The 57,437-nt window shown below is 59.3% G+C and carries 52 protein-coding genes, 1 tRNA gene, 1 pseudogene and 1 riboswitch (2 of these 55 running past the window's edge); of the genes and pseudogenes, 35 read left to right on the forward strand and 19 right to left on the reverse strand.

All coding sequences use genetic code 11. The features are described 5' to 3' along the window. The 5 genes from EL18_RS03005 to EL18_RS03025 form a co-directional block, all read left to right on the forward strand. A protein-coding gene (locus EL18_RS03005; RefSeq protein WP_036479648.1) for a TonB-dependent receptor domain-containing protein crosses the window boundary here: on the forward strand, positions 1-112 show its final stretch. It extends 1,817 nt beyond the left edge of the window; the window shows 112 of its 1,929 coding nt (coding positions 1,818-1,929); its start codon lies off the left edge, out of view; the stop codon is at positions 110-112. A gap of 714 nt (positions 113-826) precedes the next feature. Further along, positions 827-1,753, forward strand: a complete 927-nt coding sequence (locus tag EL18_RS03010) for a hypothetical protein (RefSeq protein WP_051913713.1) — start codon at positions 827-829, stop codon at positions 1,751-1,753. An 80-nt stretch (positions 1,754-1,833) separates the two neighbouring features. After that, positions 1,834-2,154 carry a hypothetical protein gene (locus EL18_RS03015; protein WP_036479650.1) on the forward strand — a complete coding sequence of 107 codons (321 nt, stop codon included), beginning with the start codon at positions 1,834-1,836 and terminating at the stop codon, positions 2,152-2,154. Continuing rightward, on the forward strand, positions 2,151-4,673 hold the full coding sequence (locus EL18_RS17215; protein ID WP_081871072.1) for an AAA family ATPase: 2,523 nt from the start codon (positions 2,151-2,153) through the stop codon (positions 4,671-4,673). The genes EL18_RS03015 and EL18_RS17215 overlap by 4 nt, the downstream gene beginning before the upstream one ends. Before the next feature lie 640 nt (positions 4,674-5,313). Beyond that, positions 5,314-6,444, forward strand: coding sequence for an AI-2E family transporter (locus EL18_RS03025; protein WP_200875488.1), 1,131 nt, complete (start codon positions 5,314-5,316; stop codon positions 6,442-6,444). 387 nt (positions 6,445-6,831) lie between these two features. Here EL18_RS03025 and EL18_RS17450 read toward each other — a convergent pair whose 3' ends face one another. Continuing rightward, a complete protein-coding gene (locus EL18_RS17450) occupies positions 6,832-7,929 on the reverse strand; it encodes a sensor histidine kinase (RefSeq protein WP_081871073.1) in 1,098 nt (365 codons plus the stop codon). Between the two features lie 191 nt (positions 7,930-8,120). On the opposite strand from EL18_RS17450, the gene EL18_RS17455 reads away from it, so the two are divergent. The 16 genes from EL18_RS17455 to EL18_RS03105 all read left to right on the forward strand — a co-directional run bounded on the left by EL18_RS17455 (position 8,121) and on the right by EL18_RS03105 (position 25,051). Next, entirely contained in the window at positions 8,121-8,993 is an 873-nt protein-coding gene (locus EL18_RS17455; protein WP_081871074.1) for an ATP-dependent metallopeptidase FtsH/Yme1/Tma family protein, read from the forward strand. 300 nt (positions 8,994-9,293) lie between these two features. Beyond that, a complete protein-coding gene (locus EL18_RS17895) occupies positions 9,294-9,440 on the forward strand; it encodes a hypothetical protein (protein WP_161781962.1) in 147 nt (48 codons plus the stop codon). 86 nt (positions 9,441-9,526) lie between these two features. Continuing rightward, positions 9,527-9,943 (forward strand): CBS domain-containing protein, encoded by a 417-nt coding sequence (locus EL18_RS18355; RefSeq protein WP_244444571.1) that lies wholly within the window; start codon positions 9,527-9,529, stop codon positions 9,941-9,943. Positions 9,944-10,568: 625 nt separating this feature from the next. Continuing rightward, positions 10,569-11,504 (forward strand): cation diffusion facilitator family transporter, encoded by a 936-nt coding sequence (locus tag EL18_RS03045; protein ID WP_036479657.1) that lies wholly within the window; start codon positions 10,569-10,571, stop codon positions 11,502-11,504. Between the two features lie 644 nt (positions 11,505-12,148). Further along, the gene (locus tag EL18_RS03055; RefSeq protein WP_036479661.1) at positions 12,149-12,430 is read left to right on the forward strand and encodes a hypothetical protein; all 282 of its coding nucleotides are present in this window, start codon (positions 12,149-12,151) and stop codon (positions 12,428-12,430) included. Positions 12,431-12,653: 223 nt separating this feature from the next. Then, entirely contained in the window at positions 12,654-14,825 is a 2,172-nt protein-coding gene (locus tag EL18_RS18015) for a DNA cytosine methyltransferase (RefSeq protein WP_200875489.1), read from the forward strand. A gap of 212 nt (positions 14,826-15,037) precedes the next feature. Continuing rightward, positions 15,038-15,409 carry a hypothetical protein gene (locus EL18_RS17735; RefSeq protein WP_152552944.1) on the forward strand — a complete coding sequence of 124 codons (372 nt, stop codon included), beginning with the start codon at positions 15,038-15,040 and terminating at the stop codon, positions 15,407-15,409. 308 nt (positions 15,410-15,717) lie between these two features. Then, the gene (locus EL18_RS03065) at positions 15,718-17,229 is read left to right on the forward strand and encodes a TolC family protein (RefSeq protein ID WP_036479663.1); all 1,512 of its coding nucleotides are present in this window, start codon (positions 15,718-15,720) and stop codon (positions 17,227-17,229) included. 16 nt (positions 17,230-17,245) lie between these two features. Next, positions 17,246-18,637: a multicopper oxidase family protein gene (locus EL18_RS03070; RefSeq protein ID WP_036479665.1), complete on the forward strand. Its 1,392-nt coding sequence runs from the start codon at positions 17,246-17,248 to the stop codon at positions 18,635-18,637. 30 nt (positions 18,638-18,667) lie between these two features. Further along, on the forward strand, positions 18,668-19,144 hold the full coding sequence (locus EL18_RS03075; RefSeq protein WP_036483856.1) for a cupredoxin domain-containing protein: 477 nt from the start codon (positions 18,668-18,670) through the stop codon (positions 19,142-19,144). A 29-nt stretch (positions 19,145-19,173) separates the two neighbouring features. Continuing rightward, a complete protein-coding gene (locus tag EL18_RS03080) occupies positions 19,174-19,455 on the forward strand; it encodes a copper-binding protein (protein WP_036479667.1) in 282 nt (93 codons plus the stop codon). Between the two features lie 157 nt (positions 19,456-19,612). Next, positions 19,613-21,109, forward strand: a complete 1,497-nt coding sequence (locus EL18_RS03085; RefSeq protein ID WP_081871075.1) for a multicopper oxidase family protein — start codon at positions 19,613-19,615, stop codon at positions 21,107-21,109. A gap of 66 nt (positions 21,110-21,175) precedes the next feature. Next, positions 21,176-21,562 (forward strand): DUF302 domain-containing protein, encoded by a 387-nt coding sequence (locus EL18_RS03090; RefSeq protein ID WP_036479669.1) that lies wholly within the window; start codon positions 21,176-21,178, stop codon positions 21,560-21,562. A 516-nt stretch (positions 21,563-22,078) separates the two neighbouring features. Then, entirely contained in the window at positions 22,079-22,567 is a 489-nt protein-coding gene (locus EL18_RS03095; protein ID WP_036479672.1) for a cupredoxin domain-containing protein, read from the forward strand. A gap of 117 nt (positions 22,568-22,684) precedes the next feature. Next, a complete protein-coding gene (locus EL18_RS03100) occupies positions 22,685-24,082 on the forward strand; it encodes a multicopper oxidase family protein (protein WP_036479673.1) in 1,398 nt (465 codons plus the stop codon). A 408-nt stretch (positions 24,083-24,490) separates the two neighbouring features. Further along, positions 24,491-25,051, forward strand: a complete 561-nt coding sequence (locus EL18_RS03105; protein ID WP_036479675.1) for a L,D-transpeptidase — start codon at positions 24,491-24,493, stop codon at positions 25,049-25,051. A gap of 298 nt (positions 25,052-25,349) precedes the next feature. Here EL18_RS03105 and EL18_RS03110 read toward each other — a convergent pair whose 3' ends face one another. From EL18_RS03110 to EL18_RS03135, 6 genes and pseudogenes are all read right to left on the reverse strand, one after another. Next, on the reverse strand, positions 25,350-26,111 hold the full coding sequence (locus tag EL18_RS03110) for a MauE/DoxX family redox-associated membrane protein (protein ID WP_036479678.1): 762 nt from the start codon (positions 26,109-26,111) through the stop codon (positions 25,350-25,352). Between the two features lie 26 nt (positions 26,112-26,137). Next, complete coding sequence (locus EL18_RS03115; RefSeq protein WP_036479680.1) at positions 26,138-26,998, reverse strand: DUF305 domain-containing protein; 861 nt, start codon at positions 26,996-26,998, stop codon at positions 26,138-26,140. A gap of 306 nt (positions 26,999-27,304) precedes the next feature. Further along, a pseudogene (locus EL18_RS03120) lies at positions 27,305-27,991 on the reverse strand (cation diffusion facilitator family transporter). A gap of 11 nt (positions 27,992-28,002) precedes the next feature. Beyond that, complete coding sequence (locus tag EL18_RS03125; protein ID WP_051913717.1) at positions 28,003-28,623, reverse strand: cation efflux transmembrane domain-containing protein; 621 nt, start codon at positions 28,621-28,623, stop codon at positions 28,003-28,005. Positions 28,624-28,799: 176 nt separating this feature from the next. Further along, positions 28,800-29,126, reverse strand: coding sequence for a YnfA family protein (locus EL18_RS03130; protein WP_200875525.1), 327 nt, complete (start codon positions 29,124-29,126; stop codon positions 28,800-28,802). 5 nt (positions 29,127-29,131) lie between these two features. After that, entirely contained in the window at positions 29,132-29,566 is a 435-nt protein-coding gene (locus EL18_RS03135; RefSeq protein WP_036479685.1) for a MerR family transcriptional regulator, read from the reverse strand. A 91-nt stretch (positions 29,567-29,657) separates the two neighbouring features. Between EL18_RS03135 and EL18_RS03140 the strand changes: the two genes are divergently transcribed. After that, positions 29,658-31,889, forward strand: coding sequence for a heavy metal translocating P-type ATPase (locus tag EL18_RS03140; RefSeq protein ID WP_036479688.1), 2,232 nt, complete (start codon positions 29,658-29,660; stop codon positions 31,887-31,889). Between the two features lie 230 nt (positions 31,890-32,119). Then, complete coding sequence (locus EL18_RS03145) at positions 32,120-32,416, forward strand: ion channel (RefSeq protein ID WP_244444503.1); 297 nt, start codon at positions 32,120-32,122, stop codon at positions 32,414-32,416. Positions 32,417-32,438: 22 nt separating this feature from the next. On the opposite strand, the gene EL18_RS03150 is transcribed toward EL18_RS03145, so the two are convergent. Then, entirely contained in the window at positions 32,439-32,900 is a 462-nt protein-coding gene (locus EL18_RS03150) for a c-type cytochrome (protein WP_036479694.1), read from the reverse strand. Positions 32,901-32,981: 81 nt separating this feature from the next. On the opposite strand from EL18_RS03150, the gene EL18_RS03155 reads away from it, so the two are divergent. The 8 genes from EL18_RS03155 to EL18_RS03185 all read left to right on the forward strand — a co-directional run bounded on the left by EL18_RS03155 (position 32,982) and on the right by EL18_RS03185 (position 40,697). Then, positions 32,982-33,380 (forward strand): hypothetical protein, encoded by a 399-nt coding sequence (locus tag EL18_RS03155; protein ID WP_036479696.1) that lies wholly within the window; start codon positions 32,982-32,984, stop codon positions 33,378-33,380. Positions 33,381-33,451: 71 nt separating this feature from the next. Next, the gene (locus EL18_RS03160; protein WP_036479699.1) at positions 33,452-35,005 is read left to right on the forward strand and encodes a multicopper oxidase family protein; all 1,554 of its coding nucleotides are present in this window, start codon (positions 33,452-33,454) and stop codon (positions 35,003-35,005) included. 120 nt (positions 35,006-35,125) lie between these two features. Next, positions 35,126-35,254 carry a hypothetical protein gene (locus EL18_RS18260; RefSeq protein WP_280113654.1) on the forward strand — a complete coding sequence of 43 codons (129 nt, stop codon included), beginning with the start codon at positions 35,126-35,128 and terminating at the stop codon, positions 35,252-35,254. Between the two features lie 16 nt (positions 35,255-35,270). Then, positions 35,271-35,657, forward strand: coding sequence for a DUF302 domain-containing protein (locus tag EL18_RS03165; protein ID WP_036483863.1), 387 nt, complete (start codon positions 35,271-35,273; stop codon positions 35,655-35,657). A gap of 1 nt (position 35,658) precedes the next feature. Next, positions 35,659-36,195: a TVP38/TMEM64 family protein gene (locus EL18_RS03170; protein WP_200875490.1), complete on the forward strand. Its 537-nt coding sequence runs from the start codon at positions 35,659-35,661 to the stop codon at positions 36,193-36,195. A 12-nt stretch (positions 36,196-36,207) separates the two neighbouring features. Next, entirely contained in the window at positions 36,208-37,518 is a 1,311-nt protein-coding gene (locus tag EL18_RS03175) for an APC family permease (RefSeq protein WP_036479702.1), read from the forward strand. Between the two features lie 67 nt (positions 37,519-37,585). Further along, positions 37,586-39,919 (forward strand): heavy metal translocating P-type ATPase, encoded by a 2,334-nt coding sequence (locus EL18_RS03180; protein WP_036479703.1) that lies wholly within the window; start codon positions 37,586-37,588, stop codon positions 39,917-39,919. Between the two features lie 151 nt (positions 39,920-40,070). Then, the gene (locus EL18_RS03185) at positions 40,071-40,697 is read left to right on the forward strand and encodes a sulfatase family protein (RefSeq protein ID WP_200875491.1); all 627 of its coding nucleotides are present in this window, start codon (positions 40,071-40,073) and stop codon (positions 40,695-40,697) included. A gap of 641 nt (positions 40,698-41,338) precedes the next feature. On the opposite strand, the gene EL18_RS03190 is transcribed toward EL18_RS03185, so the two are convergent. The 3 genes from EL18_RS03190 to EL18_RS03200 all read right to left on the reverse strand — a co-directional run bounded on the left by EL18_RS03190 (position 41,339) and on the right by EL18_RS03200 (position 44,173). Further along, entirely contained in the window at positions 41,339-41,569 is a 231-nt protein-coding gene (locus EL18_RS03190) for a hypothetical protein (protein WP_036479706.1), read from the reverse strand. Between the two features lie 808 nt (positions 41,570-42,377). Next, positions 42,378-43,835, reverse strand: a complete 1,458-nt coding sequence (locus EL18_RS03195) for a tyrosine-type recombinase/integrase (RefSeq protein WP_161781963.1) — start codon at positions 43,833-43,835, stop codon at positions 42,378-42,380. Between the two features lie 261 nt (positions 43,836-44,096). Then, positions 44,097-44,173: transfer RNA gene (locus EL18_RS03200), tRNA-Ile, on the reverse strand. Between the two features lie 109 nt (positions 44,174-44,282). Here EL18_RS03200 and EL18_RS03205 point away from each other — a divergent pair. Then, entirely contained in the window at positions 44,283-45,005 is a 723-nt protein-coding gene (locus tag EL18_RS03205; protein ID WP_036479710.1) for an SIMPL domain-containing protein, read from the forward strand. Between the two features lie 106 nt (positions 45,006-45,111). Here EL18_RS03205 and EL18_RS03210 read toward each other — a convergent pair whose 3' ends face one another. The 3 genes from EL18_RS03210 to EL18_RS03220 all read right to left on the reverse strand — a co-directional run bounded on the left by EL18_RS03210 (position 45,112) and on the right by EL18_RS03220 (position 46,411). After that, positions 45,112-45,459, reverse strand: coding sequence for a hypothetical protein (locus tag EL18_RS03210; protein ID WP_036479712.1), 348 nt, complete (start codon positions 45,457-45,459; stop codon positions 45,112-45,114). 122 nt (positions 45,460-45,581) lie between these two features. Continuing rightward, positions 45,582-45,971 carry a nuclear transport factor 2 family protein gene (locus EL18_RS03215; RefSeq protein ID WP_036479714.1) on the reverse strand — a complete coding sequence of 130 codons (390 nt, stop codon included), beginning with the start codon at positions 45,969-45,971 and terminating at the stop codon, positions 45,582-45,584. Next, on the reverse strand, positions 45,968-46,411 hold the full coding sequence (locus EL18_RS03220; RefSeq protein WP_036483867.1) for a YcgN family cysteine cluster protein: 444 nt from the start codon (positions 46,409-46,411) through the stop codon (positions 45,968-45,970). The genes EL18_RS03215 and EL18_RS03220 overlap by 4 nt, the downstream gene beginning before the upstream one ends. Before the next feature lie 152 nt (positions 46,412-46,563). On the opposite strand from EL18_RS03220, the gene EL18_RS03225 reads away from it, so the two are divergent. Continuing rightward, positions 46,564-48,672, forward strand: coding sequence for an OmpA family protein (locus tag EL18_RS03225; protein ID WP_036479716.1), 2,109 nt, complete (start codon positions 46,564-46,566; stop codon positions 48,670-48,672). Between the two features lie 112 nt (positions 48,673-48,784). Here the strand turns inward: EL18_RS03225 and EL18_RS03230 are convergent, their stop codons facing one another. The 5 genes from EL18_RS03230 to EL18_RS03250 form a co-directional block, all read right to left on the reverse strand. After that, positions 48,785-49,702, reverse strand: coding sequence for an energy transducer TonB (locus EL18_RS03230; RefSeq protein ID WP_036479718.1), 918 nt, complete (start codon positions 49,700-49,702; stop codon positions 48,785-48,787). A gap of 1 nt (position 49,703) precedes the next feature. Then, a complete protein-coding gene (locus EL18_RS03235; RefSeq protein WP_152552946.1) occupies positions 49,704-50,477 on the reverse strand; it encodes an ABC transporter ATP-binding protein in 774 nt (257 codons plus the stop codon). Beyond that, positions 50,477-51,466 (reverse strand): FecCD family ABC transporter permease, encoded by a 990-nt coding sequence (locus EL18_RS03240; RefSeq protein WP_152552947.1) that lies wholly within the window; start codon positions 51,464-51,466, stop codon positions 50,477-50,479. The genes EL18_RS03235 and EL18_RS03240 overlap by 1 nt, the downstream gene beginning before the upstream one ends. Then, entirely contained in the window at positions 51,463-52,239 is a 777-nt protein-coding gene (locus EL18_RS03245) for an ABC transporter substrate-binding protein (RefSeq protein ID WP_244444504.1), read from the reverse strand. Before EL18_RS03245 ends, EL18_RS03240 begins: the two co-directional genes overlap by 4 nt. Before the next feature lie 113 nt (positions 52,240-52,352). Continuing rightward, positions 52,353-54,284: a TonB-dependent receptor plug domain-containing protein gene (locus EL18_RS03250; RefSeq protein ID WP_051913720.1), complete on the reverse strand. Its 1,932-nt coding sequence runs from the start codon at positions 54,282-54,284 to the stop codon at positions 52,353-52,355. 128 nt (positions 54,285-54,412) lie between these two features. Continuing rightward, a riboswitch (cobalamin riboswitch) is annotated at positions 54,413-54,620 on the reverse strand. Between the two features lie 263 nt (positions 54,621-54,883). Here EL18_RS03250 and EL18_RS03255 point away from each other — a divergent pair. After that, complete coding sequence (locus EL18_RS03255; protein WP_036479725.1) at positions 54,884-56,533, forward strand: ABC transporter substrate-binding protein; 1,650 nt, start codon at positions 54,884-54,886, stop codon at positions 56,531-56,533. 95 nt (positions 56,534-56,628) lie between these two features. Continuing rightward, positions 56,629-57,437, forward strand: partial view of an ABC transporter permease gene (locus EL18_RS03260; protein ID WP_152552948.1) — the 5' portion only. The gene runs 229 nt beyond the window's last position; the window shows 809 of its 1,038 coding nt (coding positions 1-809); it begins with the start codon at positions 56,629-56,631; its stop codon lies beyond the right edge, outside the window.

Here is a 57,437-nt window from a genome sequence, read left to right on the forward strand (position 1 = left end):
TACGTTCAAGGCATCGGTACAGAACGTGACCAATGCCGAGATCACTGACGAAGAACACGGCCGCCTGCAAAACGGCCGCACCTTCTGGGCCGCGCTTACAACAGAGTTTTAGCCTGCTGAAGAACGGGTATGAGTGGGAAGGGGGCAGGGTGATCTGCTCCCTTTTCTCATTGCCGTCCACTTGATGCGAAGACACCCGGCATCATGTTTACTCGGAGAAGAAACCGGGAAATGTGGTGGGCCCGGAGGGACTTCAACCGTACACACCGTAAGAGCCTGATTATTAACGATAAAAAATGGCGTTTGAGTCCTTGCGCAGTGTTCGCGACACCGCTGTGTGTTCAGTTGCGTGTACGATCCAGGAGGGCATCTGTCAATGTTGGTAGAGTATCGGCTTGCAGTGCCGCTCTGGCTAGAAGAGCCCGGTGTTAACCATGCGATCGCGAAGGTCGCGGATCCGGAAAATTGCAACTTGTGATCCGGGTGAAAGCGATCCACATTCTGTATCGCTCCTCCTGACGGAGCAGACTAAGCGGCCTCCGCGAGTGCGCCAACACTCAGCGAAGGCCTGACCCTCAAACCTTGTAGGAAAGGTATCGGGCTATGACCAGAGCTATCTTATTCGCTTCCTCACTGGAAGCATTTCTCCCTCCAGATCATGTGAATGAGCGCGCGCGAATAGCTGCAGGCTAACGTTCGGGCCGAGCGCCACCGCTTCATCATCACTGCAGACATAGAGCCGTGTCACTCCGCTTCTTTGGGTGCGGAAGCGACCTCGATCGTCTGCAACTCATGCACATCTATCTATCTCGTTGGAGTTCCTCCCATGTCACACGCACATCGAGCTGCCGCGCGCAGTGCTTCCGTATCTCATTTTGCTCTCGGCCCGTCGTCCGTTCCTCCGGAGCTGGAACCGATCCTCGCAGGCCTGGTGAAGCAGAGTTTCGAAAACATCGGCTCTGGCGCAGCCAGGGAAGATGAGGTCTTTGGCGACTATGCAGACCTCAACTTTCTGGTACGTGCTGTCACGTTTCATGAGGGCAAGCTGCTCGAGGCGGGGCTTGAACGTATTGCAGCGTTGAACTCCGATCTGCGGGTGGTTCGGCTCGCGGAACCGCTTCCCATTGTGCCTGCTGCACTTGAGCTTTTGGAGCGCAATGACTGGGCGACACTTGAAGCCATTGCCCTGCCATCCGAAGTCTTCGCCAGGACGAGCTATATGCCTGATCTGGTGATTGTCGATCGAGTGGCGCGACGTGCGCATATTCTCGACGTGAAGCGGTCGCTCGCCTCCTATCCCGAGAACAAGATCAAGAATCTGCGTAGGAAGATGATGGCCTCGGCTCTTGCAGCAGGCGATGTTCTCTACAAGCAGGGACTGCGCGGCATTGAAGAAATCGATGTCGCAATCATTGACGGTTCCAGCGAGCAGAGCGAACCGCAGCGCGGCATCTTCGCGCTGCACGAAGTGAGCGATCTGTTTCGCCTGAGCTATGCAGGCGCGGCCATGCTGAGATTGCGCCAACTGTTCGCACAACGCGTTCGCGAAGAGATGAGAGAGTTGTGCCTGCGCATGGCGGGTGTGGCAGATGCTCCAACTCCTCCGCGTCCTACTGACTTAATGGATGCGGCAGATGACAAGGTAGAAGCTGACGATCCGCAGGATCATGATGCTTCAGGCACAACAATGCCACGGATCCGGGTCGGCTTTCCACGCAGCCTCGGCGCGATAGATCCCGCTGGTCGCGCCTGAAGCGCGACGAGCACGCTCTTCATCTCATTCTTCAATCTAATCGGCGCGGGCGCAAACGCCTGCGGCAGGAGGCTTTTGCCATGGATGATCAACAGAAAACCCTGTTCCCCAGGAGCATCGGCTTGAGCATGGACGATTTGCGGGAGGGAACTTACTTTGAACGTGCTTACAGACGCGACAGGGCAGCGGGTGTTGTTGGTACAGCGATCCGAATGGCGCGTCTGGCGCGGCATCACCAGCTGCCAATGGCTCAATGGGTGATGCGCCGACTCGTGGAGATGGTCGATCAAGGTGATCCGACTGCGATCCTAGTCTGGAAGTGGCTCGCTGCGAGAGGTCAGCTCAACTCGGATCAGCAGCATCGACCGAAGCTGAGGCTCGTTGCAGGAGAGGGGGCATGAGTATGGCTTCTCCCCACGCTCCGGTCCGCGACCGCCTCGTGCGCTATTGGCTGAAGCGCCTGCGACATCAAACCTATCGGCAGGCGCTTCAGGCCGCTGTCAACCTGAAGATCCTTCAGCGCGTGTCCGCGGGCGAAGATGCACCCGTGCGCTATGCGCCGGGACAGAAGAGCGAGACTTTCCTGAAGGGCGGCCTGCGCCGCAAATTGCGCCTGGAGATGATCGCGAACCTCGCTTTCGACGGCGAGGAAGAAGACGCGGTTTTCGGCAAGAAGACCAATAGGGAAATCGGACCTGAAGACGATGAAGAGAGGGGCGATGCGGGGCAGGTGAAGGAACTGTTGGCCGCTGTGCGCGAGGCAGTGGAGCCTGCTTTGGCCGCGGAGTTCGCCATCATTCTGATGCTCGGCGATGCGGTTGCACGCAGTGGCCATTCACTGACGGACCTGTACGCCATGCTGTCACGGCCCCGACCTGTTGTTGTTCTGGAAGGATCCGTTTGCGGGCTCGAGCGATGCTGCTCACATCTTCTACGCCGTGGCATCCTGCTGCCGCGTCCGCTCACCATGATCCCAGTCGATCGTATCAGTCTGGATTGGTCTGCCCCTTCGGTCATGAGACCATACTCACCGCGGCTCACGATCCTGCTTGAAGCCTCCTACGACATGTCAAGGAGAGACGTGGAACGGGGACTTCAGCATGCACCTACGACAGGCCTGCCGCTGCTGGGAATTGCAGATTTGCCTAATCTCCTGCCCAAGCGACTCTCTCAGTCGGCTGATCTGACGCTGCGCTGCGAGCCTCTGTCGCCTGAGCTCCTGAAGGAGATCGCCTGGTATGTGATCGGCGCGGCAGGTGATCTGGATGTACTGGATGCGGTGAGCCCAGAGGAGAGCAAAATGCTCTCTCTGGATGATCTTCTCTGGTGCATTCGCCCAGGCATGAGCGGCTTGGATGTCCTCAAGCGGCTTCAGGCAAAGATTGCCCAACCACCTGAAAAACACTCCACTCAGAGCAAGAAGAGTGCTCGCAACGCTCCCTCACCGCACGGCAGAACTGCAGACACAGGTGGTGAACTCATTCAACCAGCTGCTCCGAATGATGAGAGCGCACTACGGGTAGAAGCCCTCTCTGGCTATGGCGAAGCTGCGGAGTGGGCTCTGGCGCTGAAGGAGGATCTCGTCCTTTGGCGCGAGGGGCAGCTCGAATGGCAGGACATGATCACGCGCCTCCTGCTCCATGGTCCGCCCGGAACAGGCAAGACGACCTTCGCGAAAGCACTGGCAAACTCCCTGCAACTGCCTCTGCTTGCATCTTCCGTCTCAACATGGCTCGAGCCAAGTGCCCTCGGCGAGGTGCTGCAGCGCGTGCGTCAAACCTTTGAAGAGGCGGAGCGGCATAATCCGATCGTGTTATTCATCGACGAGATCGACGGTCTCGGCACGAGAGGAGGACACAAGGATCGCGACAGCTCTTACTGGAATTCGTTCGTCAATAAAGCACTTGAGTTGCTGGACGGTGCAGTCGCGCGCGAAGGCGTGATCATCGTTGGTGCGACTAACCAGCCGCATTTGCTGGATAGGGCCCTTGTGCGCTCGGGCCGCCTCGAGACGCATATCGAGATCCCGCTTCCGGATACAAAGTCGCTCTTAGGCATCCTGCGGCATCACCTCAAGCGCCATCTAACGATTGAAGGTGCCGAAATTGAGCAGCAGCTCCTACACATCGCCCGCCGCGCCAATGGCATGAGCGGTGCAGATATGGAAAAACTGGTGCGGGGAGCGCGGCAACTTGCACGGGGTGAGCGTCGCGATCTGTTGCTTGATGATGTGGAGGCGCGGCTCAAGGATCGGCTGCCTCAGCTGGATGACGCACTGCGCCATCGCTTCGCAGTGCATGAGGCTGGCCATGTTGTGGTGCGTACGCTGACGGGTGTAGCGGAAGTCGAGCTTGTTGCCATCGAAGCACCAAATGGACGGCCATACACGCAATCCACGTTCCATCCGGACGTCACTCATCACGAAGAAGGTCGAATGAACCTGATCCATTCGTATTTTGCAGGTCGAGCGGCTGAAGAGGTTATACTTGGCAAGCCGACGCTCGGCGCAGGCGGTGGTCCACAGTCTGATCTGGCTCAAGCAACGGCTTTGGCCTTTTCTCTAGAAGCATCAGTTGGAGCGGGAGCACATCAGCCTTTTGTCTACCGATCACCTGACACCTGGGAGGATGCTCTTGCAAGTGATCCGGAACTGCGAGCGAGGGTGAGCAAGCGTCTGGACGAAGCATATGCGCAAGCGCTGGTTTTGGTTCGACAGAATGTCAGTGGGATCACGCTCGTTGCTGAGGCGCTTGTTGAGCACGGAACACTCGAAGGCGAGCCGCTTGCTCAAGTCATCGACCAGGTGCGGCAATGCGCTATGATTCGTGATGAGATGCAGCCAACGCATAATACAGTGCCTGCAACGCGAAATAATTTGAGAAGTCTGGATTCAGGTTCGGTGGAAGCCGATTCCGGATAAGGAAAAAGCGATTCTACCAGCCGAAGAATGCATCTCCATGTGCAGGCAAGGCATCTCGCTTAGAAACAAATTGAGATCTTCGGATTCTGAATCACGGGCAAGCGATTCAAATCTTTGCGAAGTCGATTCCGAGACGGTGGAAAGCGTTACTTCGGCGAACGACGTGCACGGGCAGAAGGGTAGGAAGGCCGTCGCTGTTCGTGCAGCAGTCGCACGCATGTGTGCCTTCCGCCGGCTTTTGTTCCTTGCATGCGTGTTTGGCATCCTTGTCTCGTAGTGACGGGACAGAGGAGAAAGAGCGCGCGCGGGAAGTCAAGATAGATGATGCATCGAATGCGCTGCGACGCAAAATGATGGCGGCTGCACTGACCGCAGGCGATGTGCTGCACCAGCAGAGCAGGCAGGGGATCGCCGAGAATTGGCATCGCCAATATCGACGGATCTGACGAGCAGAGCGCGCAAGAGCGCGGGGTTTTTGCTCGCCGGAAAGTTGGAGAACTCCTAGGTCTGTCTTGCGCATGCGAGGCTATGCTCAAACTTCGCGCGATTTTTGCCGAGCGTGTTTTTCAGCTGGCCTGCGTGGAAAACGCTGTTAGAACATGAAGGAGGGCGAAGAAGAGGTGTGGGAGCGAAGAAGCCGATGACCGACGTCGAAACAGAGGGGTCGGAACGGGTGGCGCGGGAAGATGTCACGATTTCCATGCCGCGATGGGCGATCATCGGCATTTTTCTGATGCTGCTGGTAGGTGGCCTTGCCTATGCCCGGGATTTCCTGATGCCGGTTGTCCTAGCGCTGCTCCTGCAGCTCGTCTTCAGCCCGGTCCGACGTCAGCTCGAACGATGGGGCCTCCCCTCGGCGCTGGCCGCGATTCTGATCGTGGGGACCCTGGTGACCGGTGGTGCAGCCGGTGTCGCCAGCCTCGCCGTGCCGGCGAGCGGTTGGGTCGACCGGGCTCCGGAGATCGGCCTAGAACTCCGCGAGAAGTTCGAGGAGATCCGCGGTGTCACCGAAGGCGTGGAAGAAGCGGCACAGCAGGTCGACGAAATCACGGAAAGTGAAGAGGAGCCAAACGTTCAGCGCGTCAAGGTCGAGGAAGAAGGGAACGCGCTCGCAATAGCGATGTCGCTGCCGGCGGTGCTGGCCCAGGTTGTGTTCACGCTGATCCTGCTCTTCTTCCTGCTCTCTTCCGGCGACATGTTCTACGAGAAGATCGTCTACGTCCTGCCCAGCTTCAGGGACAAGCGCAGGGCGATCCGCATCGCCTATGACATCGAACGGAAACTCTCGCGCTATTTGTCCACCATTGCGCTGATCAACGCTGGCCTCGGCGTGTCTGTGGGGCTGGTCCTTTGGTGGCTTGGTATGCCGAGCCCGGCGCTATTCGCAGTCCTCGCATTCCTGCTCAACTTCATACCCTATGTCGGCTCGCTACTCGGCGTTGGCGCGGCGGTCATCGTCGCCATCGTGACGCTCGACACCCTGAACCAGGCGTTGGCCGTCGGAGCGGTCTATTTCGTACTGACGAGCATTGAGGGCCAGATCGTCACACCGTACTTCGTTGGTCGCAGCCTGCGCCTCAACACCGTGGTCGTCTTTCTGTCCGTCACGCTTTTCGCCTGGCTCTGGTCAGTAGTGGGCATGCTGGTCGCCACCCCGCTTCTCGTGGCGGTACGGACATTTTGCGAGCACGTCCCCGGCCTCCAGAACCTCGGCCATTTCCTGTCCGCACGAGGTGCGGAGTCAGAAGTTTCTGAAACCTCCGATTCATGATGTGACCCTCAGCCGGTATGATGGCGAGATACAATAAGGCGGGATTTGCACCCACACCCAATCTCCTTCCCTCTCCCTCCTGCTTAGAGGCCTTTCCCGTCTTCACAGAAGGCCAGTTGGACGAGCCGTTGTGGATACCTATTCGATCCAGCTAGAAACGCTCGATCATCGCTGGCCCGCTTTCAGTCATCGAGGGGGGCATAGACGGTGACCGCGATGCCGCCGCACGCAATGGCGATAAACATCCGACGCAACGTTTTATGCGTCACTCCGGCAATGTTAGCCTCGTCGGTTCACGCCCCTCACTCCGACGTACCCCCCAGTTGACTTTGTTGCAATTCGAGAATGACGCACCTCGCAATCGACGAGAAGCTCACTCCGACCTTGTTAGGCGGGGAAGGCCACGGTGACACACGAACCGCGCCCCGAAGGCGATCGACCTGCGATGACCCGCCCGTCCAACTGGCTAGCGAGGGCAGCTACTACTTTCGTTCCCAGCCCACCTCCAGATGTTGGATTGTAGCCTGACGGTAAACCGCTGCCCTCGTCGCAAACGCTAATCTCGTGCGTCTTGGACGTGATCCTGAAATAGACGTCGATCTTCCCTTCACCATGTTTTGCAGCGTTGGTGACGAGTTCGTTGACTATGAGACCGATTGACTGAATGCGGGTTGTTGGGATTTCGCCTTCGTCGCCACCGACGGATATGGGCTTTCCTACAATGTCCGACAGGTCGGCGCATAACCGTCGCAGAAACGTGATGCAGGAAGTGAACTCGGCCGCCTCGCCAGACTGGAAGTGACGATGCACACGCGCCACTGCCGCCACGCGGTTGGCCGCGATTTTAAGCTGTTCTGCAGTCGCGTCCGAAAGATGATCCCCACGGCTTTGCAGGGTCAGCATGCCCGAAACGAACTGCAGACTATTCATGACGCGGTGATCAATCTCGCGCGCCAGGATCTCAGCCTTGGCAACTGCATTTCGGGCGGAGAGCCGCAGTTCCATTTGATCCATGACTACGGATGCGAGGTCTTTGAGGTCCTCAATTTCATCAGCGGCGACGGTACGCGGTGCTTTGTCGATGACGCAGAGAGTGCCGAGATTGAAACCGTCACTAGTCGTTAACGGTACGCCGGCGTAAAAGCGCAACCCGAAGTCCCCGGCGACAAGTGGGTTCGCGAGAGAGCGCGGATCAACGCTCGCATCCGGCAGGATATGCGGTTCAGGCGAAAGGATGGCCGATGCGCATAGACCGGGCTCGCGGTCGATCTGCTCCACCGGAAGTCCATGATGGGATTTGAACCAAATGCGATCACTGTCGACAATACTGATTATCGCGATCGGCACACCGAAGCGGCGGGCTGCTATCGCTGTTACACGGTCGAACGCGCCGTCTGGTGGTGTGTCGAGAATATCGTAACGCCGTACAGCGGCCAAACGCTGAGGCTCGTTCCTGGGAATGATGCTTGGCGTGAACGCGGTCATAACAGAGCGATATCCCAACCTGATTATAGGGGGCAAGCGGCACTATATAAGTCCGTAACAGGAGTGTCGATAGGAAGATGGGAACCGGACGGGCAGAGGATTGTTGGCTGCTGAGAGTGGTTACGTAGACGAAGTTCTGTCGGTCAGTGATCACCATATCCAGACGGTTCAAAACCCGTCTCCCAGCTGCCATGGATCCTGATTCTGGCGAGGTGGAATTAATCCCTCGCGCTACGACATCCGCGTTGATGAAGTCGCCCATCGCCTGGAGATATCGAAAGATCGTGGATTTCCCGGAACCGTTCGGGCGGCAGCTGGCACGCCGTAAACGCCGCGCCGTGACACTTGATGATGTGGAAGCGCGGCTTAAGGATCGACTTCCTCAGCTGGATCAAGAACTACGCCATCGCTTTGCAGTGCATGAGGCTGGACATGTCGTCGCTCGGACACTAACGGGCGTAGCCGAGGTTGAGTTGGTGACGATCGAGGGATCGGATGGACGGCCATACACCCTGTCGTCATTCCATCCAGACGTCATGCATCACGAAGAAGGCCGAACGAACCTGATCCGTTCGTATCTCGCAGGTCGTGCAGCTGAAGAGGTCGTGCTGGGCAGAACGACACTTGGTGCAGGCGGTGGTCAGCAATCCGATTTGGCTCAAGCAACCGCGCTCGCATTCTCCCTGGAAGCATCAGTCGGCGTGGGAGCTCACCAACCATTCGTCTACCAATCACCTGATGCCTGGGAGGATGCTCTGGCAAGCGATCCCGAGATGCGAGCAAGAGTAAGCCAGCGCCTGGATGAAGCATATGCAGAAGCACTTTCACTGGTTCGACAGAATGTCAGCGGGATCATGCTCGTTGCTGAAGCGCTGATTGAGCACGGGACACTTGAAGGCGAACCACTTGCTCGGGTGCTCGAGAAGGTGCGGCAATGCGCGATGATGCGTGATGAGATGCAGCCAACCCATGATGCAGTGCCTGCAACGGGAAAAAAATTGAGATGTCTGGATTCAGGATCAGTGGAAGCCGATTCCGGAATGCGAGCCGGCGATTCGGGATAAGGGAAAAGCGATTCCGCCAGCCGAAGAATGCATCTCCACGTGCAGGCAAGGCATCTCGCTTTGAAATAAATTGAGATCTTCGGATTCTGAATCACGGACGAGCGATTCAGATCTCTGGAAATTCGATTCCGAGAAGGAGGAAAGCGTTACTCCGGTAAACGCCGTGCACGGGCAGCAGGGCATGGCGACTACCGCTGTTCGTGCAGCAGTCGCTTCCTTGTTGTCTATCCGCCGGCTTTTGTTCCTTGCATGGGTATCCCTCATCCTTGTCTCGTAGTGACGGGACAGAGGAGAAAGAGCATGCCCCGAGCAGTGAAGTCAGATGATGCATCCCACAGGGAGCGCCAGCAGCGCTACCGGAAGCGACTGGCAGTGGAGAGGCGGCCGGAAGCGTCAGTCATTGATGTTGCGGTTGCTGCGGCTGTAGCTGCCGTCGACGTCCCTTAGCTACTTACGCAGTGGAACAGATTGTCAGTCTGCTCAGTTACAGCGTCAAACGGCAGAGGAGTCTAGCTATGCAAGTTAATGATATAATGACTCGCTACCCCGCCTGCTGCGGACCGAATGAGACGATCGAGGCGGCCGCGAAGCTTATGGCGGAACGATCGGTTGGATCTATCCCAGTGCTGAACGAGGCGGAGGAGCCAATTGGAGTAGTCACTGACCGCGATATCTGCTGTGGCGCGGTCGCTGAGGGGAAAGGTGGCGACACACCTGTCTCTGAAGTGATGACCACGGATGTGCTCACGGTTTCTCAGGACGAGGACGTATCGTCTTGCTGCAAGAAGATGGAGCAGCGCCAAGTCCGCCGTGTGGTCGTAACGGACGAGGACGGAAAGTGTTGCGGGATTGTTGCTCAAGCGGACATCGCGCGAGACGCTAGCGGAGAAGAAACGGGGGATTTGGTTCAAGAGATCTCACGGCCAAGCAGTAAGTCGGGCTGCTGCTAAGGCTGGCAAGTTACCGCGGTGCTGTCTCGTCCTGTATGTAGACGGTAATGCCGCTGCCCCATAACCAAGGCGCAGAAAAGGATTGGAGGGTAGCATGATGGACGGCGGGATGATGTTTGGTATGGGATTGGGGTGGCTTCTGATCCTCGTAGTTCTGATCCTCGCGGTCTTTGCTTTAATCAAGTACCTGCGAAAGTAGGTCGTTGCAGAGCGGCGCGCGAATGGGGTCCACGAATATGTACGTTTACCCTGCAGGCCCTTCGGGGAATGTCGTGGTAGCGAACCTGCGGGAGAAAGGTGTGCTGGCCAGTCGGTAGATCGCGGCCTCGTTCGCCATTCCGCTTTGCAGCACTGCGTGCGCTGAATGGTTACTGCTGAAGGATGCGTCGGAGGTGGTTGAGTACGCCCCGGCAACGTTTCGTCGCCGGTCAGCTCACTTTCCTGGCCGATGAGGCGCGCTCGATGAGAAACATGAAGGAACGACTGACTTACGGGCGTTGCGCTCGCCATTGTCAGCGTACTTGTGCTTTTACCGCTTATCCCCTCGGTCTCAAGCCAACTGTTAGCGACGACGCAGCAAGAGGGCGCAGCTACGCATTCCAGTCGGTCACTGGGGAGGTCACCAATGCCGCATGATCACGGCCCCACTCATATCGATCCCAAGTCCGGCGATCGACGGGTATCGGTCGCTATTTGGGCGAACGGTCTCCTGACGGTCGCGCAGGTCGTCGGTGGCATATTGGCGGGCAGTGTCGCACTGATCGCGGACGCGCTGCACAATTTTTCCGACATGGCTTCGCTCATAATTGCCTTCGTGGCACGCAAGATCGCGCGGCGGCCAGCCGACGAGCGCATGACCTTCGGCTACGGGCGCATCGAGATCGTCTCTGCGCTGATCAACTACACCACTCTGATCCTGATCGGCCTCTACCTGATCTACGAGGGCGGAATGCGGCTGATCGACCCGCCGCAGGTGCAGGGCTGGACCGTAGTCATCCTCGGCGGTGTGGCGCTCCTCGTGGATACGTTGACGGCTTGGCTCACTTGGTCGATGCAGAAAGGCAGCGTCAATATCCGTGCACTCTTCCTGCACAACCTCTCGGACGCGTTGGCCTCGGTTGCTGTGATTGTCGGAGGCTCGCTCATCTTGCTCTACGACATGCGTTGGGTAGATCCGGCGATTACCATCGGGATTGCGCTGTATATCCTCTACCTCGCCCTTACCGAGATCAGCGGACCAATCCGGACGCTAATGCTCGGCAGTCCCCCCGATATCGACAACGGCAACGTCGTAAATGCAGTGCGCGCTGTCGAGGGAGTGGCCGATATCCATCACGTGCACCTCTGGCAGATGCAGGAGCACGAGGCGGCGCTCGACTGCCACGTTGTCCTAACCGCGGAGGGATGGACTCGTACTGAGTCCATCAAGCGTGACATCAAGCGGCGGTTGAATGACCGCTTTGGCATCTCCCATTCCACTCTCGAGTTTGAAAACGAAGACAACGCACATCAGAACGCCGACCTCTACGGGCACGGGAGCTCCGCGCCAGAGGAGAAATGACGTGTTCACGAAAATCTGAAGGACCATGACCATAGCAATGGAATTGCCTGCGAGGGAAAGCGCGCGGTGGACGACATGGAGCACCTGCACGCTGCAGAAGCACTTTCACTGGTTCGACAGAATGTCAGCGGGGTCACGCTCGTTGCTGAAGCCCTGATGGAGCACGGGACACTTGAAGGCGAACCGCTTGCTCGGGTGCTCGAGAAGGTGCGGCAATGCTCAATAATGCGTGATGAGATGCAGCCAACGCATAATTCAGTGCCCACAACGCGAAATAATTTGAGATGTCTGGATTCAGGATCGGTGGAAGCCGATTCCGGAATGCGGACCAGCGATTCCGGATAAGGAAAAGCGATTCTGCCAGCTGAAGAATGCATCTCCACGTGCAGGCAAGGCATCTCACTACGAAACAAATTGAGATCTTCGGATTCTAAATCATGGATAAGCGATTCAGATCTCTCAGAAGCCGATTCCGAGAAGGGCGAAAGCGTTACTCCGGCGAACGACGTGCGCGGGGAGAAGGGCAGGGAGGCTGTCGCTGTTCGTGCAGCAGTCGCTTCCTTGTTGTCTATCCGCCGGCTTTTGTTCCTTGCATGGGTATCCCTCATCCTTGTCTCGTAGTGACGGGACAGAGGAGAAAGAGTATGCCCCGAGCCGTGAAGTCAGATGATGCATCCCACAGGGAGCGCCAGCAGCGCTACCGGACGCGACTGGCGGCGGAGAGGCGGCCGGAAGCGTCAGCCATTGATGTAGCGGTTGCTGCGGCTGTAGCTGCCTTTGCCAGTGCTGCGGCACGTGACCCCGCCCTTCATCCGCAGGCATTGCAGTGGATCCTGAGATACGCCAGGCGACGGTTGGTCGACGATGGCTATGACAGGGAGCAGGTCATGCGGGTGCTCCACCGCCGGATGCGCCGCTTCGGCTAGTGCTGGCCCTTTGCGGATCACATGGTGATGCACTGTTCTGTATTCCCCCCATTACTCCATGTTTTTGAATCGGAATAACAGAAACTCACATGGTGACGCTGAGGAGCCTCGATGGGCAGTGATGTCGTTTAGTTCCGAGATCGGTTGCATTTGAACGATCTCCCTCACCGCCTCGCAATGCATTGCCCGCTATGGCTGCAAGTAACGAACTATGGGGGCGGGAATGGAAGAGCTGAAATCTCGGCAGGTTGACGACGCGCATGAGCACGTGCTGCTCGATGATGTGCCATCAATTGATGGCATGGGCGATATGCCGGAAGAACATGTGCACGCCACTGATGCCGCTCAGGCTGCAACAGATGATGGCGACGATGCTCGTGAGATGGAAACCCTCTTCGGCAAGGAGTTGAGCAAGGTTAAAGACAGCGTCACAAGGTGGCGCGTGCAGCAGGCGAAAGCGGCGTTCCGGATCGGCGATCTGTGGGAGGAGCTTTCGCAGGATATGAAGGTCGGTGAGCTCACCGCATTCCTTGCGAACGAGTGCCAGGTGCCGCGCCGTGACGTGCAGCGTTATGTACGACTTGCCAAACTCTTTCCCGGCGACTGTGCTGAACGCATCGCCTTCCGCGGCGAGGCGCTGACACCGCGCGAGTTACTGATCCAGAATGGTGTCGCATCCTCTGTTCTGCTCGATCTGGCTGGGCAGGATGAGACGGTGCGCGATGAAGCAGTCCGCATGATCAAGTCCGGACGCGCGCTGCAGGCAAGGGAGCTGCGCGGCCTGAAGCGCGACATCGCGCTAGCCAAAGCTGCAGTGGAGGGCACACTCGATGACCGTCGCCGCCGTGCCTTCCGCAATGCCGCTGCGCGCAAGGCACGTGATAAGGCACTTGCTGCAGCAGATGCCTGGCTCGATTCCCTCCACGCACTGACGGAAGAAGTTTGCACCATCGCGCAGCTGGAAGAGGAGGACTCGAGTGTTCACCAAATCGGTCGCGTCGAAGCGGTTGCGCCTCGTGCCGCGGAGCTTCTGAAGGATCTGCGTGACCTTGTTGATCCCGAATTCATCACCGCATCACGGGAAGGGTTCAACCGAGGCTGGTCCGGAACCTACAGCGCGCTGCAGGCAATCGCCAAGGAGAAGGTCTATTACAAGGAACACTATGGCGACGGCGAGCCATGGCAAGCCACCTACACGTTCAACAGCTCCCTCCAATGGCAGTTGGCCTGGGCCTTTGGTTATGATGACGACCGCGGAACCTCTATGGCTGTAGAGCGCATGCGAGAAGCCGGAGACACCCCGCTTGATGTTCCCGTCGGCGTTTACGGCCACAAAGCGCCTACTGTTCTGGAAATATGTGCCGGTGCTGGCGGACAGGCCATCGGTCTTGAAGCTGCGGGGTTCAAGCATGTGGGCCTTGTGGAAGTGGACAAGGATGCATCAGCCACGCTGCGTCACAACGGCAAGCACTGGCCTGTCATCGAGGCGGATCTGCGTAATGTCGACCTGAGCCAATTCGAAGGTGTTGATCTTCTTGCAGGTGGCGTGCCCTGTCAGCCTTTCTCACAGGCGGGCAAGCGCAAGGGAGCAGCTGACGAACGCGATTTGTTCCCGAAGGCCATGAAGCTCATCCGTGACCTGAAGCCCAAGGCCGTCATGCTGGAGAATGTCACCGGTGCTCTTCAGGCATCGAACGCGATGCACCGCTTGCGCATTCTCGCCCGCATGGCGGCCCTTGGTTACGATGCAGAATGGCGCATCCTGAGCGGCCCGGACTTCGGTCTGCCACAAAAACGCAGGCGGGCAATTCTCGTCGGCTTCCAACGCGGGATCGTGCACCGCTTCTCCTGGCCCGAACCCTTGGCCAAGAAAGCACCGACGGTTGGTGAAGCCCTCTATGACCTCATGGCGGCCAATGGCTGGGCCCATGTGGATGAATGGAAAGAGCGTGCCAACGGCTATGCACCCACCATCATCGGTGGCAGCCAGAAGAAAGGCGGCATCGACCTTGCACAGCCGAAGTCACGGGAAAGCTGGAGAGAACTCGGCGTTAACCCCGGCCACTACGCCAAGGCTGCACCGGATCGTGATGCGCCTCGCGATCACATGCCGAAACTGACGCTCGAAATGATGGCCCGCCTCCAAGGCTTCCGCGACGACTGGCAACTGCAGGGCAGCAATCTGCAGCGGTTCCGGCAGATCGCCAATGCCTTCCCGCCAGCGATGGCCCAAGCCATCGGCCTCTCGATCCTACGTGCACTCACCGGATACAAGGTTGATCTGGAGAAAGAGCAGGAGCGCCTGCACAGGAAGAGCCTCAATCTGAAGGCGGTTCCGAACCATGTGGATCCTTATCCTTCAGATTGGGACGGCGAGGAGCTCGCAGCCGGCTGATGATGTTACAGAAGTCCACTCATGGAACCGCAACCATGGTGCAGAGAGAGCGAGATCGGGGAACGCGCACCGCATGCGATATGCTATCTCTGCTGTAGATAAAGCGCGCGCAGGCGCTTGGGCCATGTTTCACTAGGCGCTTCGATTTCGCTTGCGGTGTGTTCTTCGGCTGGTGTATTTCTGCGCAAATCATCCTCACGGGGACCGCGTGGTTGCGCATCTTTTACACCATTGTTCTGATTCTTTCTCTGGTGGTGCCAGCTATGGCTGGCGCTCATACGAGTTATGCTCAGAATGATGTTGGTCATCATTCCAACACACAGGCGATTCATCACGCCTTGGCAGAAGATGCTAACTGTTGTGCAGTAGAGGCTTCCGAAGACGCGTTGGTAGAAGATGGAGAGCATTATCCGAAGGCTGACTTGGTCTTCGAATGTTGTCTATCCATTTGTGGTTTCTACTCAGTATCTTGTCAGACTGTAAGTACTATTCTTTCGATCTCCGACAAGGATAAGCTCGATCTTGTTGCGCAGGTCCGCGGCGGCCCGGTTGCTGAAGGTCCCTATCGACCCCCTGAAGCCTGATCTCTGACCATTTTGATGGGGCGCAGCCCTAGGCTGCGCCTTCAAACAGCTGGAAAAGATCGGGCTACCTAAATGTCTAAATTGACTACGCTGGCGGCACTGCCGCTGGTCCTTGCTGCGTGCCAGATGCCGCAGTCACAAGACTTACCTCGCATAGATCACCTAATGCTTGTTGCCCAGCCAGAGCTAGGCGGTAAGCCAGGCAGTGGCGGTTACGTCGTGACCAACTACACGCATCGGGTCCCGGTATCTCCGAGATCCTGGCGTGAGCTGAATAATGCTCAGACACGCAAAAAGGGGAGTGGGTCATGAAGAACCGTCCTCTTGCAGCGCTATTGCTGCCGGGCGTGCTCGCAGGCTGTGTTTCAGGCGCAGCCCTGGAGGCAGATGTAGCTGCATATCAGGATCCCAAAGCCGGCTTCATTCCGGTATTCGCGGGATCTGCTCAGGCAACGGGCAAGCGGACAGTCTGGGTGCAGTCACAGGAAGAAGCACTGGAGCTACGCCGTGAAGTAAAATCTCTCGTTGTGCAGAAGTTGGTCGGCGCAGATACGGCGGTGCAAGTAGCCCTCTTAAGCAACAAGGGGCTGCAGGCAGCTTATGCCAATATCGGCATAGACGCTGCAGATGTATGGCAGCAAATGCTACCCCAGAATCCCACGGTTTCAGTGGGTGTACTGGGTATCGGAGCGCCAGAGATGCTCCTGTTCAGAGCTATTGAAGGTATGGTTACGACCAACCTCCAGGCGATGTATACACGCGAACGGCGGGTAGAACTGGCTAGGATGAAGTTCGAGCAGACGCAGCTGAAGGCAGTGGAAGAAACACTGCGTCTGGCAGCTGATACTAGGCGCGCGTGGATACGAGCGGTATCTGCGAATGAAGTGGTTGCTTACCTGAATCAGGGCCAGGCGGCTGCTGATGCAGCTTCGGAACTTGCCAAGAAGCTGGGCGAGTCTGGCGCGATGCCCAAGGCTGCGCAGGCTCGGGAGCACGCATTTTATGCAGAACTTACGGGCCAGCTGGCGGAAGCTCGCCTGAATGCGAAGCTGGCCAAAGAAGAGCTTGCACGCCTTATGGGGCTTTGGGGGAGCGAACTTGATTTTTCCCTCCCAAACAAATTGCCACAATTGCCGAAGTCACTCAGATCCGGAGCGGCAATCGAAGCTGAAGCTCTACGCAACCGGGTCGATCTCAAGATAGCGCTATTGGAGCTTGAGTTGGCAGCCAAAGCCTTTGGGCTGACAAACGCGACACGATATCTGACCGATCTGGAACTCATAAGTGGCGTGGAAATCGAACAGGAAGTCGAGACAGAGTATGAACTGAACGGCGGCCATCTCGATCAGCGCGAAGAGCGCAAGCTGGTCATGACCCCACAACTTGAGTTTGAATTCGTCATCCCGATCTTCGATTCCGGTCAAGCACGGCTTCGCAAGGCCGAATTGGCTTATTTGAAAGCAGCCAATCTGGTGGCCGAGCGGGCGGTAAACGTCCGTTCCGAGGCCCGTTCAGCCTACACCAGCTATCGCGCGCGGCATGAACTGGCGCGCCACTACAAGAGCAATGTCCTGCCGCTGCGTCAGAGCATCGAAGAAGAGAGTCTCCTCACCTACAATGGCATGATCACCAACACCTTTGAACTGCTCGCTGATACGCGGGCGAAAATCAGCACGCTCTTACTTTCAGTCAGTGCCAAGCGAGACTTCTGGTTGGCTGACGCTGATCTGAACGCGGTGATCTTCGGCCCGGGATCGGGAGCAAGTGCAGGCAGTGCGGCAGCGCCGGAGATGGCGGAGTCCGGCGGAAGTCCTCACTGAATTCTAAGGTGACATCATGATGAATAGACGCAAACTGTTGGGCATTGGAGCGGCAGGTGCAGCCGCCGTTTCTGCAAAGGCCTGGGCTAAAACCTCCAATATGGGACTTCCGGAAGCGGCGCTGATGGAAAGTCCAGCAACACAGCCCCCGCTCGCCCCGAGTGTTGGACCGGATTACAACCCGGTCGTCACACTTAATGGCTGGACGCTCCCGTTTAGGATGAACAATGGAGTGAAGGAGTTTCACCTCGTTGCTGAACCCGTCGAACGCGAATTGGCGGATGGCATGGTCGCTTACCTGTGGGGCTATAATGGACAGTCTATCGGCCCCACGATCGAGGCAGTTGAGGGAGACCGTGTTCGTATTTACGTTACCAACAAGCTCCCAGAGCACACTTCGGTTCATTGGCACGGATTGATTCTGCCGTCGGGAATGGACGGGGTTGGGGGTCTCTCGCACCCCGGCATCCCGCCCGGCAAAACCTTCGTCTATGAGTTTGATCTGATCAAATCCGGCACCTTCATGTACCATCCCCATGCAGACGAGATGGTGCAGATGGCTATGGGGATGATGGGCTTCTTCATCGTCCACCCCAAAGACCCGGCATTCATGCCCGTCGACCGCGATTTCCTGATCATGCTGAACGCCTTCGACATCGATCCTGGGTCGTATGTACCCAAGATCATGACCATGACAGACTTCAATCTCTGGACATGGAACAGTCGCGTTTTTCCCGACATCGACCCACTTGTTGTCTCGAAGAACGACCGGGTGCGCGTTCGCGTCGGGAATCTAACCATGACCAACCATCCAATCCATATGCACGGCTATGACTTCGAGGTCACCTGTACAGATGGTGGGTGGGTAAGGCCGGAAGCACGGTGGCCGGAAGTCACCATCGACATTCCCGTTGGTGCCATGCGTGCCTATGAATTCGACGCATTATACGAGGGAGATTGGGCAATTCACTGTCACAAGTCTCACCACACCATGAATGCGATGGGACATGACGTTCCTACATTCATTGGTGTGGACAAATCGCTCCTTGCTCAGAAGATCCGGAAGCTTCGTCCCGAATACATGCCAATGGGCACGGCGGGCATGGCGGATATGGGCGAGATGTCTATGGAGCTACCAGATAATACCATCCCCATGATGGGAGGATGGGGGCCGCACGGCCCGCTCGAGATGGGGGGCATGTTCTCGGTGGTGAAAGTGCGCGAAGGGATCTCTGCAGGCGATTACACAGATCCTGGCTGGTATGAAAATCCTCCGGGAACGCAAGCCTACGAGTGGACTGGAGTTTTACCCGACTTCACCACTCAAGACAGTCCTGCCACGCACATTACCTCAACGCAGGAAAAGAATTCTGAGGGGCATGGTGCCCATCAGGTGGACAAGCATTGACCTGTGGTCTGCTTCAACAAGGTGAACGACATGAAAGCAGCATTCTTGATGGTGTCACTTGCCATTTTCGCGGGGCCGGCCATAGCGGCTGGCACTCATGCGGGTGGCCATGGCGAATACATGGCAGGTGAGCCCGGAGCGTTATCTGAAGTAAACAGGTCGATCGAGATCGAGATGCGGGAAACCGATGACGGGGAGATGATCTTCCAACCCGCGGCAATCAGCGTGAGGGCCGGCGAGACAATACGCTTCATCATCAAAAACGCAGGAGAGCTCGAACACGAGTTCGTCGTGGACCATCACGACAAGATGATGGAGCACAAGGAACTCATGCAGCGGTTCCCCGAAATGGAGCATGATGACCCAAACGCCATCCGCCTCTCAAGTGCCAGCAGTGGCGAAATCATCTGGAAGTTTTCCAATACCGGGAACTTCGAGTTTGGTTGTCTTCTTCCCGGCCATTACGAGGCCGGCATGAAGGGCAGCATCCTCGTTGCTGCACATTAACATCCCAACAACCTGGAAAGAGTCTGAATATGAAAGCGCGTGCTCTGATTACTCTTGCTGCTGTTCTTAGCCTTGCTGCTGTACCGGCAATCGCTAGCGAATATACGAAAGGCAAGGTCAAGAAGGTGGATATGAAAGCCAACAAGGTCACCATCATCCACGAAGAACTGAAGAATCTCGATATGCCTGCAATGACCATGGTCTTCGTCACCAAGGACGAAGCAATGCTGGAGAAATTGAAGGAAGGTCAGTCCATTGAGTTTGTGGCAGATCGTCTAAACGGAAAGCTCACTGTCCTCGAGGTGAAGTAGGCTTAAGCCGGTCCGAGCCGAGAGAAACTCTCTCGGCTCGGCGGCGCATCAAAATGCGGTGCGTGGAAAGTATCGGCCAGTTCTCAATCTTTGCCCTGCCGGATTTCAGCCCTACCTTGCTTGCAAGCCTCAAAATGCAGTGCAGGGAGGAGCACATATGGAACGGCGGAAATTTTTACTGGGCGCGCTCGCTGGGTTGGCCGCTCCGGCTGTGGTTGGACGTGCTTCAGCAAGTGACGACTCCGGCAGCAGCCTGCCGATTCCTCCGCTGGTTGACGTCCATGAAAGTTCTCCCACTTTGCTTGAGGCGATAAACGGGGAGCGAGCATTTATCGGGCACCAACGAGCTAGAGTGCTTGGGTGGTCCCAAAGCTATCTAGGCCCCACTCTTAGAATGCGCCGTGGGAGAGCGGCACGTATGTTGGTGGCCAACCGTCTTGATCGCGCCATCACCTCACACTGGCACGGCCTGCATGTGCCTGGGTGGCAGGATGGCGGGCCGCAGACCTTGATCGCACCGGGCTCCAGATTGGATCAGACTCTCGAGATAGAACAACCGGCGGGTACCTACTGGTACCATTCCCATCCCCATGGGGAGACTGGCGAGCAGGTCTATCTAGGATTGGCAGGAATGCTCCTTATCGAGGACGCAGGCAGTTCCCATACTGAGCTGTTGCCGGTCGAGTACGGGGTCGATGATATCCCGCTTATTGTTCAGGATCGCGCTTTCACCAGACGTGGTGAGTTAGCATATGACGATGATGGAATGGCCCTGATGCAGGGGTTCCGGGGCGACAAGGTTGTCATCAATGGAGCAATCAGCCCTAAAAAACATGTGCCACCTGGTATCGTGCGTCTTCGTCTTCTCAATGCCTCCAATTCGCGCGTCTACCGTTTCCAGTTTGATGATGGATATGAATTTCACAAGATTGCTGGCGACGCAGGGTTGTTGCCCGCGCCTGTCCGGATGGACGTTGTGGAGCTTGCGCCAGCTGAACGTGTTGAGATCCTCGTAGACTTCAGTGACGGTCGTACCAGACAACTGGTTTCTCCCGATGTGCCGGTATCCATGATGGGCGGAGGCATGATGGGAAATGGAAGTATGGGGCGCATGATGGGGCAGGGTGCTTCATCCGACCCTGACCAAATGCTGTTAATACTCACCCTCGAAGTAGATCAGGCGAAAAAAGCCAGCAAGATCGCGCTGCCCACTCTTTTCTCGCAAGCTCCTAGTCCCGATTTCGGTGAGCCCGTACGCCGGCGCAAATTTCAGCTCAACATGATGATGGGGATGGGGATGATGGGAGCCATGCTGGGTGGCAAGGCTGATCTCGGGATCAATGGCAAGACCTATGACATGGGACGGATCGACGAAACCATTCGGCTAGGTGAAACCGAAATCTGGGAAATTTCGGCAGATATGATGGCTCACCCCTTCCACGTGCATGGCACGTCATTTCAGGTGCTAAGTCAGAACGGTCGTAGGGTCGACTACGCCAGTACTGGTCTTAAGGACGTGGTATGGGTTGATGGTTCAGCCGAGATATTGGTCCGTTTCAATCATCCGGCAGGGCCAGATGCGCCATATATGTATCACTGTCATATCCTCGAACATGAAGATGCAGGCATGATGGGTCAGTTCACCGTCAGCTGACTTGGAACAAGAGGAATGACGAGGGATTTTAACTACCTACGCTGCCGTTCTGCATAGGAGCCGAAAATGGACTACACCATCAATCGAATTGTCGCCAACGCCACCTTCGAGGAGGTCGATACGCGAGTCCGTGAGGCGCTAACGGCCGAGGGTTTCGGGGTTTTAACGGAAATTGACGTCCAGAAAACCATGAAAAAGAAGCTCGAGAAGCAGATGCCACCCTATCGTATCCTTGGTGCCTGCAACCCGCAGATGGCGTACAAGGCGCTTGAGATGGAGCCTCGGGTGGGGGCGATGCTGCCATGCAACGTGATATTGCGAGAGGTCCCTGAAGGTGTTGAAATCGGAGCGGTCGATCCGGTTGCTTCAATGAGTGCAATAGAAAATCCTCAACTCCTCTCAGTTGCGGAAGAGGTGAGAACGCGTTTGAAAAAGGTCGTTGAATCAGTCTGACCTGAATTGGCTCTACACCCGAGGTGCGGCAAAAAGTAAAACCCAAGATCATGACTTGCTGTTGCCGCATTTGTTTCTATAGTCCTCGCTGTGCGGTTTAAGGGTGAGGATATAGAACCATCGCTTCAGTGGTGCGATTTCTGGTGTTGATCGCTTTTGCTCTGGCAGCTTTTGCTGCGCAGTCTTCGCCGCAATGGGGGAAGGCTTCTACCGGGCATTCTACCTCGCAGCTTGAGCATCTGGTCATACACCTTGATGCGGAAGGAAATGGCATTGCGGGGGAGGCGGACGATCACCCTGACTACTGTTGCGGGGGAGTGTTGTGCAGTCTGTACGCTCGTCCCTTGGACCATGAAGCAGACGTTGCCTTCATCGCCTTCAGTATTGAGCCTGACCCCAGGTCCCGTCCTCCAGTTTCACCTAAATATGTTCTAGATCAGCCTCCTCGTGCCCTTGGTTGAAATAAGGGCCGACAAATGTCGGCATTTTCAATCTTCCAGGACTAACGAGGTTATCATGAACTCCAAGCTCGCGATCCTAGCGATCTTCTTTACAACGTCTGCTTTCGCGGCAGGCGAACACGCCGGCTCCCATGATGAGTTTGCTGTAGGAACTCCCGGTAACGCGTCGGATGCCGCGCGCACCGTGGAAGTGGAACTCACTGAGACCGAAGATGGACAGATGGTGTTCAAACCGGATTCCGTTGACGTGAAACGCGGTGAAACTATCCGTTTCATGCTGCATAATACCGGGGAGCTTGAGCATGAGTTTGTGCTCGGCAAGCACGAAAAGCTGATGGATCATAAAAAAGAGATGATGTCGCAAATGGACATGAAGCATGATGATCCAAACGCGGCATTCCTTGCTCCTGGTGCCAAGGCCGAACTTGTCTGGACTTTCACGAATTCTGGTGATTTCCAGTTTGCCTGCCTCATTCCCGGGCATTTCGAATCGGGGATGGTGGGAGCGCTAGTGGTCACCGAGGACACCGCCGAAACGAACTGATCCATCTCTGGGGCTGCCGAGAGGCGGCCCCATTTTTCCTAAAACCATCCCTGTAGTTGTTACGCTCTGTGCTGGCGCAGCACCGGGCGCAAGAGCGGCCATCCAAGGTTTAAGAACATGAATAGTGCGATTTCGCGAAGGGTCTTTCTGATCGGATCTGCCGCAGGTGCATTGAACTTTCGTTCAAGCTTCGCCTCCTCCGCTTCCGCACCGGCATTTGAGCTCGTCGCTCGAGAAGAAGATCGGTCTTTGGTTGCTGACCCTGCAGTTCGCTCACCAACGTGGTTGTACAATGGCAGCTTGCCCGGCCCTCTGCTGCGTGCGGTGAAAGGGCAGGTCGTGACGGTCCGCTTCAAAAACGAACTAAGCCAGCCTACTTCCATTCACTGGCATGGTATCAGGTTGGAGAATGCGATGGACGGGGTGCCTGGGCTAACACAGGATCCTGTGCAACCAGGCTCAAGTTTCGAATACCGGTTCCAGGTCCCTGATGCCGGAACGTTCTGGTATCACGCGCATGAGCAGAGCTGGGAACAGGTTGCGCGGGGGCTTTATGGGGCCCTAATCGTGGATGAGGAGCAGGTAGTTCTGCCCCCCGAGCAGGACATCTCCCTTGTGGTGGACGATTGGCGGTTAACCTCGGAGGGTGTACTGGACACACGTTCCTTTGGCGCACTCTCAGACTGGAGCCATGGAGGCCGCATGGGCAACTGGCTGACTGTTAACGGGGAGCCGGAGAAAGTATTCGAGTTGCAGCGTGGCAAGTGGTACCGGCTCCGTCTGATTAATACCTGCAACGCTAGGATACTCGCTCTCGATCCCACTCGCTTCCGAGCGCAGATCATTGCCTATGATGGCCAGACCTTGGCCGAGCCCGCCGAAGCGCCGTACGCTCCCCTGCTGCTTGGACCGGCTCAGCGCATGGACCTTCTGTTTCAGGCGCAGGACGAATTCGAACTCGAAGAGCTTTCCGGTCCTCAGCCGTTTCCCTTTGTCCGCTTCCATGTAGGCGGTGAGGCCAACGTTGCGACCCGACGTCCCGAATTTGTTCCCGCGGATCTTCCCGAACCTGTTCTGGATGATGCTCTCCAGGTGCGACTGGAAATGGCTGGGGGGGCAATGGGGAAGCAGGTTGAAATGCGCTACAATGGGGAGGTTCTGGAAGGTGAGGAGGTCATTGAAGCGCGCCAGTTCTGGTCGTTCAACGGGGTCGCCAATCTGGCTGAAGCCCCCCTCTTCACGGCGCAGCTTGGCCGTTCAATCTCCTTGACGATCGTCAACGAGACGGCCTTTCCCCATGCGATGCATCTCCACGGGCATCATTTCCGCGTCTTGAGCCGCAGTGAGGCTAGCGTCGACGACGGAAAGCCATGGCGCGACACCTTTCTTATCGGACCGTCGCAGACAACACATATCGCCTTCGTGGCCGATAATCCCGGGCGCTGGTTGTTGCATTGCCACATGCTGGAACATGCTGCAGCAGGGATGAATACTTGGTTCGAAGTGACCGCCTAGTGTGCTATGATGAGAGTGCAAGTTGCTGTGGGGGCTAATGAGAATTTCGTGCGCATGGTGGGTCGGCAATATCTTGCTCCTTTTGGTCGTCCTGATAGGTGGGATGCTGTCGGGACCAGGTTCCGCGCAAGGTGCTCCTGCGACAATCGAAGCTGTCGTTTCTGAACCTTTAATTGCTGACTGCTGCAGTCACGCCGCTGCTGGAGAGGTGGCATTAGAATGCGCCAGCGATTGTTCGTGGGCGGCAGCTGGCAACGCTGTCGAAATCTCGCATTATGTTGCTGCAAATTCTGTAGGCGCTGCTTCCCCCTCGCTGCGCTTCTATCCGGGTGGCCTCAAGCGTCCGCCAAAGCTCTGATCTTCGCTAGTCAACAAGTAAAACTGACTGAAGATCAGGAGGTCACTCAGATGAAAAGACGTGAATTCATTTTCCTGGCGGGTGTTTCTACCTTTCTAGCAACAACATCCCGCAGCAGTGCGCATCAGGCACGCGCATTCCGCTTGGCGGATCGTTTCCAGCCGCAATTCGTCGCATTCGACGGATATGCTCCTGGGACCATCGTGGTGGATCCTCGAAATCATTTTCTCTATCTGGCAATGCCGCGCGGACGTGCCCTGCGTTATGGAGTAGGGGTTGGGAAGGCTGGGTTGGCATTTCGCGGACGTGCAATCATCGGCCGAAAGGAGAAATGGCCCTCTTGGCGACCAACAGCCAACATGATCCGGCGTGAGCCAGCCAAATATGCACGCTTTGCCACTGGTGTTCCCGGCGGGCCAGGCAATCCATTGGGAGCTCGAGCCATGTATCTGTATAGAGATGGACGAGATACGATGTACCGTATCCACGGCACCAATCAGCCTCAGAGCATTGGGAGGTCCGTCTCCAATGGATGCATTAGGATGCTTAACGAGCATGTGAAGGATCTATACGAACGGGTCCCGCTCAAGACCAAGGTGGTAGTGCTGTGAAAAAGATAGATTCTCAAATTCCTCCCACGCAACCTAAGGTCTCAAAGGCTGCTTTGTGGTTGACGGGGTGTTGCTTTCTCATGGTTTTACTTGGACTTGGTATGGTGTTCATGCTTCCATCGCCTAGTTCGGGAGATACGTCATCAAGCTGGTGGATGTTCGCTCTCCCGATCCTAGGCTGTCTGGCTGCTCATGTGGTTATGCATAACTACAATGGCAGGTCGTGCCACCGTCGCAAAGAAAACTAGGCTTGGGGCATTTTTGAGGGAGTGGGAGGCAACCTCACTCCCTCGGTTGTTTACACGCCTGCGCCCATGCGGAAGGGCATCCACAGCGCCATGGCGATCATCATCAGGTTTTCCGTCAGTGAGACGAAGCCGAGGGGCACGCGGCTTGAGCCGCCGACACAGGCGCATTTCAGCTCACGTTTGTCGATATAGACGGCCTTGAAAACCGATATCGCGCCGATCGTGCCGATGAATAGTGCCACTGGCACCGCGACCCACATCAACGCACCTGCGATCATGAGAATGCCCGCCAGCGCCTCTCCAAATGGATAGACATAGCCGTAGCGGACCCATCTTTGTGCGAGCAGGTCGTAGTTCAGGAACATCGTGGAAAAGCCCTCGATATCCTGGAGCTTCTGCACGGCCAGAAGCGTCATGGCAAAGGCTATGAACCATTCGAAGGCGCGAAAGGTGAAGATGTTTCCGAACATGTACCAGCTCACCGCCAGCCCCATGAGCAGAGCCATGGTGAAGATCGCGATCACGGGCACATAGCTGGTTTCATCCTCCGACGGGACCTCCTTGCCGAAATGAGCAAGCAGATCATCATGCCCTCCGATGCGACGGCCATCGATGAAGGTCTGCGGCGTAGTTTCCACCCCGTGCTCCTGCTTGAAGGCATCCGTCTCTTCGCGCGTCGTCAGATGGTGGTCCTGCACCGTGTAACCGTTGCGTTCAAGCAGGTCCTTGGACTTCAGCCCGTAGGGGCACACATGGTCGGGCATGACCATGCGGTAGAGATCCGCCGTTTTCGTCTTTTCCTGGATTGCCATGAGATAACCTCCGGTCTGCGCTGCAGTTACCGCGAGCAGGCGTAGTAGCCAGTGTAGCCGACCTTCAGGCCTTCATCGAGTTCGAAGACAAGTTCAGCTTCCTTGCGCGGGTCGTCCTCCTCGTCGAAGGGACCAACCGCGACAGTCATCCCTTCTGTGGTGAACTGCGCGCTTGCGGCCGCCGGATCAGCAGGGCTCTCGAGTTCAACAAGCACACCGTTCAATTTCGCTGCGGCGCTGCTGCCATCACGAGCCGCCCACAGGATTGGATCGCTCTCCTGGCTTCGGCGGAAGGTGCAGCGCTCACCCGGCTGCAGCACCTTGTCGGCTTCTTCCTCGGACATAGGCGCAAGATCCAGAGAGGAGATCATCACCTTGTTCAAGGCATCCTGAACGCTGCCAGGTTCAGGTGCCGGATCCTCATAGATCTCTTTCACCATATTTCCATCGGCCAGGTCTTCGATGAGATAGGCCATCTCGGCGATCTCCTTGCGCTGGGCATCGATGATCTCGTCGGCCAGTTTGCGTACGCGTGCATCCTCGATCTGCGCGCGTTCTGAGGTCATGATGGCGATGGAGTGATGCGGGATCATGGCGCGCATATAGCTTTCACCGCTGACGGTGACCTGGCTGCGTACCAGCCACAGGGCGCCTGCGAAAACGACTGCCGCACCCACGAAGATGGCTATGTTCAGAGCGGTGTTCTTGTACATGCCGAGCATGAAGGCCAGCATGATAATGGCCATGGTCGCTCCCATGAGGATGGCCATATAGGTGCGTGTTTCGCTGAAATAGACATGCTCGAAGGCGTAAGTGTTGAGATACATCAGGATGAACATCACCACTGTGGAGGTGAGGATCATCAAGCCGAAACGGATATAGGACATCGCTAAAACTCCCGTGCCACTTGTTCAAAACACGGGCGCGGCAATTCTGCACGACGCGCACCCTCAGCAAATGTGGTGGTGGGTGAACGTGACGATGCTGAAACCGTTCCTGTCACATTGTCATAGTGCGTGATCAGCGTAGTTCACGGATGTTTAGGGGCCGGAAGCGGAATGGCAGCTTTGTGGATGCCGTTAAAGGTAAGCAGCCGTTCTAGCAAGGCGCCAACAGGCAATGTTTGCCTTGTCCGCTCACGACCCCATTGCAGCCAGAGGGAGGTGTTTTTGTTCTGACCCGAACCCTCGACATCAGCTTCGCCGCCGCACCGCGGCGACAACCGCGTCGTTGTCGATGTCCGGTGGGCTGCCGAGCATCAGGGTCCGGATCGGCCCACCGATCTCGGTGAAAGCCAAGTAGAGGATATAGAGCGCGATGCCGATGGTGATCGCCGGATCGACCCACCGCATGTCGTAAAGGATGATCAGCGCGCCACCCACGATCACGGCGACCGATGCCAGGGCGTCTGACAGGTTGTGCAGGAAAAGGGCGCGGATGTTCACGCTGCCCTTCTGCATCGAATAGGTGAGCAGCGCCGTCAGCGTGTCCACCACCAGCGCGACACCGCCGAGGATGACCACGGTCCAGCCAGCGACCTGGGGCGGGTCGATCATCCGCATGCCGCCTTCGTAAATTAGATAGAAGCCGACGAGGATCAGCGTGGTGTAGTTGATCAGGGCCGCGACGATCTCGATCCGACCTTAACCGAAGGTCATGCGCTCGTCCGCCGGCCGCCGTGCGATCTTGCGCGCGGCGAAGGCGATGACCAGCGAGGCCATGTCGGAGAAGTTGTGCAGCGCGTCCGCGATCAGGGCGAGGCTGCCGGACAGGATGCCACCGACGATCTGGGCGACGGTCAGAAGCGCGTTGGCCCAGACCGCAATGGATACCCGTCGGTCACCGGACTTGGGGTCGATATGGCCGTGGTCGTGAGGCATCGTATTCTCTTTCAGATCTTGGCGTCATCTTGATGGACCGCCTTGTGGTGCTCGCCATGCGCGTCGCGCAGGATTCCGATGCCGCCCCAGGCGGCGACGCCGGCGACCGCGATACCGACCACGAGATCGGGCCAATTGCTGCCCAGCCACCAGACGAGACCGCCCGCGACGAGAATTCCGCCGTTCGAAATGAAGTCGTTGAGACTGAAGGTGTTGGCCGCCCTGACGTTCACGTCCGGCTCCTCGAGCCGACCAAGAAGCCAGATGCAGATGCCGTTCACGACCGCTGCAATGAGGGCCATGGAAATCATGAGCGGGCCGAGCGGTTCGGAGCCGGTGTAGTAGCGGCGAACAGCATCGATCAGGATGCCAGCCGCGAAGATCAGCAGCAGCCCTCCCGACACGTTGGCGGCCCCACGTTTCCATCTGTCCGAACGAGACAGGGCGAAAAGGCTGATGGCGTACACGAAGCTGTCGGAGGTGTTGTCCAGACCGTTGGCGATCAGCGCACTGGAGTCGCCTAATGCGCCTGTCGCAAAAAAGCCGATGGCGATGGCCGCATTCAGCAGCAGAACCGTCCAGAGCGTACCGCGCTGACGTTCATCCGGATCCTTTGGCAGTTCTTTGGTCATCAGGTTCGCCTCCGTTCGTGCTGGCCGTCGGATCAAGGCGGCCTCATCTGCCCTGCATGCGCAAGCCACTCGATCCTCGCCAGAAAAGAAGCAGCCTGCTGCCCCAAGAATCGGCCGAGAGGCAGTTCTAGTTCCTTTAGTCGCTAGAGGTTCAAGGGCTGCGCGCGAATTTATGTCTAGACGCCGCGCGGGGCGAACAGGATCAGGGCCGCGCCCGCAAGGCAAACGACGCCGCCTGTGAGGTCCCAGTGGTCGGGTCGCTCGCCTTCGGCCAGCCACATCCAGAGCACGGACGCCACGATGTAGACGCCCCCGTAGGCTGCGTAGGCGCGGCCGGCGAAGGCCGAGTCGATCTGCGCCAGGAGCCAGCCAAAGGCGATCAGGCTCGCAACGCCTGGAACCAGCCAAACCGCTGAGGCGCCGAGGCGCCACCAAGCCCAGATCGCGAAACAGCCCGCAATCTCGGCCAGAGCCGCGGCGGCATAGATCGCCAAGGTCGGCAGCGCCGTCATTCGGCGGCCTCGGACGTCCTGTGGTCCTGCGCGCAATGTGAGTGATCGCTCAGCACCTCGATCACGCGGCAGTCGGCCACGGTGCCCTGTGCGCACTGCGTGATCATGCGCTCGAGCTCTGCCTTCAGCGCTGTGAGCCGCGCGATCCGGGCCTTGACGGCGGTGAGCTGTTTCTTCGCGATGACGTCGGCGGCTGCGCAGGATTGATCGGGCTCATCGGAGAGGCTCAGAAGGTCCCGGATAGCGTCCAGCGGAAACCCGAGCTCGCGCGCGTGGCGGATGAAGGCCAGCCGATCCAGTGCCGACTGCCCATAGAGCCGCTGGTTTCCGGCGCTGCGCTCCGGCTCCAGCAGGAGCCCGATCTGCTCGTAGTAGCGGATCGTCGGAACCTTTACGCCGGCCGCCTCACCCAATTTTCCGATGGTGAGCATCAGATTGCCTCTTGAAGCTATAGCTACTAGAGACCTTACGTTCCCGACTCAGTAAATACAACGTCGCCCGCTGGGCGGGTGGAAGGGCGTGATGACGGCGAGCGACAGTGCAACCTACGAGTGGACGGTCTCAGGAATGGACTGTGCGTCATGCGCCAGCAAGGTCCGGGGTGCGGTCGAACGCCTGCCCGGCGTGAGCGACGTCGATGTGGCGCTGATGACCGAGCGGCTTCGGCTGACTCTCGATGAAGGGCAGACCCCTCGCGACCAGATCGAGGCGATCGTCAAGCGGCTCGGTTATGGGATCGCGGCGAAAGGATCGAGCCCCGACCGGAAACGCTTCGTACTGCCGGAGGGCGAACAAGCGTCCCGTGCGGACCGCTCGCGGGATGGCGCAGGACTCGATCCCGACACTGGATCGACAGAGCCCGAGAGCGGCCCCGCGCCCGGTTCGCGTTGGTTTCAGACCGCGAAGGGCAGACTGGTGATCGGCACCGGGCTCCTCCTCGCGGCGGCATGGGCCGTGAAACTGCTCGCTTCCCAGGACGTGGCGACCTGGGCGTTCGTCCTCGCCACGCTCATCGGTGTCGCCCCAATCGCGCGCCGCGCCGTGGCGTCCGCCCGAGCGGGCATGCCGTTCACGATCGAGATGCTGATGACCATCGCCGCCACCGGCGCGCTCGTCATCAATGCTGCGGAGGAAGCGGCGCTGGTCGTCTTCCTCTTCGCCGTCGGGGAGGTTTTGGAAGGCGTCGCGGCAAACAAGGCCCGCGACGGAATTCGGGCGCTTGCTCGCCTGGTCCCGAAGACCGCACTCCTGGAAGTCGCCGGCAGGACACGAATGATACCGGCCGACCAGCTGGAGGTGGACCAGATCGTTCTGGTGCGCCCGGGGGACCGGGTCCCTGCAGACGGCGAGGTCATCGAGGGCACCTCCGGTGTCGACGAGAGCGCCGTCACGGGTGAGAGCGTACCGAAGCTGAAGGACCCCGGCGCGCCTGTCTTTGCAGGCTCCATCAATTCCGAGGCGGCGCTGCGTGTCCGGGTCACCAAGTCGGCCGAGGACAACACCATCGCCCGCATCATCCGGCTGGTCGAGGAAGCGGAAAGCGCCCGGGCGCCGACCGAGCGCTTCATCGACCGTTTCAGCCGCATCTACATGCCCGCAGTCGTCGGGGTTGCGGTGCTGGTGGCGATCATTCCGCCCCTCGCGTTCGCGCAAGCCTGGGATACCTGGATCTACCGCGCGCTCGCGCTGCTCTTGATCGGATGTCCCTGCGCGCTGGTGATTTCAGTGCCGGCTTCCATCGCCTCTGCGCTTTCTTCCGGCGCGCGGCGCGGACTCCTGATGAAGGGAGGCGCCGTGATCGAGGCCGCGGCGGCCACCACGCATGTCGCATTCGACAAGACCGGGACCCTGACCTACGGGCGGCCGCGCGTCACGGACGTTGTGCCGATCTCGGGATCGGGAACGGAGGTGCTGGCGCTGGCTGCCGCCGTCGAAGCGGGGTCGAGCCATCCTCTGGCGGAAGCGATCTTGTCGCGCGCGGAAGCTGCGGGAGCGCCGTCCCTGGCGGCGACCGCCGCCAAAGCGCTCCCCGGCAAAGGGGCCGAAGCAGTCGTTGAGGGTGAACCCGCCTGGGTAGGCTCTCCACGGTTCGCGGATGAACGCGGCCTGCTCGACGACCACGCGCGCGGGGCGGTGGTCCGCATGGAGGATGAAGGCAAGACAGTCGTCGCGGTCTTCCGCCGGAGCCAGCTTGTCGGACTCGTCGCGCTCCGGGACGAACCCCGAGAGGATGCCGCCCGCGCGGTGCAGCAACTCAAGGCGCTTGGCATCGCGTCGGTGATGCTGACCGGCGACAACCGGCGCACGGCAGCAGCCATTTCCGCTGGGCTGGGCATTGAGCATCGCGCCGAACTGATGCCTGAAGACAAGGTCGCGGCGATCCGTGAGATGACGGCCACGGGCCATGTCATGATGGTGGGCGACGGCATCAATGATGCCCCTGCGCTCGCCACCGCCCACATCGGCGTGGCCATGGGCTCGGGAACGGATGTCGCGCTCGAAACCGCGGACGCTGCGATCCTGCGCAATCGGGTGACCGACGTAGCCGGCAAGATTCGGCTTGCTCGCGCAGCCATGACGAACATCAGGCAGAACGTGGCAATCGCGCTCGGACTCAAGGCGGTGTTTCTGGTGACCACCATCTTCGGGATCACCGGGCTCTGGATAGCGATCCTCGCCGATACCGGCGCGACGGTGCTCGTCACGCTGAATGCGCTGCAGCTTCTTGCGTTTGATCCGGAACGTGAGGCCTGAGATCAGATCATCGGCAGGGCGATGGTCCCGCTGCCATGCCGCAGGGCCGAGCGCTGAGAATATAAACCACGGGGTACTGTTCCGCCGCGAGTGCTCAACATGCTGCAACTGGAATCGGGCTTCTGCTCGGTTTCGCGCTGGTGGCCGCCCTCTGGTCGCGCACCACTACGGGGCTATTGGCCGTCCGGGCCATGAAGCCGAACTCGAACGAGAGACCGCAGGCGGCGATCATGTTGGCGTTCGTCGGGCTGCTCGCGCTCCACACGATTGAAATCCTGGCTTTCGCCGCAGTCTACAGGGCGCTGCAGGGCTGGGGCGTGGGAGGCCTCGACGGCAGCTACGACCCATGCTGGAGCGGCCTGATCTACTTCCCCGGCGTCAACTTCGCCACGCTCGGGTACACGCAGATCGAGGCAAGCGGGCCGATACGGATGGTCAACATGATGCAGTCGCTCGGCGGCTTCATGGTGCTGACATGGTCGGCGACGTTCCTCTACTCGGTCTGCGAACGGGCCTCGCGCGAGTAGCAGCCGACGACCATGGGGAATGTCAGTTTGCCTCCGACACCCTCTCCTGGTATCGGCGCTCGCGCTCTGGCCATGTGCTCTTGATGTAGTCGAGAACGGCGCGGATTTCGGAATCGCTCAGTACGTCTGCGAAGCCCGGCATGTCGCTCTCGTATCCGCCGCCGACCACGGCGGCGGTGCCTTCCTTAACGATGCGGAACAGGACGTCGTCAGGATGGTGCCAGGTGTGGCCGCTGGCGTCGTGGGGTGGCGCCGGCAACCGGCCGGACGGAAGCGGCGAGCGCCAGTCCGGCTGGCCCTCCAGTTCCGCGCCGTGGCAGGCGGCGCACTGATCCGCATAGATCTGGCGTCCTTGCGCGATGATGTCCGCCGACGCCCCGGCGGTGGATGCGGTACCGGCATAACGCCAGCCAGCAAAGACCGCGAGGATCACACCTCCGACGACCAGACCGATCCCGACAGTATTTCGAAGAGCTTTTTTCAAGACGTCTGTCCCCGATCACTGCGGAATAACATTCGCGTTTGGTCGAGACCACATTGTGCCAGCGGCGAGGCGCCTGCGACAATGGACATTCTCGTGAGCAATGCCTATCTTTGCAGCATGATCGCACGTGTCATCACCATGCTTGCCATTCTAGCGATCACCGTGGTGACGACGGTGACCTCTGCGCATGCGACACGCGTGAGCATGAATTCCGGTGTGGATCACGCGATGCATGTTGCCGGCATGATGCACTCTCCGGTCATTTCGGGCTTCGACTGTGACGCTGGAGAGCACTGTGGATCGGCCGATGCCGAGATGTGCGAGTTCGTATGCGCAGGCCTCTCTGCCTTCCTGACGTCGGCAGGCGGGGAAGCCGGGCACGCCTACGGCGCCGCCAGTCATGACGTGCCGTCCGCGGCAATCCATGTCAGCCGTGCGCCGGGACTGAACGAACGACCTCCCAAGCTCCGTCTCCTCTGAGCGCGCCCGCGCAGACGCCCGAGGCGCCCCATCGGTTTTGATGAACGGACGGAAGTCCCGAGGAGACGACCATGAACATGCTTTCTCGACGCGGCTTTCTTGCCGCAAGTGCGGCCGCCATTGGCGCTGCACACTTGCCCCGCATCGCCTTCGCGCAAGGGGTGGCGCCGATCAGCCTCTCCGCCGCGACCCGGACCCTCGATATCGACGGGCGCGCGGCAACGGTCTTTGGCCTTGCCGGCCCCGGCGGTCAGGGGCTGATCCTCGACCCCGGCCAGAGGTTCCGGGTCGATCTGACCAACGACCTGGACGTCGGTACCATCATCCACTGGCACGGACAGATCCCGCCCAACGCGCAGGACGGTGTGCCGGACATGCCGATGCCCCTCCTCGCACCGGGTGAAACCCGATCCTACGACTTCGAGGCGCGGCCCGGCACCCACTGGATGCACAGCCATGTGCCAACCCAGGAGATGCAGCTGCTCGCCGCGCCGCTGATCGTGCGCTCGGCCGAGGACGTTGCTGCCGACCGGCAGGACGTCGTGATGTTCCTGCATGACTTCTCCTTCAAGGCCCCCGAGGAGGTTCTGGCGGATATCAGCGGTGGCCATGGAGGCGGACACGGCGCAGGCCATGGTGCCGGTGCGGAGCCCGATCAAGGCGCTCCCATGGGAGGCATGGGGGCGATGCAGGGCATGGATCACGGAGCCATGGGCCATGGCGTCATGGGCGGCATGCCGATGGGCAACATGCCCGGAATGGGCGGGATGATGGGTATGGGCGGCCAGATGGGCGGCATGGCCATGGACCTGAACGACTATGACTGGGATGCCTATCTCGCCAATGACCGGACCCTGTCGGACCCGGAGGTGGTCCAGGTCGAGCGCGGTGGCCGCATCCGGCTTCGGGTCATCAACGCCGCCGCGGCGACGGTATTCTGGATCGACACCGGAGTTGCTGAGGCGCGGCTGGTCGCGGTGGACGGGCACGCTGTCCAGCATTTCGGGGGCTCGCGGTTCGGGCTGGCGATGGGCCAGCGTCTGGACATCGAGATCGACCTGCCGAACGAAGGCGGCGCCTGGCCGATCCTTGCACTGCGGGAAGGCGCGCGGGAACGCACCGGCCTGATCCTCGCCACGCAGGGTGCCGAAGTGCGGCGTCTCGATGCCATGGCGGGGTCCGAGGCGCCCGCGTTCGACACCGATCTGGCGCAGGAGGCGCGCCTCATCGCGCTGGACGCTCTGCCGGATCGACCCGTGGACCGCAGCCAGATGCTGATGCTGGGCGGTTCGATGCAACCTTATGTCTGGACGATCAACGGGACCGTCTGGGGCCAGCACCAGCCGATCACCGCACGCAGCGATGAGCGGGTCGGGCTGTCGTTCCACAACATGTCGATGATGGCCCACCCGATGCATCTGCACGGGCATGTGTTCCAGGTCGTCGGGCTGAACGGGCGTCGGGTCGCCGGTGCACTGCGCGACACGGTTCACGTGCCACCGATGTCGATGGTCGATGTCGCCCTCGATGTCGGTGAGGCCGCCCGATGGATGCTGCATTGCCACCACATGCCGCACCTTGCGACGGGGATGATGACCGAGTTCGCGGTCACGGCGTCCGTCTGATCCCGGCGGGGCGTCCGGACAGGGCGCCCCGTCCGGCACCGATCCTAGTCTGTCCTGCCCCATGTTGTCGTGAGGGCCGGCCAAAAGACGCACCCTGCGGCTGAAAATCAGGAGGAAGAGATGATGAACTGGAACGAAATGGGCCCCGGAATGGGTTTCGGAATGGGGTTTGGCTGGCTCTTCGGCCTGCTGATCCTCGTGCTGCTGGTTTTGGCCATAGCAGCGCTGATCAAGTATCTTCGGAAATAGAAAAAAGGAGTTGGCATTGACCTACACGATCAATCGAATGTTCCCTGACGCCGGTATCGACGACGTCGATGCTCGCGCGCGGAAGGCCCTCGCCGACCACGGTTTCGGCATCCTGACCGAGATCGACGTCAAGGCGACGATGAAGAAGAAGCTAGATATCGAGATGCCCGCCTACCGCATCCTCGGCGCCTGCAATCCCAAGATGGCGCATCAGGCCATCGGGATCGAGCCGCGCGTTGGTGCGATGCTGCCCTGCAACGTCATCCTGCGCGAAGTCGAGGATGGCGTGGAAGTCAGCGCTATCGACCCTGTGGCGTCGATGCAGGCGATCAAGAACGCCGAACTGACGGCCGTGGCGGGCGAGGTGCGCGACCTCCTGGCGAAAGCCGTCGAGGCGATCTGAGATGAGCTTGCGCGCCGCCATCTTCACTGGCCTTGCGATCCTCGGGATCGGACTGCTCGGCATCTGGTTGGTCGCGCCCTCGGTGTTCGCCGAGGCTCGCGGACTTCTGGACGGCGAACCTCTGGAAACGCTGGTGGCGCGTGCGGGTCTCTGGGGGCCGGTCCTGATCGTCACGCTCATGACCATCGCGGTCGTGGCCAGCCCCATCCCGAGCGCGCCGATCGCACTGGCGGCCGGAGCGGCCTACGGACATCTCTGGGGAACCGTGCAGGTTATCATCGGCGCCGAGCTCGGGGCGCTGATCGCCTTCGGTCTCGCACGGGTTCTGGGGTATGATGTCTGGCGGCGGGTGTTCGATGATCGCGTCGATGCCGGGCTTCTCGGCTCGCAGACCGCGTTGACGGCGACGGTTTTTGCCAGCCGCCTGATGCCCTTCGTGTCCTTCGACATGATCAGCTACGCGGCCGGACTGAGTACTTGGCCTCGGCCTCGTGACGGGCCTGCCACTGCTTTGGGTAGCCATGCTGCAAAAGCCTGAAAAGGGAAATCCATGACCGGAAGCGAGTACCAGAAGAACAGCATCACCCTTCCTGGTGCGGTAGCCATGGGCACCGGCGTGATGATCGGCGCGGGCATCTTCGCGCTGACCGGCCAGATCGCCGAACTCGCCGGGCCTCTCTTCCCGCTCTCGTTCGTCGTCGGCGCCATCGTGACCGCCTTCAGCGCCTACACCTATATCAAGATGTCGAACGCATACCCGTCTGCGGGCGGCATCGGGATGATCCTGAAGAAAGCCTACGGACCGACGACGGTCGCGGCGGGCGCAGCTCTCCTGATGGCGCTGTCGATGGTCATCAACGAAAGCCTCGTCGCTCGCACCTTCGGAACCTACACCCTGCGAGCCTTCGGCGGCGATCCGGACAGCATTCTCGTGCCGGTTCTCGGCGTGGGGCTGATCGTCTTCGCCTATCTCGTGAACGTCTCTGGCAACCGGTCGGTCGGGCTGCTGTCCATTATCATGGCCATTCTCAAGGTGGGCGGCATTGCGCTGTTCGGGGCGGCCGGTCTGTGGGCCAGCGGCATCTCGTTCGAAGCATCGGGCGGAGATTTTCGTGCGGGTGAGTTCGTGGCGTCGGTCGCGCTGTCCATTCTCGCCTTCAAGGGGTTCACGACCATCACCAACAGCGGCGCCGAGGTGACCAATCCGCATCGGAACGTGGGCCGGGCCATAGTCCTGTCCATCGCCATCTGCGTCGTCGTCTACCTGCTGGTCGCATTCGCGGTCGGCTCCAGCCTGCCGCTCGATCGCATCGTGGCGGCGAAGGACTACGCGCTGGCTGAAGCGGCCCAACCAGCCCTCGGGCAAACCGGCTTCTACCTAACGGTGGCGCTGGCGCTGGTGGCAACTGCCTCGGGCCTGATCGCCAGCGTGTTTGCCGTCTCGCGGATGCTGGCGATGCTGACGGACATGAAGATGATCCCGCACAGCCATTTCGGGATGCCAGGCACGATCAAGGACCACACACTCGTCTACACCGTCGTGATCGCAGGCTTCCTGACGGTCTTCTTCGACCTCAGCCGCATCGCCTCGCTCGGGGCCTTCTTCTATCTGGTGATGGACATGATCATCCACTTCGGCGTGTTCCGGCATCTGCGCGAAGAAATCGGCGCTCGGGGCTGGGTGTTGATGACGGCAATCGCACTTGATGCCGTGGTGCTGGCCGCCTTCGCCGCGATGAAATGGCAGTCCGACCCCTTGATCGTCGTCCTGGGTGCGATCGGCATGGCGCTGGTGTTCCTGTTCGTCGGACTCTTCCTCGCACGGAATCCCGCCCTGGAAGGCGCTCACGACCACCATTGAAAAGAGCTTGAGCTTCCAACGGCTGGAAGCGGCAAGCTGAAACAAGAGATCGAAAGGCTGGCAGACTATGGAGCACGATCACCATCACGCGGCGCCCGACATTCCGGCGGGGGCGAATACCGCAAAGGACCCGGTCTGCGGGATGACGGTCGCGGTCAAGCCGGACGGGCGTCACGCCGAGTTCCAGGGCGAGACCTTTCATTTCTGCTCGGAGAAGTGCCAGACGAAGTTCAAGGCGGATCCGTGGTTCTACGCTTCGGGCCGGGCCGCCCGGCAGAAGAAGGCTGCTCCGGCCAACGTCCAGTACACCTGCCCGATGCATCCGGAGATCGTTCGCGATGCGCCAGGGTCCTGCCCGATCTGCGGCATGGCGCTGGAGCCGATGGTCCCATCGGACGAACCCAGCGAGGAGTTGACCGACTTCACGCGTCGGATGTGGATTTCGGCGGCGGCGGCGGTGCCGCTCATCATCCTGACGATGGGTGAACTGGTCGCGCTGCCAGTGCGCGAGTGGATCGGGCATCAGACCGCAAGTTATTTCGAGTTCGTGCTGGCAACGCCGATCATCCTCTGGGCCGCCGTGCCTTTCTTCCGGCGCGGTTGGGACTCCATTGTGAACCGCAGCCCAAACATGTGGACGCTGATCAGCATCGGCGTGGCGGCGGCCTACCTTTACTCGCTCGTCGCGACGTTCCTGCCGGGGGTGTTTCCGGAACAGTACCGGATGGGCCACGGCGTCGGTACCTATTTCGAGGCGGCGGTGGTGATCGTCGCGTTGGTCTTCGTGGGCCAGGTGCTGGAACTCCGAGCGCGAGAACGCACCGGGGATGCGATTCGCGCGCTTCTGGATCTGGCGCCGAAGACCGCGCGGCGCATTCTGCCGGACGGCACTGAATACGATGCGCCGCTGGAGAACATCATGGAGGGCGACCGGCTGCGCGTCCGTCCCGGCGACGCGGTCCCGGTCGATGGTGTCGTGATCGAGGGCCGATCATCCCTGGACGAGAGCATGCTGACCGGCGAGTCGATGCCAGTGGAGAAGGGGCCGGGCGATACTGTGACCGGGGCCACAATCAACAAGAACGGCTCTCTGGTGATCGAGGCGGGCAAGGTCGGGTCCGATACCGTGCTGGCGCAGATCGTCGCGATGGTGTCGAACGCGCGGCGCTCGCGCGCGCCGATCCAGGGTCTGGCTGACCGGGTCTCTGCGGTATTCGTGCCGACCGTGGTCGTCATCGCAATCGTCGCCTTCGTCATCTGGACGATCTTCGGCCCAGAGCCCGCACTCGTCTTCGCCATCGCTTCGGCTGTTTCGGTGCTGATCATCGCCTGCCCATGCGCCCTGGGGCTGGCGACACCGATCTCCATCACCACGGCGGCGGGACGCGGGGCGCAGGCGGGCGTGCTGATCAAGGACGCCGAGGCGCTGGAACGCATGGCAGGAGTCGATACGCTCATCGTCGACAAGACCGGCACGCTGACCATGGGCAAGCCGAAGCTGACCGATACGGTTGCGCTCGGGGACGTCACCGGGACCGACCTGTTGTCGCTGGCCGCAGCGCTGGAGCGTGGCTCGGAACACCCGCTGGCTGAGGCGATTGTCGAGGGAGCCGAGGCGCAGGGTGCGCCGCGTCAGGAGGCCACGGACTTCGACGCCGTCACTGGCAAGGGCGTACAGGGCCGGGTCGGTGGGCGCGCGGTGGCGCTAGGCAACGCGGCGATGATGCGGGAGATGGGGCTCGACACCGCGCAGGCCGAGTCAAAGGCCGACACCCTGCGCGCCGAGGGCAAGACGGCGATGTTCGTCGCGCTTGACGGCGCGCTCGTCGGCATCGTGGCGGTCGCTGACCCGATCAAGGAGAGTACCGCGCAGGCCATTCGGGAACTTCATGCCCAAGGGCTAAGGGTGATCATGGCGACGGGCGACAACGAACGCACGGCGCAGGCGGTGGCGGGCAAGCTCGGCATCGACGAGGTGCGCGCAGGCATCTTGCCCGAGGCCAAGAAGGACCTGATCGACCAGTTGCGCCGCGACGGCCACAAGATCGCCATGGCGGGTGACGGAGTGAACGACGCCCCCGCGCTCGCCGCCGCCGATGTCGGCATCGCCATGGGCACCGGGGCCGATGTTGCGATGGAAAGCGCAGGCATCACCCTGCTGGGCGGCGACCTGATGGGCATCGCGCGGGCGCGCAAGCTCGCCCGCGCCACCCTGCGAAACATCAAGCAGAACCTGTTCTTCGCTTTCGCCTACAACGCGCTTGGCGTCCCCATCGCCGCCGGGCTGCTTTACCCTGTCACCGGACTTCTGCTCTCGCCGATGATCGCGGCGGCGGCGATGAGCCTGTCGTCGGTCTCGGTGATCACCAACGCCCTGCGGCTCAGGCGGGTCGACCTCTGACCTGCCAGCCCACACATCCAACCTCGAAAGGAACATCAGATGACCCAAGACATGTTTTCCCGCCGCAAGCTCCTGATCGGCACAGCTGCGCTGGCGGCTGTGTCGCCGCTGAGGGCTCTGGCGCAAGGCGCCCCGGTTGCGGATGCGGGAAGTGGGCGAAATTCTTGACGCATTGGAGGCGGCGGGTCGTCTGGAGAACGCCATCATCACCTTTACTTCCGACCACGGTGATTGCCTTGGCGATCATGGTCTGAGTCAGAAATGGGCACCCTATGACGAGGTGACACGCGTGCCGCTCATCATCAGTGCTCAACAGCGCTTCGATGGTGGACGCAATGTGGATGAGCTTGTGCAGCTGTTTGACCTTGGGCCAACCATCCTCGAATGCGCAGGTGTCGAGCCCGATGTGTCTTTTGAGGCTGAATCACTAAATTTGGCTCTTGAAGGCAAACCGTTTGAAGGGCGTACACATGTCTATTGCGAGCAGGGCAAGGATGTGAACTTCACAGGCGCCGAGTATCTGACAATGGTCCGCTCCAGGTCACACAAGCTTGTGCATTTTGCAGGCAAGGAGTTCGGTCAGCTCTTTGACCTCGACGCTGATCCAAAGGAGAGCCGATCCAAAGGAGAAAAGAAACCTCTGGCACGACCCGGCATATGCGGCCGTCAAGCAGGAGCTGAAAGAGCAGATGCTCGAATGGTATGTTCAAAGCACACTGCGTACCAAGAATGTGCGCAAGCGGACCGTGGTTCCATTGGTAGAACCCGCATGAGCTAGAGGTGCTACGCGAAGGCATTGGCCATGATCCAACACTTCTGGAAAAAGCTCGCAAATGTCTGGAAGCGTCTCTGCCAAGGGCAGGGGCGCTACCACCCGGAGCGGTATTATATGCGTGGAGCAGGTCCAGCTTGCCGCAGGATGAGCAAAGGTGCAGCTAATGACGACATAAATACGCAGGGCCTCAGTTGAGAACTGGGGGGCTTCTGCGGAAATGATACGTTCGAAAGATGGAGTGGCAGAAGCAAATGCTTCAAGATATGCAATTCCGTCAGACTACCGGGTTTCGCGTTCACTCCCGTAGTGGATGCGAATGAGTGAATCAGAGCAGTCGCTAGGTGCGATGTCCGCTCTTGGGCTCAGAAGAAAATTCGTTTGTGTGTCTGAGAAGCGGGCGCGAAGCTGACCCCAATCCCGTCCAATCGCTACGTCCGCTTTCAGGCGGAGGCAAAGTCTGGCTGAACGTCTGAGATGGGGGCGCAAAGCTGCCGCTCCGGATTCTCATTTGCGGCACCTGTTTGAGGTTCGGGCAAAGATTGCCCAACCGCGCGGAGAACGGCAGCAATTTTCGCGCCGAATGCGCATCGGCAATATTTGGTGGAACTGTGTTCACCATCTCCCTATGCAATCGACAGCTAGTTCTACTCTCTCAACTTCTCCTGATAATACGCCGACCAGTTCCGCGCTTGCAGCCAAGGCTTCAGCACGACTAACTCACCTGTGTCTGCCTTCTCTTTCGCATTCAGCAGAATTGGCGTGATGGCATCCAGCGCAGGAGACGCTGCCTGCTCAAAGCGCGCCAGATCGCGCGTGGTCAGGCGGTTCTTACCTCCGTAGCGAGCGGGAATGTCTGACTTGCGCGAGTGACCCATCAGGCGCTTGAAGTATCTGCCAGGCTGTCAGATGCGCTTTTCGCTCAAGCAGCCTGTGAAGAGTGGCTGCGAAAAAATCTTCTCGATCTCGCTGTCGTCGACGGAGTCCCTTGCGACGCCGCCTCCCGCCATTTGTGAGAAGCTCCATTGGAGCGTCCATGGAGAAACTCCCGCTCTGAAATCAATCAGTGCGCAATCTCATGGCTCACAAACGGGCGCAAGGTGGGGGTAGAACACCGCTTACTTTGTAAAGAGGAGTAGCCCTAACTATTGCGCTCATAAAGCGGACGCGCGTCGTCTCGTGGCGCAGGGCGCGTCTTCGAACGTTTCGCTTGAAGTCAGACATGTCTTCGCATTTACGCAAACGGCAAAGCACGGGTCCCATGGCAGCAGACTCTGAGAGCAGTTGGTCTCGCCAATCCCGATTAGGTTCGACGCTAGTCCCATTTCCTCCGGGACATGTATTGAGGACAAGAAGCTACTGCTGGTCTATAAGAGCTCGTGCTTGATTGGGACCACTGGGTCCACTCAGACAAGATCTTTCTTCTTGCTTATCGTGCTGGGGAGACCGCCGCTATCAGCGACATCACGTCGGAAGCCATTCCCGCGGGGGCGGGTATTTCGATGTAGACGGGCCGCTAGTCGGGTTCCTCGAAGTTGTAGAGCTGCCTTCTGTAGCGATGGACGAAGATACCCATACGCGTTCAGAGCTTCGCGCCACGCCCGCACCTGGAGGTGCTCCGTAATGGGCAGCTTCATTACCAAAAAAAACGTTCATGAGCCTTTTTGAATTGGTCCCGCTGTGCGGTCAGACGCAGCTCTTGAGGAAGCCCCCGAACTCAACGCCACTGGGAAGTTGCGCTCGCTCAATCTTCGCGATCTCTTCCGGTTGCAGGTATTTGAAACCGTAACGCGCCCCTACGCTGTCGGGCGCATGGCCGCACTGAAGATCTGCGGTGCGCGCGTCTGTTTCTGTTCTAAGCCATGCCTTCGCATTATGCCGCAACGAATGGAAAACCTCGCGTTGGCGGTTCCGGATGCCTAACTTGCTCATCCAGTTTGCCATGCGCTTCTGCGCTGCATCGGCTGGGTCCTTCGCTTTATGGAAATCCGAGAACAGGTACCCCTGTTGTTCTTGAGCCCAGCTGATGAAGCCGCAGTCGTGGAGCAATCGGTGTAGTGCTACGATCCGCTTTGACGATTTGGTTTTCAGCGGCCGCTTCACGGTCACACCATCCACGTCCATGTCTCTGCGAAGATCGATAATCAGATGGCCTTCATGCAGGACTAGATCGCTTGCGCGCAGATAGACGATTTCACTTAACCGCATTCCAGTCAGGAGCGCGAGCAGCGGGACCCAGCGGCGGTGCGGCTCAGATTGACTGGCAGCATCTTTCAGCCACTTGTTTATAGCTGATGAAGAAAGCCCCTCGCGGTCAATGGGGAGTGCAGCACTTTTCGGCATCGTGACAGTAGCGGCACCTAGATCTGCTACACCCTCTACGGATGCCGTAACCTTCTTCCAGGTAGACTTAACCTCGCTCAAACAGCCGTTGATTGAGCTGGTCGAGAGACGTTGTATTGCTCTAGCGCCCATACGGTCATTACGATCTGCCACCTCGCGAAGCGACAGGCCTTCGAATTGTTTATACTTCCTACGATTAGTAGGAACTCTGCCCATAACTGTGGCATATTCCTGAAGATGGATCGGACGGTAATGGCGCAGAGGATAGTCGCCAACGATATCTAAAAAGGCCTCGACGGATGAGATGACGCGCTCGGCATACCTATTGCGGTTGCCATCAGCTTCTAGAGCTTCTCGTCTGGCTTCCAGAATCGGCTTAACAGCAACGCTGAGCAGCGTCTCTTTGTTGATGTACTCGCCGCTTGTCGGTGCATCTTCAGGCGCATTGGGCGGTGGAACAGTACTTGCCGCTGCTGGTGGCGTTAGCGTGCTGGCGAGTTTCACGATCCTTTCGTATGTAGAACGTTCTGCTTCCCATACGAGTTTATCCTTCTGTAGTTCGTTCCCGAGTGCTTCCAGTCTTTCCCTGAAGGCTTTTGTCGCGTTGCGTTCCGCCTGTAGGCTCAGTTCACGCGCGGTCTTGCGGCGGCCTTCGAGTTGAGCCATTTCTTCGGGAGTCATGTCATCCCACTTTGGTGCTGCGTTAACCATCCGCAAGCCGAGCGAGAACTCCTTCTTTTCGAGCATGCGCATCTCTTCCGCAAGAGCTGTCAAGCTCTTGCTGAGAGCCTCACCTGTCATGCCTACCTCCTCCATCATGAGGCGAGCTGATCCAGCCAGGATCGTTGCTCGTCGTTGGGCTTCGCGTGCCGAAAGCGGCCCCAGTGGAATTCTTAGAGGAGACTTTCCTAATTTTTTCACCTGCTGTGCAGGGATTCGCATCTGAAAGACGTAGCCGGACTTCCTGCGCCAAAGATACATGTGACCCTCGCTGTGTACATTTGAGTGTACGCAAGGAGCCAAAAACGCGCAGACATCGTTCCAAATCAATGACTTAGAAGATGGTGGGCCCGGAGGGACTCGAACCCCCAACCAAGCGGTTATGAGCCGCCGGCTCTAACCAATTGAGCTACAGGCCCGGTGCGGGATGGATTAGTGATTTTTTTCTGTCGGCACAAGATGGTTGCGCCGCAATCATCCCATAATCACAACCTAAATCGAGCTTCTTCATCAACCCAGGAGTTTTCCATGAACCGTTCGCTCATGCCGCTGATGCTCGCTGCCTCGCTTTTTGCCGTTCCCGGCGCGGTGGCGCAGGAGGCTTCGCTGCCACAGCCGAAGATTTCCGTAACGGGCGAGGGGGAAGCCACGCTCAGCCCCGACATGGCGCTCATCACGCTGGCGGTCGTTGAGGAGGCTGAGACTGCGCGCGAAGCCATGGATGCCAACAATGCCGCCATGGCGGCGATCATCGCGAAGCTGAAGGAAGAGGGCATCGAGGCACGCGATCTGCAGACAAGCGGCCTGTCCATCAATCCGCAATATGTCTATCCGAACAACCGCAATGATGAGGAAAAGCCGCGTATCACGGGCTATCAGGTGACGAATCAGCTCACCGTTCGCATTCGGGATCTAGCGAAGGTGGGTCAGATCCTCGATCAGTCGGTTACTCTGGGCGTGAACCAGGGCGGTCAGATCAGCTTCACGAATGAGGACCCGTCGGCGGCCTTGACCGAGGCGCGCAAGCGTGCGGTCGAGGAAGCAATGGCAAAGGCCAAGACACTTGCCGAAGCCGCAGGTGTCACGCTTGGGAATGTCATCGAGATTTCAGAGCGCATGTCGCAGCCCCAGCCAATGCCGATGGCCGGCAAGATGATCCGGGCAGAGATGGCAGCCGATTCGGTGCCGGTGGAAGCGGGTGAGAACAGCTACAGCGTTCAGGTGGAAGTAACCTTCAGCCTCGCCCAATAAGCAGGCCTGCAGGTTACAACAGAAAAAAGCCCCGCCGGCGATGCTGGCGGGGCTTTTTTCCCTTTGGCTGGCAATGGGGCATGCCCGCCTTGGGGAATGGGTGGGATTACCGGATGACGGGGCAGTTGTAGCTGCGGGCGAAGACGATGCTGTCCCTGCCGTAGCGGGTACGTCCGGTTACGCGGATGATGTTGCGATTGGCACGGGTGACACGCGCGCGGCGGAGACCCATGCGCTCGGCCTTGCGAAGCGCGCGGTTGGGCGTACAGGCGTGGCGGCGTGGAGGAGCGGGGCGGTAGTGGCGGCCACGCTCACCGACATAGACGCCAGCGCGCGAACCATCCGAACCAAAACTGAAATAGATGCCGTCTGCCTGCGCTGCCGTGGGCATTGCGGCAATGCTGCCAAGACCCATGACTGCGGTGAGTGCTGCGATCTGAAGCTTGCGGAACATTTGTCTCTCTCCTCAGTGAATTTCTCTTCGCCTTGACGATGAGGAGAGATTGTCCTGCTGTGCCTGAACGTTTCTGGAACCCGATGTTCATTTGGCGTTCAGGAGCAATTTCGTCGGAATGCCTATTCAGCCGGTCGCTCGTAGCGGGTCATGCGGGTGATCTTTCCGTCATCCACTTCGAACATGATGGCACCCTGCAGGGCGACCGATTGCCCGCGGATCTGCTCGGGCAGATCGGAACTGTCAACATAGTTGCGCGTGAGAGTGAACTCTGCCGCTGCGCGCACGCCGCTTTCGGAGACGAGGATTTCCAGGTCGGAAACGTGGAACCGGTATTGCCTGCCAGTCTGTCCAAGATACCAGTGCAGCTTGTCGGCGCCGATGACCCTTTCCTCTCCCGGTAGATCGATCGCAGCATCCTCCGCAACCAGGGTGGTGGCTGCATCCCAGTCAGCAGCATTGAGCGCGGTCAGGAAACGTTCAACGAGGCTTCGGGTCTCAAGCTGGCTCATGGTTCCTCCTGCAGCATATGATCGAGATAGTCCTCAACTTCATCAAGCTCCTGCTCCAGCGCGCTGACCTTGCCGCGCACCGAGATGCCCGCTTCATGGACGGTTTCGGCTCTCCCGGAGACAAGCGGGTGCCATGGATAAAGTTCCTTCCCCTCCGCCACCAGTTTGTAGGCGCAGGTTGAGGGCAGCCATGCAAGCCTGGTGACATTGTCCGGCGTCAACTGGACGCAATCGGGAACGGTCGCCAGCCGGTTCGCATAATTGGAACAGCGGCAGGTGCCGGCATCAAACAGGCGGCAGGCAACGCTGGTCCAGTGTATCTCGCCGGTGTCCTCGTCTTCCAGCTTGGCAAGACAGCACTTGCCACAGCCATCACAGAGCGACTCCCACTCCTGCGGTGTCAGTTCGGACAGGGACTTCTTCTTCCAGAAATCTTTCATGGGCCGGGTGTGGCCTGTGCGGCCTTGCGCGTCAAGCATTCCTGAACAGTCGCTTCAGCTCGGGTTCAGAACGGAACTGCTAGTCGAGGAACCAAGCTTGGACCTCGGAACTTTAGAGGTCGAAGGGATAAGACCCTAGAGGAGTCACCAATATGATACGTGGATCACGTTTTCTGGCCGGTACAGCACTTTCCGTGCTGATGGCCGCACCTTTTGCTGCGCAGGCCGGGCAGAGTGATGTCAGTTCGAATGTCGCGCCGGTTCTGCTTGCGCAGGCCAACTCGAACGGCAATTCCAACTCGGGCAGGAAATGCCCAGAAGGCGAAGTGCCCAGAGGCAGCGACAATGAATGTGTGGCCAAGGATTCCGCCGAAGAACCGGCACCAGCGCCTGCGGAAGAACCTGCGCCAGAGCCGGCACCGGCTGACGAGCCGCCGGCACAGGATGCGCCCGTTGAGGAGCCACCTGCTGATCCCGCACCTGTAGAGGAGCCTGCACAGGAGGCCGCGCCTGCCGAGCAGGCTCCGGCCGAAGAGCCTGCGCCTGCTGCCGAAGAGCCTGCGCCTGCTGCCGAAGAGCCTGCACCTGCCGAGGCTGAGGAAGCCCCTGCTGCGGAAGAAGCTCCCGCTGCAGATGAGACTCCTGCCGCAGAAGAAGCTCCTGCAGAGGAGGCAGCGCCCGCCGAAGAGGCACCTGCAGAGGATCCGGCAGCAGAGACCAATGCCGAAGAGCCGGTTCAGCCGCAGGAGCCGTCAGCGACAGGTGAAGAAGCACGGCAGTCGCAGCCTGAGGCCGCAGACGAACCTGTTGGCGAAGAGGCTCCCGCGCCAGACGCGACCGCAGAGGAGCCCGCAGACGCACCGGCGGATACGGGTGAGGCTGCTAAACAGCCTGCGAACCAGGATGCGCCGGCAGAAGAAAACGCTGCTCCGGCAGAAAACGCACAGCCTGCCCCGCAGGATCTACCAGCAGGAGAATCCGAAGAGACTGCTGAAGAACCTGCTCCCGCGTCCGAGGCTGGTGCCGAGGCTGAGGCTGGTACCGAGGTTGCACCTGCAGAGCAGCCTGCTGCGGCATCTGAAGATGCCCCCAAGGGTCCTGACGGTGAAACACCGGTTCTGGACAGTCAGAAAGAGGGCGCTGCGGGTGCACCGAAGGCCGATGCGGAAGTCTCCGGCGAAGCTGGAGCAGATGCTGACGCGAATGCCGAAGCTGCTGCCGAACCTGCACCGCCGCCGCAGGACGATCTGAGTGCGCAGCGTACCCAGTTGGCCCCTGAGGAACTAAGGCAGGAGATCCAGAATATCGTCGAGGAGCAGGGCGAAGCCATTCAGATGGGCGATTCACGCGAAGAGCGTGCTGCCGTACTGCGCGAGCGGGTCGTAGAGCGCCGTGACGACGTTCAGGTTGTCGAGAAATATGAAGACAACCGGACCATCATCCAGGTGAACAACAATTTCTTCATTGAGAGCCCGGACTACGACCGCATCGTGCTTGATGAAGACGTTGTCTATTATGAAGATCTGCCCAATGGTCGCCTGCGTGAAGTCGTCGAACGCCCCGACGGCACACGCCTGATCACCGTCCGAAATCGCTATGGCGAAGTGGTACGGCGCGTGCGTGTGACGCCTGAAGGCGAGCGCTTTGTGCTTGTTTATGTGCCCGACGACCGCATGGATGAGGTCATCCGCTTCGAGGAAGTGGGTGCGGACCTGCCCCCGCTGCGCCTGACGATCCCGGTGGACGAATACATCCTTGAAGCCGAAAGCGTGGAAGATCCGCAGTTCTACTACACGTTCCTGGAACAGCCACCGGTGGAGGAGGTCGAACGCCTCTATTCGCTTCAGGAGGTGAAGTACTCGTCGCGTATCCGTGACAAGGTCCGCCGCATCGATCTGGATACGATCGAGTTCGAGTTCGGCTCCGCTCAGATCGACGAGAGCGAGGTGGACGAGCTTGAATCCGTCGCGGCAGCGATGGAGAAGCTTCTGGCAAAGAACCCCGCAGAGACTTTCCTCATCGAAGGCCACACCGATGCCGTCGGTACCGATCAGGCCAATCTGGCGCTGTCTGATCGTCGCGCAGAGTCCGTGGCACGTGCGTTGACGAATGTGTTCGGCATCCCGCCGGAGAACCTCGTCACCCAGGGTTATGGCGAACAGTATCTTAAGGTGAACACGCAGCAGCGTGAACGTGAGAACCGCCGCGTTGCCATTCGCCGCATCACGCCGCTGGTGGCGCCTGTGGCGAGCCGCCAGTAGGTGGATCAGAGCTTCCGTCGCCCTGTTCGCAAGGCGGCGGAGGAGCCTGGCCGGTTCCCTCTATCGGTCGGGCTCCACGACTGGCCCGGACATCTCACGATGTCCGGGCCTTTCAGCGTTTGTAGCGCAGGGTGACGGAAAAGCTGATCGTCGATCCTCCAACGCCTTCCGGCGGGCGTGGATAGGGCGCGGCGCGACGCGCGGTCGACAGGGCAGCGTCATCCAGAATGCGATGGCCGGAACTTCCGCTCACGCGCGCTGCGACCAGCCCGCCGCTGCGATTGATCGTTATGGACAGTCGCGTCGCACCACTGATGCGCTGGCTGGCAGCCTGCCGCGGATAGCGCTTGCGCCGCTCGACATGGCGCAGAAGCTTGTGGGAGTAGGACGCCTTTGCCGCGGGTGAGGCCTTGCGTGCTGCGGGTTTCTTCGCTTCAGACCTGGCTTTGGAGGATGCAGTCTTGCCGGGCGAGCTGTTCCTGACAGCCGTTTTCCGTTTGCGCGGTGGCTGCGCTTTCTTGGCTGCGGGAGCTGGTTTCGCCACGCTCCTTTTTGCAGCAGGCTCCGCGCGGTTCACATTGCGTGCAGGCGCTGGTTCTGGCGGCGCGGGGCGGGCTGTCGGTATGGGAATGTTCTCGCTCGGAAGCAGAACAAAGGTTTCGTCAGCAGGGACGGGATCTATGGTCTCCGGGGCTTCCACAGGCGCTTGAGCCCGCGGCCCGGCTGGCGCGAGTGCAGTGGCAGACTGGTCCTGTTGCGGCTCAAGCGGCGCCTGCGGAGCGACAGGCGCGACCGGATCGGCTGCGGGAGCTTGCGCTTCTAGCGTTTCCGCCTCTATCGGCTGGAGGGCTTTGCCAGCGCCTGAGCTTTCGTCCTCGACGACGATCTCCAATCGCGCTGGCGTGTTGCTGCCTTCGTCGCCAGGCTGCGGTACCAGATCGGACAGCCAATGCAGAAACGCGGCATGAGCAGCCAGAGAGAAGGCTGTCGCGATGAAAAAGCCGGTACTGCGCGGTAGAAATTTGCGCATTTCAGCGCTCCACCAGCCCGGTGGGACTGAGGATCAGGCCGCTTTCGGTCTGCTCGATATGAGTTTGGATGCCGTATACCGAGGCCAATCTCTCCCGAGTGAGAATTTCGGCTGGCCGACCCTGGGCTGCCAGCCGCCCCTGATCCAAAAGCACAATACGGTCGCACCAGCGCGCGGCGAGCGTCAGATCGTGCAGCGACACCAGCACAGCGCGCTTCTGGGTGGCGAGCCGTCGTAGGGCCTGCATCAGCAGGATCTGATGCGCGGGATCCAGTCCCGACGCGGGTTCATCGGCAACGAGAAGAGGGGTTGTCTGGGCGACTGCACGCGCTGTCAGAACGCGCGCCTGCTCGCCGCCTGAAAGTTCCGATGCGATGCGATCGGCCAGATGGGTCGTGTCGGTAAGGCGCAAAGCCATGTCGATGGCCTCGCGGTCTCCCTGGTTCAGACTGGTACCATAGGAACGGAAGGGCAGGCGCCCCAGCCCGACCAGATCGCGCACCGTGATACGCCAGCCGATGGTTCTGGTCTGTGGGAGATAGGCGATGAGCCGTGCCATTGCATTCGCGGACAGGGAGGCGGCGTTCCGCCCTTCCACAACAATGGTCCCGTCGTAATCCTGCAGCTGGGCTGCAGCACGCATGAGTGTCGATTTGCCAGCACCATTCGGGCCCAGGAGGCCGATCACCTCTCCCGCCGCAATATCGAGGGAGATGTCGTCCAGAACCTTGTGTCTGGAGAGGGTGACGGAGAGTTTGCGGATGTCCAGGATCATCACAGCATGTCCCGTCTTGCGCGAGCGACAAGCCACAGGAAGAACGGAGCGCCGATCAGTGCCGTCAACACGCCGACATTGAGTTCGCCGGCAGGCAGGATCACGCGTACCGCAATGTCGGCGGCAAGGAGCAAGGCCGCACCGCCCAGAGCCGATGGCAGAAGCAGGGCACTTGGCATGTTGCTGGTCAGCGGGCGTATCAGATGCGGCACGACGAGGCCGATAAAGCCGATCGTGCCCGCCACAGCCGTTGCCGCGCCCACGCCCAAAGCCACACCTGCGACGATGAAGAAGCGCGTGCGCGCCAAATGCACGCCCATGCTGGCTGCAGCTTCCTCGCCCAGAGCCAGGGCGTCTATGGCGCGTGCGCTGGCAGCGATCAGAACCCAGCCGAGAAGCATCAGGGGCGCTGCGATCCATACGTGTTCCATGGACCGGTCCTTGAGCGCTCCAAGAAGCCAGAAGATGATTTCGTAGGCAGCGAAAGGATTGGGCGAGAGATTGAGCACCAGAGAGGTCAGCGCGCCAGACAGGCTAGACAGGGCTACACCCGCAAGGATCAAGGTGAGCGTCGAGCCGCCGCGCGCGGAAAGCGCCAGAAGTGCGAGAACCGCAATGAGAGCACCAAGCAGTGCTCCTGCAGGCAAGGCGTAGAGGGCGCTTCCGGCAAGCCCGGAGTAGAAGACCAGCACAGCCCCGAATGCGGCGGTGGAGGAGACGCCGATGATGCCCGGTTCGGCCAGGGGGTTGCGCAGGAAACCCTGCAGCACGGCACCCGACAAACCCAGGGTGAAGCCGATCATCAGCCCGAGCAAGGCACGGGGCAGGCGGATCTCCTGCATGATTATGGCGGCGGCTTCGCCTCCGCCGGCGAAAAGGCCGCTTATGCTTTCCGCAAGGACAAGGTCCGCCGGACCCACACCAAGTGAGAGAGCAAAGAGCAGGCAGGCCAGAATTGCCAGCAGGATGTTCAGCCGCATTGCGTTCATTGGCCGCTTTCCTGCGCGGAACATGGGGCAAGTTTGCGGCGCAGGTCGGACAATGCACGCACGGCATCGACGGTGGCATGGCTCGCGCAGGACAATGTGCCGTCAGGGATGAAGTCTCCGACAAGTGTTTCGGAAAGAGCTTGCAGCGCAGGATGACGGGGGACCATGGCCCCGAGCGTTGGCGCATTGCCGGTGGCCGATGAGGTGATGATCACGTCCGGTCTTGCGGCAACCACGGCTTCGAGCGGGAACGGGGCCACACCGTTCACCCCAAGCTCGGCAGCAAGATTTCGAAACCCCGCCGCTTCGATAACCGAGTGCGCCAGGGTTCCCGCACCCGGCGAGACACCGTTCTGGTCATAGATCAGCATGGAGGGAGCGGGGCCGCAGGCTTGGCTCTTGGCCGCGGCCAGCTCTTTCTCGACTTTTGCTGCCAGTGTCTGTGCCTTGTCCTGACGGTGCAGCAGTTCGCCCATGCGCCGGATATCTTCGGGAATGGCGTCGAGTTGTTGGTTGAAACCGAATTCCTCGACGCGGAAGCCAAGCTTTTTCAGCAGCTGGGTGGTGTTGTGGAGCGAGAATGTTCCGGTCACCACCAGATCGGGATCAGCAAGAAATACTTCCTCAGCCCGACCGTGATTGACGTTGATCGCGCGCGCTTTCTCATGCTCCGGCGACATTGACGGCTCGCGCGCCAGAAACGATACGGATACGAGCTCATCCGGCCCGGCGAGCGCAAGCGCCAATTGATCGGTGCAAAGGTTCAGCGACATGACGCGCTTCGGTTCAGCCCCTGCATGATCAGAAAAAACCGGCGCAGCAAGAACTGCGCCGGCGATGATCGGTAAACCGGAAAGGACGGATATGGGTTTCCGGCGTCTGAGCATTATTGCCCGAACTTGGCCTTGAAGCCTGCGAAGACCGAGATACCCGGCGTGCCGTAACCGCTGACTGTCTGGTAGTCCTGGTCCAGCAGGTTCTCCCCACGCAGATAAAGCTCGGTGTCCTCAGTCGGCTTGTAGGCGACCTTTGCGTTCAGGAGGAAGTAGTCGTCGAGCTCGACTTGGCCTGCCGAAGTGACGTCTAGGATATCCAACACAATCTTGGCATCACTCGATAGCGACCATTGCTCGCTTGGCTCGTAAGATGCGGTCAGGCCAACAATGTGCCGTGGAATACGTGGGCGGCGCGCGTCGTCGGCTTGGACAGCGGTCGTGTAAGTATAGTTGGCACCAAGTGCAAAGGTCTCGGTTAGAGCGTAGTTCACGGCTGCCTCGACGCCCTGTCGGCGGGTGGTGCCTTGAAGTTGTATATAAGTGTCGTCCGCGAAGTCGTAGTCGATCAGATTCTCGGTATCCAGCTGAAAATAAGTGAGGCTCGCAACGGCGCGCTCGCCGTCGAAGTGCTGATCAATGCCGACATCCCAGGAGAAACTTTCTTCCGGTCTTAGGTTTGGCATTGGGATGTGCGGGAGGTAGCTGACATAGTTACTTTCGTAGAGGCTGGGAGCGCGGAAACCAGTGCCGACCGAACCGCGCAGCGTGGTGCTGTAGGCAGGAAGCAGATAGGCGGCGGTTCCGCGATAGGTGGTGTAGCTGCCGAAACGATCATGTTCGTCGAAGCGCACACCAGCGGTAACAGTCAGATTCTCGACCGGTTGTGCGACAAGTTGGGTCCAACCGCCCAGTAGCCAGTCAGCATCCTTGGTATCAGTGCCGAAATTGTTCATGATGTGCGACTGGCGGCGCTCGTAGTCTGCACCAAACTGAACAGCCAACTGATCGTTGACCTCGACACTGCCTTGATAATCAAGCTTAGCGCGTTTTCCTTCATACTCCCCAAGGAAAGGTGAAACGAAGCCACTGAAGACGCTGGCGCTGTCAATTTCGCGGTCGATCTGCAGCAGTTGAGCAGAAACAGTGTTCTGCATTCGCCCGTCGAACAGGTCGAAGCTGATGCCAGTGCGACCACCGAAGAGACGAAAATCGTTGTGATTAACTTCGTTGTCAGTGGGCGGCAGACCGGAGTCATCATAATCCGAGCGAGCGTTCAGCATAGCTCCGGAACCGAATATGGTAAAACCATCCAGATCCTTCTCAAAGGCGAACGTGCCGGAGATCTCCTTGAAGGGGTCGTCCTCTAAACCCGTTCCGGGATCGATCAGCGGATCTCCGTTCGCAAGAGCTGAAGATATGCCTCCTGAGTAGAGACCGGCCAGATCAAGTGCGAAGCGGCTGGTGTCACTAATATGGGAAAGGCCGTAGGATGCGCGGATACTTTCATGTGAACCCGCTTCGAGGCCGACGCGGTGGCTTGTACCAATAGCTTCGTTGTTGAGTGTGGAAAGGCTAATTACGCCTGCTACGGCATCCGAGCCGTAGAGCGTGCTCTGAGAACCTTTGAGGACTTCTATGTTCCTGATCCCGCCGACCAGCAGGTACTCGTAAGATGTCTGCGTTTGCGTCGCCGATACATCAGATATGTCTAGACCGTTGAGTAGCGTCTTGATGTATTTCTTGTCTGCGCCGCGCAGGCTCAGGGACGTTTCCTTCCCAGCTCCGCCCTGTGAAGCCACATAAACACCCGGCACCCGGCTCAAATAATCCGTGACCAGCGGCTGGCTCTGCTCTTCGATCTGCTCCTGATCGATGACCGTCACGCTCGAGCCGGTCTTGGAGAGTTCGGTGGGTGTGCGGTTGGGGGTGACGACGATTTCGCCGAGGTCGAGATCCTGGGCGCCGGCGGTGTTGGCCAATGCGCCAAGACAGATGGCGGAAACGGTGGTGGTGAGAGCCTGGCGGCTCATGGAAAACTTCATGTCGTTCCCCTCGCGACGATCAAACGCTACAAATGCCGGAGAGAGCAGACCAGAAACGGCTCGTGCCCCGCCAGCGATGACTTGACGCCACCACTGCTAAGACACAGCCCCGACAGCTTCCCGCAGCCGGTAGGTGACGTTCCGAGGCAGGTTTCCTGGCTTGCGCGTCATCGATTGGCTCGCCTTCCCAGGTGTCTCACCCAGTGGCATGTGAGTTCAATCTCGGCGCATACAGTTGCGGGAGCAGCTACGGCTGAGGCGAAACGCCTTTTCCGTATTCCCTTTTAACTCCGGCCTCGAACTTGAGGCTGGAGCACCTCGAACGGCGCGAGGATTACCAAGTCGTAAATGTGGCGTCAATCTGTCAGCGTGCGTCAGACAGTGTGCCGCACAAAGCTCGTGAAAAAGCGACCAGGACTATCGCTTTTGCGCCAAAAATGTCGCAAACTCGTCAGTTGGGAAGGCTATCAGCCTGAAACGCAACAGGTTTGAAGTGAATTTGCACGGTGGCACGCCTCGCGGCTGCTGCATCTGCAGTTCACTCCAGGCCGTTTCAGGTGGCGGCCCTCGACAAGCATAAAGAGAGTGGGAGTGACGTGATGAAATTCTTCAAGAGCAATGGTGGGGCCGTGCCGCATCGCATCGCAGCCCTAGCAAGTCAAGCCAAGGCAGGTGTGATGGATCGCCGCGAATTCCTGGCGCTTGCCAGTGCTTTCGGTGCGACGACGGCGGGTGCCTACGGCATGCTCGGCCTTGCGGCACCCACGCCGGCAGCGGCTCAGGAGCCAAAGAAGGGCGGCGTGCTGCGCGTTGCCATGATCGTCAAGGAGCCAAAGGATCCACGTGTCGCCGACTGGTCGGAAATCGCGAACGCCATGCGCCAGACGCTTGAGCCGCTGGTGAAATATACGCGGGACTTCACTTTCGAGGGGCGCCTGCTGGACAGCTGGGAAGTCAATGAGGACGCCACCGAATATGTTCTGCGGGTACGCTCCAACGCCGAGTGGAACAATGGCGACAAATTTACCGCGGATGATGTGATCTACAACATCAAGCGCTGGTGCGATGCGGGCGTCGAGGGCAATTCCATGGCCACGCGCATGGTTTCGCTCATTGATCCGGACACCAAGCAGGCGCGTGAAGGAGCCATCGAGAAGGTTGACGACATGACCGTCAAGCTCGTGCTCAACGAGCCGGATATCTCTATCATTCCGGGCATGGCCGACTACCCGGCGCTGATCGTGCATCCGAGCTTCGATGAAACCGGTCGCGATTTCGTGGCCAATCCGATCGGCACCGGACCGTTCGAACTGGTGTCCTACGAGGTCGGCAACCGCGTCGAGCTGAAGAAGCGCGAAAACGGAAAATGGTGGGGCGGTGAGGCTTATCTCGACGGTATCGAGTTCATCGACTACGGCACCGATCCGTCAGCCATGCTGAGCGCCTTCGAGTCCGGCGAGGTTCACACCAATTACGAGACCACGGCCGATTATGTGGACATTCTCGACGGTCTTGGCCTTGAAAAGTCTGAAGTGGTGACTGCCAATACGATTGTTGCGCGCACCAATGTGGGGGCAACACCCTATGATGACCAGAAGGTCCGCAACGCGCTGCAGCTTGCGGTAGACAATGCGACGGTTCTGGCTCTCGGCTATGGCAATGCCGGTGATGTGGCCGAAAACCACCATGTCTGCCCGATCCATCCCGAATATGTCGAGTTGCCGAAAGTGGAGCGTGACATCGAGAAGGCCAAGGCGCTCATGGGAGAGGCGGGCCAGATGGATTACGAGCACACGCTCATCACCGTGGACGAGGACTGGCACAAGAATACGGGTGACGCCATTGCCGCACAGTTGCGCGAGGCCGGTTTCAAGGTGAAGCGCGAGGTGCTTCCGGGCTCGACCTTCTGGAACGACTGGACGAAATATCCCTATTCCATGACGAACTGGAACATGCGCCCGCTTGGCATCCAGGTGATCGCCCTTGCCTACCGTTCCGGCGAGGCATGGAACGAGAGCGGCTATTCCAGCGAGGAACTCGACAAGATGATCGAGAAGGCGCTGACCGTTCCGGATGCTGAAGAACGCAAGACGGTGATGAAGGATATCGAGCAGCATCTGCAGGATGCCGGCATTATCATCCAGCCCTATTGGCGCAAGATCTACAATCACTCTGCCCCGGAGGTGATGAATCACGGCATGCATCAGACCTTCGAGATCGACCTGGCAAAGGTCTGGCTCGACGCCTGAGGTGCCATGAGCAATTTCCGGAATTGCGGGAAGGGGCCGTACGCGGCCCTTTCCAACCCGAATAACAAGGCCCCCAAAATGGGGGGAGGGGAAACGTGCTAAGCTTCATCCTGCGCCGGCTCGGCGTGATGGCACTCACCATGCTTTGCCTGACGCTTGTCGTCTTCTTCCTTATCAACCTGGAGCCCAATCTGAAGAAGCTGGCGATCAGCCAGCTCGACATGCGCTCCTCGCAGGAAGAACTCGAAAGCTGGCTGGACAAGAACGGATATCGGCAGAACTTCTTCGTGCGTTATGGCCAGTGGCTGGGCGTCATGCAGAAACAGCCGAATGTGGACCCGGAAACGGGGGCGGTCACACCGCGCTTCACCTATTGCGACGAACCGGCAGAACCTTATTACGGGGGCATTCTGCAGGGCGATTTCGGCTGCTCGACCAAGTTCAAGGTGCCCGTGGCCGAGAAGCTTTTCCCGGCGCTCAAAGCGACCGGCATCCTGATGTTCTGGGTGATGATCGTGATGGTGCCCGTCGCGCTTTTGATCGGCGTTCTGGCCGGAATGCGGGAGGGATCCAAGACCGACAGATCTCTTTCGGTGGCCTCGATCGCCACCACCGCGACGCCTGAATATGTGTCGGGCGTCATCTTTGCGGTGATTTTCGCGTCCTGGCTTGGCTGGCTGAACGGATCGGCCGCCACGGCAACGCGTTCAGGCGTCACCTTCTACAATTTCACGCTGCCTGTCATGACCATGGCCGTCTACGGCATCGGCTATATCGCCCGCATGACGCGCGCCTCCATGGTGGAGGTGATGACACAGCAATATATCCGCACCGCACGGCTCAAAGGCATGAGCTTTTCAGGCGTCGTCATCAAGCACGCGTTGCGCAACGCGCTGATCGCGCC

This window comes from Nitratireductor basaltis (genome assembly GCF_000733725.1).
In the GTDB taxonomy this organism is placed as follows: domain Bacteria; phylum Pseudomonadota; class Alphaproteobacteria; order Rhizobiales; family Rhizobiaceae; genus Chelativorans; species Chelativorans basaltis.

Excerpts from the sequence above, each read along its gene's own strand:
- EL18_RS03010 (WP_051913713.1), top strand. The coding sequence starts at position 827 with ATGTCACACGCACATCGAGCTGCCGCGCGCAGTGCTTCCGTATCTCAT.
- EL18_RS03015 (WP_036479650.1), top strand. The coding sequence starts at position 1,834 with ATGGATGATCAACAGAAAACCCTGTTCCCCAGGAGCATCGGCTTGAGC.
- EL18_RS17215 (WP_081871072.1), top strand. The coding sequence starts at position 2,151 with ATGAGTATGGCTTCTCCCCACGCTCCGGTCCGCGACCGCCTCGTGCGC.
- EL18_RS03025 (WP_200875488.1), top strand. The coding sequence starts at position 5,314 with ATGACCGACGTCGAAACAGAGGGGTCGGAACGGGTGGCGCGGGAAGAT.
- EL18_RS17450 (WP_081871073.1), bottom strand. The coding sequence starts at position 7,929 with ATGACCGCGTTCACGCCAAGCATCATTCCCAGGAACGAGCCTCAGCGT.
- EL18_RS17455 (WP_081871074.1), top strand. The coding sequence starts at position 8,121 with ATGGATCCTGATTCTGGCGAGGTGGAATTAATCCCTCGCGCTACGACA.
- EL18_RS17895 (WP_161781962.1), top strand. The coding sequence starts at position 9,294 with ATGCCCCGAGCAGTGAAGTCAGATGATGCATCCCACAGGGAGCGCCAG.
- EL18_RS18355 (WP_244444571.1), top strand. The coding sequence starts at position 9,527 with ATGACTCGCTACCCCGCCTGCTGCGGACCGAATGAGACGATCGAGGCG.
- EL18_RS03045 (WP_036479657.1), top strand. The coding sequence starts at position 10,569 with ATGCCGCATGATCACGGCCCCACTCATATCGATCCCAAGTCCGGCGAT.
- EL18_RS03055 (WP_036479661.1), top strand. The coding sequence starts at position 12,149 with ATGCCCCGAGCCGTGAAGTCAGATGATGCATCCCACAGGGAGCGCCAG.
- EL18_RS18015 (WP_200875489.1), top strand. The coding sequence starts at position 12,654 with ATGGAAGAGCTGAAATCTCGGCAGGTTGACGACGCGCATGAGCACGTG.
- EL18_RS03065 (WP_036479663.1), top strand. The coding sequence starts at position 15,718 with ATGAAGAACCGTCCTCTTGCAGCGCTATTGCTGCCGGGCGTGCTCGCA.
- EL18_RS03070 (WP_036479665.1), top strand. The coding sequence starts at position 17,246 with ATGATGAATAGACGCAAACTGTTGGGCATTGGAGCGGCAGGTGCAGCC.
- EL18_RS03075 (WP_036483856.1), top strand. The coding sequence starts at position 18,668 with ATGAAAGCAGCATTCTTGATGGTGTCACTTGCCATTTTCGCGGGGCCG.
- EL18_RS03080 (WP_036479667.1), top strand. The coding sequence starts at position 19,174 with ATGAAAGCGCGTGCTCTGATTACTCTTGCTGCTGTTCTTAGCCTTGCT.
- EL18_RS03085 (WP_081871075.1), top strand. The coding sequence starts at position 19,613 with ATGGAACGGCGGAAATTTTTACTGGGCGCGCTCGCTGGGTTGGCCGCT.
- EL18_RS03090 (WP_036479669.1), top strand. The coding sequence starts at position 21,176 with ATGGACTACACCATCAATCGAATTGTCGCCAACGCCACCTTCGAGGAG.
- EL18_RS03095 (WP_036479672.1), top strand. The coding sequence starts at position 22,079 with ATGAACTCCAAGCTCGCGATCCTAGCGATCTTCTTTACAACGTCTGCT.
- EL18_RS03100 (WP_036479673.1), top strand. The coding sequence starts at position 22,685 with ATGAATAGTGCGATTTCGCGAAGGGTCTTTCTGATCGGATCTGCCGCA.
- EL18_RS03105 (WP_036479675.1), top strand. The coding sequence starts at position 24,491 with ATGAAAAGACGTGAATTCATTTTCCTGGCGGGTGTTTCTACCTTTCTA.
- EL18_RS03110 (WP_036479678.1), bottom strand. The coding sequence starts at position 26,111 with ATGGCAATCCAGGAAAAGACGAAAACGGCGGATCTCTACCGCATGGTC.
- EL18_RS03115 (WP_036479680.1), bottom strand. The coding sequence starts at position 26,998 with ATGTCCTATATCCGTTTCGGCTTGATGATCCTCACCTCCACAGTGGTG.
- EL18_RS03125 (WP_051913717.1), bottom strand. The coding sequence starts at position 28,623 with ATGACCAAAGAACTGCCAAAGGATCCGGATGAACGTCAGCGCGGTACG.
- EL18_RS03135 (WP_036479685.1), bottom strand. The coding sequence starts at position 29,566 with ATGCTCACCATCGGAAAATTGGGTGAGGCGGCCGGCGTAAAGGTTCCG.
- EL18_RS03140 (WP_036479688.1), top strand. The coding sequence starts at position 29,658 with ATGACGGCGAGCGACAGTGCAACCTACGAGTGGACGGTCTCAGGAATG.
- EL18_RS03145 (WP_244444503.1), top strand. The coding sequence starts at position 32,120 with ATGTTGGCGTTCGTCGGGCTGCTCGCGCTCCACACGATTGAAATCCTG.
- EL18_RS03155 (WP_036479696.1), top strand. The coding sequence starts at position 32,982 with ATGGACATTCTCGTGAGCAATGCCTATCTTTGCAGCATGATCGCACGT.
- EL18_RS03160 (WP_036479699.1), top strand. The coding sequence starts at position 33,452 with ATGAACATGCTTTCTCGACGCGGCTTTCTTGCCGCAAGTGCGGCCGCC.
- EL18_RS18260 (WP_280113654.1), top strand. The coding sequence starts at position 35,126 with ATGATGAACTGGAACGAAATGGGCCCCGGAATGGGTTTCGGAATGGGG.
- EL18_RS03170 (WP_200875490.1), top strand. The coding sequence starts at position 35,659 with ATGAGCTTGCGCGCCGCCATCTTCACTGGCCTTGCGATCCTCGGGATC.
- EL18_RS03175 (WP_036479702.1), top strand. The coding sequence starts at position 36,208 with ATGACCGGAAGCGAGTACCAGAAGAACAGCATCACCCTTCCTGGTGCG.
- EL18_RS03180 (WP_036479703.1), top strand. The coding sequence starts at position 37,586 with ATGGAGCACGATCACCATCACGCGGCGCCCGACATTCCGGCGGGGGCG.
- EL18_RS03190 (WP_036479706.1), bottom strand. The coding sequence starts at position 41,569 with ATGGGTCACTCGCGCAAGTCAGACATTCCCGCTCGCTACGGAGGTAAG.
- EL18_RS03195 (WP_161781963.1), bottom strand. The coding sequence starts at position 43,835 with ATGACAGGTGAGGCTCTCAGCAAGAGCTTGACAGCTCTTGCGGAAGAG.
- EL18_RS03205 (WP_036479710.1), top strand. The coding sequence starts at position 44,283 with ATGAACCGTTCGCTCATGCCGCTGATGCTCGCTGCCTCGCTTTTTGCC.
- EL18_RS03210 (WP_036479712.1), bottom strand. The coding sequence starts at position 45,459 with ATGTTCCGCAAGCTTCAGATCGCAGCACTCACCGCAGTCATGGGTCTT.
- EL18_RS03215 (WP_036479714.1), bottom strand. The coding sequence starts at position 45,971 with ATGAGCCAGCTTGAGACCCGAAGCCTCGTTGAACGTTTCCTGACCGCG.
- EL18_RS03220 (WP_036483867.1), bottom strand. The coding sequence starts at position 46,411 with ATGAAAGATTTCTGGAAGAAGAAGTCCCTGTCCGAACTGACACCGCAG.
- EL18_RS03225 (WP_036479716.1), top strand. The coding sequence starts at position 46,564 with ATGATACGTGGATCACGTTTTCTGGCCGGTACAGCACTTTCCGTGCTG.
- EL18_RS03230 (WP_036479718.1), bottom strand. The coding sequence starts at position 49,702 with ATGCGCAAATTTCTACCGCGCAGTACCGGCTTTTTCATCGCGACAGCC.
- EL18_RS03235 (WP_152552946.1), bottom strand. The coding sequence starts at position 50,477 with ATGATCCTGGACATCCGCAAACTCTCCGTCACCCTCTCCAGACACAAG.
- EL18_RS03240 (WP_152552947.1), bottom strand. The coding sequence starts at position 51,466 with ATGAACGCAATGCGGCTGAACATCCTGCTGGCAATTCTGGCCTGCCTG.
- EL18_RS03245 (WP_244444504.1), bottom strand. The coding sequence starts at position 52,239 with ATGTCGCTGAACCTTTGCACCGATCAATTGGCGCTTGCGCTCGCCGGG.
- EL18_RS03250 (WP_051913720.1), bottom strand. The coding sequence starts at position 54,284 with ATGAAGTTTTCCATGAGCCGCCAGGCTCTCACCACCACCGTTTCCGCC.
- EL18_RS03255 (WP_036479725.1), top strand. The coding sequence starts at position 54,884 with ATGAAATTCTTCAAGAGCAATGGTGGGGCCGTGCCGCATCGCATCGCA.